Source organism: Altererythrobacter chaiwopuensis (assembly GCF_054957735.1).
Genome location: NZ_JBTXJF010000001.1, coordinates 56,913 through 113,246, shown reverse-complemented (window position 1 = coordinate 113,246; position 56,334 = coordinate 56,913). Strand labels below are relative to the sequence as shown.

Here is a 56,334-nt window from a genome sequence, read left to right as displayed (position 1 = left end):
CCTTGTCGGCCAGTTCGGTGCCGATCCTCTTGCCGGAAACGGCTTCGCGTACACGCAGGAATTGGCCGAAAATGATCGATCGCGCCGTATTACGCATCGCCCGATCCTCGGATAACTGTCGCTTGAGGTCGCTCATTTGTCGGCATCCTCGTTCGCGTTATTGAATGCTTCTCCAATTTCGCGGGTGGAGCTTTGCATGCGCATCACAAGGATAAAGGCGCCAAGCAGTAGAAGGCCCACGACAATCGCTGTCGCGCCCCATGCGGTGACATGGGGAGTCAGGGCGATGACAAGGCCTACCACCAGCGCAATGAGCGCAAGGTGGATAAAGGCCAGCGCGAAGAGGCCTGACAGCACGGCTGACTTGCTGCGATTCGCCGCAAACGCGAGTCGGGTTTTCTGGAATTCGACTTCAGCCTGCACGAAGTTGCGGCTGTCCGAAACCAACGCCGCGACATCGTCGACCAGCGAAGGGCCGGAAGGCGAACCGGCACTCTCGTCACCGCGCACCGCGGCTTCGAGTTCGTCATCTACATCGTCGGGGCGCGGATCAGGCCGATCCTCATCACGCATTTCCAACCCCCTATGCTAAACGATCAGCCGCGCCCGCCGCGGAACAAACGGGCTACCAGAAATCCGAAAATCGCGGCAATGCCGATCGCGGTTCCAGGACTTTTGCGTACGAGTTCGCGCGCGTCCTCGCCGATCTCTTCGACGCTCTTGGATTCGAGCTTTGCGCTGGCTTCCTGCAGGCTGCGCGATGCTTTCCGGGCATAATCGCCATATTGTTCGCCAATTCTCTCGTCGATCTGTGGCGCAGTGTCGGCCACTATCTTGCCGAGAGATGCCAAGGCATCGCTGGCACGGGTTTTGCCTTCAACGGCAAGTTCGCCGGCCTTCGCCTTGGCTTCGTTTCCATAGGTCTTGGCTTCAGCAACCAGATCGGTACCTTTGTCACGAACCTGTTCGCGATACACGCCAGCACGCGCGCCAGCTTCAGCCTTAAGTGCGGCCGCGCCGGCACGAGCTTCATCAAGCGCCGCGTTGAAGCGCGATTTGGCTTCTGCAGTATTGTTGCTGGCCGCTTCGGGCTTTGCCGCCTTCTTGGCGGTGGGTTTCTTTTGGGTCTTGCTTTTGGTCGTCTCTACCATGATCCGTCCTTTGCCTAGTAATTCGATTATATCCGGCAAGAATACGTTTGCCGAACTGTTTTATAAGGTAACGCGGCTTGCGCCGCGATGTTCCGGCGCATAGAGCGCTGCCAATCCCCGATATGGTGGTGTCTTAGCCAATTACAACACATCGAGCCAGGAGCTTGCCCATGACCGCGATTATCGATCTGCACGGCCGCGAAATCCTTGATAGTCGTGGCAATCCCACGGTGGAAGTCGATGTGCTGCTGGAAGACGGAAGTTTCGGACGAGCTGCGGTTCCATCGGGCGCGTCGACTGGCGCGCATGAAGCGGTTGAGCTGCGCGATGGCGACAAGGCCCGCTATATGGGCAAGGGCGTGCTCAAGGCGATCGAAGCAGTAAATACCGAGATTGCCGATACGATCCTGGGCCTTGATGCGGAAGACCAGCGCGATATCGATCTTGCCATGATCGAGCTCGATGGCACGCCCAACAAGGGCCGAATTGGAGCCAATGCTATCCTCGGCACCAGCCTGGCCGTGGCCAAGGCCGCAGCCAATGCGCGCGGGCTGCCGCTCTATTCCTATCTCGGCGGGGTTGCCGCACACGTCCTGCCGGTGCCGATGATGAACATAATCAACGGCGGCGAGCATGCCGACAACCCGATTGATATCCAGGAATTCATGATCATGCCCGTGGGTGCGGATTCTCTGGCAGAGGCGGTACGATGGGGCTCGGAAATCTTCCACACCCTCAAGAAGAACCTTTCGAACAAGGGACTCTCGACCTCGGTTGGCGATGAAGGCGGCTTTGCCCCCAATCTTGCCAGTTCGCGCGCAGCGCTGGATTTCATCATGGCTTCAATAGAACAGGCCGGTTTCAAGCCCGGCAGCGAAGTCGCGCTCGCGCTCGATTGTGCGGCGACCGAGTTTTATGCCGATGGCCGCTATGACATGGCGGGTGAGGGCACCTCGCTGTCGAGCGAGGAAATGGCGGACTATCTTGCGGCGCTGTGCTCCGATTATCCGATCCGCTCGATCGAAGACGGGATGAGCGAAGACGACCTTGATGGCTGGAAAATCCTGACCGACAAGATTGGCAGCAAGGTCCAGCTGGTGGGTGACGATCTGTTCGTGACCAATCCAAAGCGCCTTGAAATGGGGATCGGCAAGGGTCTTGCCAATTCACTGCTGGTGAAGGTCAACCAGATCGGCTCGCTCACTGAAACGCTGGCCGCGGTCGAAATGGCACACCGCGCCGGATACACTTCGGTGATGAGCCACCGCTCGGGCGAGACCGAGGATTCGACGATCGCCGACCTCGCGGTTGCGACCAATTGCGGGCAGATCAAGACCGGCTCGCTCGCGCGGTCTGACCGGCTTGCCAAATACAACCAGCTGATCCGGATCGAGGAAGAGCTGGGCGCCAGCGCGGTCTACGCCGGCGCGCAGTGCTTCGGAAGGCTGGCTGGTTAAGCTCCGAACCGCTGCTGCAACTCAAGCATGGCGAGCGCGGCCTTGGCAGCTTCGCCGCCCTTGTCCTTCTGCGCAGGGTCGGCGCGGACCAGCGCCTGCTGCTCGTTCTCGACCGTCAGGATTCCATTACCGATAGCGATCCCGTCCATCGTCAGCGCCATGATCGCGCGGGCGCTTTCCCCGGCGACGATCTCGAAGTGATAGGTTTCGCCGCGGATCACCACGCCGATCGCCACGAAGCCGTCATACTGGCCGCTTTCGGATGCGAGCGCGATCGCTCCCGGAATCTCGAGCGCGCCGGGCACGGTAATGACTTCCACCTTATACCCCGCAGCTTCGATGGCAGCGCGCGCGCCGGCGATCAGCAGGTCATTGAGATGACCGTAGAAACGGGCTTCGACTATCAGGATGCGTGCCATCGGTTTACTCCGGGATTGGCATGAGGCTGGCGATGTTGAGGCCAAAGCCTTCGATCGCCACAACATTGGGCTGCGAGTTGGTCAGCAAGATCATTTCGTGAATATTGAGATCGGCCAGTATCTGTGAACCGATCCCCACATTGCGCTCTTCGTCGCTATCGCTGTAAGTGCCGGTAGCCGAGCGATCGCGCAGGATCACGATCACGCCCGAGCCATGCTCGCCCACCGCCAGCATCGCGCGCTGGAGGGTGCGCTTGCGCGGGCCGGGTTGGCCCAGCACATCGTCGAGTACCGAGATCGGATGTACACGGGTAAGGGTGGGCTCTCCCGCTACGACATGCCCCTTCTGCAGGACATAGGCCTCGCTACCGTCAACCTTGTTGCGATAGGTGAGGAGGCGCCATTGCCCGCCGTAATCGGATTCAAAGCTGCGTTCGTCGACCCGCTCGACGAGGTGATCGTTACGGCGTCGGTATTCGATCAGATCGCGGATAGTGCCGATCTTGAGGTCGTGCTTGCGGGCAAAGCCGATCAGATCGTCGAGCCGTGCCATCGAACCGTCTTCGTTCATGATCTCGCAGATCACTCCGGAAGGATTGAGCCCTGCAAGGCGCGAGATATCGACCGCCGCCTCGGTGTGGCCTGCGCGCACCAGCACGCCGCCATCGCGGGCCGCTAGCGGGAATACGTGGCCAGGGGTGACAATATCCTCCGGACCTTTGCTGGAGTCTATCGCGACTGAAACTGTGCGCGCGCGATCAGCCGCCGAGATACCTGTGGTTACGCCTTCTTTCGCCTCGATCGAGATCGTGAAAGCGGTCTGCATGCTTTCCTTGTTGTTGCGGCTCATCGGTTCAAGCCCGAGCTGCTCCACGCGCTTGCGAGCGAGCGCCAGGCAGATCAGTCCGCGCCCATGCGTCGCCATGAAGTTGACCGCATTGGGTGTTGCCATTTGTGCGGGGATGATCAAATCACCTTCGTTCTCGCGATCCTCATCATCGACCAGGATATACATGCGGCCATTGCGCGCTTCGTCAATGATTTCCTCGATTGAAACGAGGGCGGGGCGGTCGTCGCTTTGCAGCAGGAAATTCTCCAGCTTGGCAAGCGTCTCAGCAGTTGGATTCCAGCTGGCCTCTGTGCAGTCGCGCAGGGTATTGGCATGCAGACCCGCAGCACGGGCCAGGCCGGCGCGGGTAAGTTTGCCTCTGTTTACGAGATCGCGGACTTGTTCAATGATCGTTGTGCTCATACGGCAATTCTAGCACATTATAATGTGACTACAAGATCAATTTGTAACATGTTAATGTGATTGGGTCGGCGCTGGAATATCGCCACCAAGCTTCTGTATTCAACTATCTAGGCCGTCCAACCCGCAATGGTCGTGCGGTGCAGCTCACGCCGGTAGCCTTCGTAACCACCAGTTGCCTTGTGCAGGACAGAGCGGTTGTCCCACATAACCAGCATGTCCGGTTCCCACCGGTGGCGGTAGATAAACTCCTCACGGCCTTGCCATTCGGCAAGTTCAGACAGAATGCCGATCGCATCGGCTTGTGCCATGCCTTCGATCCCGACGATATAGCCTAGGGTAGAAAACAGCGCTTCCTCACCGGTTTCAGGATGGCGTTGCACTAGCGGATGAAGCTGCGTGGCGCGCGCGCTTTCATCTGGCCGAATCGCCATGCTACGGCCCCGGTCCTTATCGCCATAAGCCCCTTCAGGTGCGTACGCCATTTGGGCGCTATGGATCGCGATTAGCGTCCGCAGATACTCCTTGCGGCGGTCAGGCAGCGCTGCGAATGCCGCAACCTGATCCGCGAACAATGTGTCGCCACCGGTCGGCGGAATCTCGATAGCGAGCAAGCAGGTTCCGGCCGGCGGAGCCGCAAGAAAGCTCCAGTCGCTATGCCAGTTTTCGGCAAAGAGGGGTGTCTGCTCGTCGGCCTCGCGCAGGATTGCAGCAATGTGTTCACGACCTTCGATGGGAGCGAAGAACGGATCCTCGCCAAATCCGCCCATCGCAATAGTGAAGCGTTCAAGCGCGTCATCGTCCATGCTCTGGTCGGCAAAGGCGAGCACTTTGTACTTGAGCCATGCTGTTCGGATCTCGGCAATCAGCGCAGGCGAGAGTTCTTCCATCAGGTCAATTCCAGAGACGCGCGCGCCGCAAATCTGGCCTGACGGAATCACGGTGAGCGTCATCCGCCTGGCTCGCCTTCGATGTCCCGGTCGGATTGCGGCGGCGTGTAAGGTGTCGTCTCTTCGCTGCCGCGCCCTGCCATTTCCTCGACCACGGCTTCTTCCGCTTCGTTTTCGGGCGCCTCGGTTTCATCGATCAGCACTGCGCTGACAATGGTTTCGTCTTCTGACACGTTGAACAGCCGCACGCCGGCCGAGCTTCTCCCGATCACGCGGAATGCTTTTTCAGCAGCATCTTCGTCATCGGTCAGATGGCGCAGGCCAAGCGGCAAGCGGATCAGCTTGGCCTGGTCGGTTACCAGCATCAGTTGTTGGTCGTGGCGAACCGGGAAGCTCGCCACCACCGGGCCGTTGCGCTTGATATTGTCAATGTTGACGATGCCTTGGCCGCCGCGCCCGATGCGCCGATATTCATAGGCGGACGAAACCTTGCCATAGCCATTGGCGCAGACAGTAAGGATGAATTGCTCATTCTCGACGAGCTCCGCAAAGCGCGCGGGATCGAGTTCGGGCTCACCTTCTTTCTCGGCCTTCCACGGCGCGAATTTCACATATTGCTCGCGTTCGTCTGCGTCGGTGCCGACACGGTGGAGGATCGAAAGCGAAACAACTTCATCATCGGCCTTCAATTTCATGCCCCGAACGCCGGTTGAGGTGCGCGAGGTGAACTCGCGGACATCATCACCCGCAAAGCGGATCGCCTTGCCCTGGCGCGTGGCGAGCAGCACATCATCGGCGGCCTCGAGCAAGGCCACTCCGATCAGCTTGTCATCGCTGGCATCGTCGAACTTCATGGCATATTTGCCGTTCGATGGAATGTTGGTGAAGGCGTCCATGCTGTTGCGCCTGACGTTGCCTTTGGCAGTGGCGAATACCACCGAAAGCGCACCCCAGCTTGCTTCGTCTTCCGGCAGCGGCAATACGGTGCGGATTGTCTCGCCATCTTCCAGGGCAGGAAGCATGTTCACGATCGGCCGACCGCGCGTATTGGGTCCGCCTTCGGGCAGTTTCCAGACTTTAAGCCGATAGACCTTGCCCGATGTCGAGAAGAACAGCACGGGATTGTGCGTGCTGGTAACAAACATCTCCCGCACGGCATCTTCGTCCTTGGTGGACATGCCTGCGCGGCCCTTACCCCCGCGGCGCTGCGCGCGGAAGGTGGAGAGCGGGGTACGCTTGATGTAGCCATCATGGGTGACGGTGACGACCATCTCGTCGCGCTCAATCAGGTCCTCGTCTTCGAGCCCATCCCATGCGGGAGCGATTTCGGATACGCGCGGCGTCGCATAGGTGGCGCGGATTTCCTCTAGCTCTTCGCGCATCAAGCCGTACAGCTTGGCGCGGTCCGCCAGAATCGAGAGGAATTCCTCGATCGCCAGGGAAAGCTCTTTCAGCTCACCGCCTATCTCATCGCGGCCAAGCCCAGTGAGGCGATGCAGGCGCAGATCGAGGATGGCCTTTACTTGCCGCTCACTAAGGCGATATGTGCCTCCCTCTTGATCGGCATCGGGGTCCATCGCTTCAATCAGGCGGATATATTGGGCGATATTGCCGATCGGCCAGTCACGGGTGAGCAATTTTGCCCGTGCTTCGGCGGGATTGGACGAACCGCGGATTATTGCGACCACTTCATCAAGGTTCGAAACCGCAACCACCAGGCCCAGCAATATATGCGCACGGTCGCGAGCCTTGTTGAGTTCGAACTTGGTGCGCCGGGTGATGACCTGTTCGCGGAACTGGATGAAGGCCTGGATGATGTCACGCAGAGTGAGCACTTCGGGGCGCCCTCCCTTGATCGCCAGCATATTGGCCGGGAAACTCGCCTGAGCCGGCGTGTATCGCCATATCTGGTTGAGCACGACTTCGGGTGACGCATCGCGCTTCAAATCGATCACCACCCGCACGCCCTCGCGCGAACTTTCGTCGCGAATATCGGAAATGCCCTCGATCCGCTTGTCCTTGGCCGCCTCGGCGATCTTCTCCACCAGCCCGGATTTGCCGACCTGGTAGGGAATCGAAGTGAAGATGATCGACTGACGGCCTTCGCTTTTTGCGCCCCGCGTCGCTTCGATCTCGTGCCTCGCGCGCATAAGCACCGAACCGCGCCCGGTGGTATAGGCGGCCCGCGCGCCCGATTGTCCCAGTATCAGGGGGGCGGTCGGGAAGTCTGGCCCCGGGATATATTCGATCAGTTCCTCAGTCGTGATCGCAGGGTTATCAATGAATGCCAGGCAACCGGCGATCACTTCGCCCAGATTGTGGGGCGGAATATTGGTAGCCATGCCCACCGCGATCCCACCTGCACCATTGACGAGCAGATTGGGGAAGCGCGCCGGCAGGACCGTAGGCTCTCGGCGCGAACCATCATAGTTATCGGCGAAATCGACAGTATCCTTGTCGAGATCGTCAAGCAGGCTATTGGCGACTCTGGCAAGGCGCGCTTCGGTGTAGCGCATCGAGGCCGGGGGATCGGGATCCATCGAACCGAAGTTCCCCTGGCCATCGACCAGTGGGACGCGCATCGACCAAGGCTGCGTCATACGCGCCAGCGCGTCATAGATCGCACTGTCGCCGTGCGGGTGATAGTTACCCATCACGTCGCCGACGATCTTGGCGCTCTTGCGATAGGGACGGCCCGCGACAAAGCCGCCTTCCTGGCTGGCGAACAGGATCCGGCGATGCACCGGCTTCAATCCGTCGCGCACGTCAGGCAGGGCGCGGCTCACAATTACGCTCATCGCGTAATCGAGATAACTTGCCTTCATCTCATCGACGATGTCGATGCGTTCGAATTCACCCAGTGGGTGAGGCGGCGGAAGGGTTTCGGTATCGTCGGTCAAGATGGGTCCGATCTAGCGCTGAGTGCGGGCTAAAGTCTGGTCCTTTATGTAGGCGCAGGCAGGTGCTTTCGCCACCGCTTGTCCGGCTCAAAAGCCGGACACAGGGTGTTTTTTCCACACATAGCGGCCCTTCTGGCACTTAAGCTGGCACGAGTTTGCTGCGTGTTCCATTCAAAGCGCGTTCAGCACGTTTGACATAGGGAGAATTGCAAATTCGGCAAAGGCAGGCCATGGCACCGCCCGCATGTAATAATCCAGACGCCTGATCGAGGCGTTGCATCTTTGGTTTCAGGAGGCATCACAATGCGTTTTCTCATTTCCAATTCGCGTACCCGCAAGAAAGCCGGCTCGCATTTCGCTATGGCGATCGCGCTGGCGACTGGCACTGCGATGCTAAGCGGCGTGGTTGCAGAGCCTGCACAGGCTCAGCGCGAAAAGAAGGATCGCAAAAAAGAAAACAAGCCGGAATATTCGAAGGAGTTCATCGAAATGTTCCAGCCCATGCAGGAAGTCGTCAATGCAGAAGGCGGCGATATTGCATCGATCAGCCCACAGTTTGGCAATCTGATTGCCTTGTCGGTGTCGCCAGATGAAAAGATCGTGGCCGGCGGACTGATATACAATGCTGGTGCAAAGACCGGTGACCGGGCTGCGCAGCTCGAAGGAATGAAGTTGATGCTTTCGAGTAGGAAGGTGGAAAGCGAGAATGTCGGGCGTTACAACTTCATTTCCTACCAGCTTGCCAACGCTCTGGGGCAGTATTCAGATTCGCGTACCTATCTACAGCGAGCGATCGATGGTGGTTTCACAGCCGACAATGTATCCAAGCCGATCATGCAGATCGCAATGGCGGAAAGCTTCATTACCGAAGAACGTTTTACGGAAGGTCTCGACTATCTCTCGAGAGCAATCAGCGAAGCCAAGGCGGAAGGCCTGCAGATCGATGAAGCGTGGTATCGCCGCGGCTTGAGCGTGGGCTACAACAACGAGGTTGTGCCGCAGGTCTATGACTTCGCTGCGGGCTGGGTTAAGGATTATCCTTCGCCCACCAATTGGCGCGACGCCATCAACATCGCTCGCAACCTCAACGAGTTCGATTCTTCTGCGATGCTTGATCTGCTGCGCCTGTCACGGCGTGTCGATGGGCTCCAGAACAAACAGGAATTCATCGCCTATGTCGAAGCTGCCGATCCGCGTCGGCTGCCCAAGGAAGTGAAGCGGGTGATAGAGTTCGGCTACTCCTCCGGCCGGGTAAGCCGTGACGATATCTATCTCTCGGATTCGCTGAAAACCGCCGATTCTCGCATTGCCGCTGACCAGGCCGAACTGCCGGCACTGGAACGCGATGCCAATGCAGCTGGCGCCGGATTGCGCACGGTCGTTGCGGCGGGTGATGCCTTCCTGAGCTATGATCAATATGCCAAGGCTGAAACCTTCTATACCAAGGCGCTTGGAATACCCGGCGTTGATACGAATATGGTGCTTACCAGGCTTGGCCTCGCCCAGGCTGAGCAGGGCAAGTTCGATGAAGCTCGCGCAAACTTCGCCAAGGTTACGGGCCCACGGGTTCCGATTGCGAAACTGTGGACCGCCTATGTGGATCAACGCGACAAGGCTGCGCCTGCAGCACCGGCAGAACCGGCGGCTGCTACCGCAGTTGACAGCCCTGCCTGATTTCGAAGGCTGATTGCCCGATCAAGCGCGGTCCCTTCAGCGGGGGCCGCGCTTTTTGCGGTCAATTCTTCAGCGCAAGCGCTTGACGTAGACCTGGCCATCCGAGCCGCGCTTCATTTCGAAACGGTCAAGCGAACGGATCAACTCCGATAGCCGGCGAAAGCCATAGTTGCGGACATCGAAGCTGGACCGGTTGCCGGCGATCTGGCCGACTTCTTGCAGTTTGGCGAAGCCTTCATCGTCGCGGTTCGAGGCCTTCCAGGCCCCGCCAAGAAGCTCGATCAGCTCCTCATCTACCGTGTTCTCGCCGGTTCCTGCAGCCGCACCACTGGTTCCTTCGCCCTTGATGAGTTTGCCAATGTCGATGAAGCGCGTGCACGCGGTGCGCAGCGCTTCCGGCGTCTTGGCGTCGCCAAAACAATAAACCGGCAAACCATCTTGCCGAAGCCGAGTAATCAGCGGGGTAAAATCGCTGTCGCTGCTCATGATCCCGAAGCCGTGGACCTTGCCCTGGTAAAGCAGGTCGACCGCGTCGATCGTCATCGCCATGTCAGTGGCGTTCTTGCCGCGCGTGAGATCGAATTGCTGGTGCGGACGAATGCCATAGCGATTGGTAATATCGGCCCAGCGCTTGAGCGCATCCTTGGCCCAATTGCCATAGGCGCGGCGGATGTTCACCTGTCCCAGCTCAGCCAGGACGGTAAGCACGGCATTTATTCCGCCCGGATCGACATTGTCGGCATCAATCAACAGGGCGATGTTCTTGGCGTTCATTTCAGACATGTCGCATTACTTGGAGTTAACGACACGCCCGGGCAAGGGATTAATCGACAGCCTTGAAATCACCGCTGGCATCGTCATGCACATACAGCACTCCCTCGGAAATAGCGAAAAAGGCACCGCGAAGTTTAAGTTCGCCGCTGATTTCCTTTTCAGCCACCCATGGAAATGTGCGTAAGTTGGCCAGGCTCACCTTTACCGCTTCAAGTTCCATAGCGCGTTCTGCCTCGCGGCTCTGAGTGCCATATTGCGCGGCAACGGGCTCACGCGCTTCATCAAGCAAGTGGATCCAGTCGGCCATGAACCCGCCTTTGCCAGGATCGTTGCCGTGAAAATCTCTCGTCAGCGCTGCCTTGCAGCCGCCGCACATCCCATGGCCCATGACCACGATCTGCTTTACCCGCAGCATCTGGACGGCAAATTCAACCGCCGCAGACACCCCGTGATGCCCGGCGCTAGTCTCGAATGGCGGAACCAGGGCGGCGACATTCCGCACGACAAATATCTCGCCCGGATCCACATCGAAAATCTGCGCAGGATCAACCCGGCTGTCGCTGCAACCGATGATCATCAACTTAGGACTCTGCCCCTCTGCCACCAGCCTGTCGAAGCGGGCCCTCTGGCGCTGATAGCCATCAGCACGAAAACGCTTATAGCCTTTCAGCAGTTCGGCAAACTCAGGCATCGATAATCAAACCTTGCACGGGTGTTAGAAACGTTCGCCGCGGATTACCTGCACGTCCCACATGCTCAGCAATAATCCATGTGACGTCAGGATTGGGGCGATCTCTTCTGCGAGACGCATGGCCTTGTCTTCAGGCGCAATCGTCAAGATTAGCACCTTGTCGGTGCCCATTACGCGTTCTTCGCGCCAGTGCCCATCGCGGCCCTTGCCGGATTGCACCGGAACAATCGTCCAACCTGTGATTTCGGCTCGCTCAATTGCTGCCGTGACACGCTTTACCAGCGCGGTATCTGAAAGGATTTCGATCCGCTTGCGAATAACAGTCTCGATCATGGTGCGGAGCCTCCCAAGCTTGCGAGCGCCGAGGCGAAGGCGCTGATCAGGCCGATGTTTATGAGTATGTTGAACGGGAAAGTGATGCTGAGCGACATGGTGAGGTAAATCCCCGGATCCGCTTCAGGTAACGCAAGCCGCATGGCTGCGGGCACCGCGATATAGCTGGCGCTTGCGCACAGTACGCCAAGCGCAGCCGCTGAGCCGACGTCGAGGCCGATTACGGTCCCGAGGGCTGCGCCCAGTGCGCCATTTACCAGAGGCAAGCCAATCGCAATCACGATCAATCGCAAGGTCAGCGCTCGGGCATCCATGATCCTGCGCGCTGCGATCAGCCCCATGTCGAGCAGAAACAGGCAGAGGACGCCTTTGAAGCCCGCCTCGAAGAAGGGGCTGACCTCGGAGAAACCATCCGCTCCGCCGATCATGCCGATTGCAAAGGCGCCCAGCAGCAGCACCACCGAAGCATTGAAGAATACCTCGTGCAACAGTTCTCCCTTGGACTGATCGCCATTGGCGCCAAGGCCCCTTGCAAGCAGCAAGCCTGAGAGGATTGCAGGCGTTTCCATCGCTGCCATTACCGCCACCATGTAGCCGCCGGGCGGCTTGCCCTGAGCTTCAAGGATTTCAACTGCGGTGACGAAGGTTACCACGCTGACCGAACCGTAATGCGCTGCAACAGCGCCCGCATTGATCCGATCTAGACGGCCAAAGCCCTTCAGGACCGCTTGCGCATAGAATGGTATCAGGAAACTCGCGGCGATCCCGGCAGCCAGCGCCGCCAGCACCGTTCCATCGATACCTGATTTGGAAACCGCGACACCACCTTTGAGGCCAATGGCAGCCATCAAATAGAGCGACATGCCCTTTGCAATCGCCTCTGGGATCGCAAGGTCGGATCGGGCGAAAGCCGCGAGCAATCCGAGAACAAAGAACAACACCACCGGGGAAGTGAATGTTTGCAGAGCGCTTGCGTCCATGAGCCTGCCGTTAGCCAAGCATAAGTATTTGGGCAAGATGGAGCCATTGCGCGGCGCAACGGCTTTCCCTAGATGAGCGCCATGAACGACCTCTCGTCCAATCCGCCGGGCAGCGAAAGCCCGCGCCCCGCTCGCCAGCGCAAGCCAGACTGGATCCGCGTAAAGGCGCCCGTCAGTGAGGGTTATAATGAGACACGCAAGTTAATGCGTGAACTCAACCTCAACACGGTGTGCGAAGAGGCGGCATGCCCCAATATTGGTGAATGCTGGACCAAGAAGCACGCAACGGTGATGATCCTGGGCGATGTCTGCACGCGGGCCTGCGCGTTTTGTAACGTCAAGACCGGGATGCCGCGTATGGTAGATCCGATGGAGCCTGAGAATACTGCGATTGCCGCAGCCAGGATGGGGCTGGAACACATCGTCATCACCAGCGTCGACCGCGACGATTTGCCCGATGGCGGGGCAGGGCAGTTCGTGAAGGTGATCAAGGCGCTGCGGCGCGAGACGCCCGATACCACAATCGAGATCCTCACGCCCGATTTCCGCGGCAAGATGCGCGCTGCTGTGGAAGCTATTTGTGAAGCGGGCCCAGACGTTTACAACCACAACCTCGAAACTGTTCCAAGGCTGTATCCGACCATCCGGCCCGGTGCTCGCTACTATGCTTCTTTGCGCCTGCTGGAAGAGGTGAAGCGCCACGATCCGATGATCTTCACCAAATCCGGCATCATGCTGGGGCTGGGTGAGCAGCGGCTTGAAGTGCATCAGGTGATGGACGACATGCGCAGCGCCGAGGTCGATTTCATCACCATGGGGCAATATCTCCAGCCGACACCGAAGCATGCGACGGTTGAGGAGTTTGTGACGCCTGATGCGTTCAAGGCCTTTGGCTCGATCGCTCGCGCCAAGGGTTTCCTGCAGGTCGCCGCAAGCCCGCTGACGCGCTCGAGTTATCACGCTGGCGACGACTTTGCGCAGATGAAGGCCGCGCGTGCTGAAAAGCTGGCCAAGGCACAAGCCCCCCAGAAGGCCTGATGCCAGGAGTCCGCGAGACCAGGCGATTGCCATATAGCGCCGAGCAGATGTTCGATCTGGTGGCTGATGTAGGTCGCTATGCCGAATTCTTGCCTTGGGTGATTGCCACGCGCGTGCGCTCCAACACTGAAACCCAGATGATTGCTGACATGGTGGTCGGCTTTAAATCACTGCGCGAAAAATTCACCTCGCGGGTCGAAAAGGATCGCCCGCATGTGATCGATGTCCATTACGTCGATGGCCCGCTCAAAGACCTCGACAACACATGGAAATTCCGGGCACGCCCCGATGGCGGTTGCGAAATAGATTTCTCCGTCGAATTCACGTTTAAAAGCCGGGTGTTTGAACGGCTCGCCGGACAGTATTTCGACCGCGCCTTTCACAAGATGGTAGCTGCGTTCGAGGCGCGCGCCGACGAGGTCTACGGAAGCAGCAACTCGAGTGCGCACAGCGTCGCCTGATGGCGAACACCAGCGCGGTCGAGGTCGTTGAACAGCTTGAGTTCGCCTTCGGGCTTGTCGTCGCCATTACGGGTTGCCCGGGCAAAGACAACCGTGCCGACCGGCTTGAGCTTGGTTCCGCCGTCGGGCCCGGCCACCCCGCTGATAGCTACCGCCACATCGGCATTGCTGCGCTCAAGCGCGCCCTTGGCCATGGCCCAAACGCAGGCAATCGACACCGCACCGAATGTCTCGATAATGTCGAGCGGGACACCCAGGCTCTCCATCTTGGCCTCGTTGGAATAGGTTACGAAGCCGCGATCGAGCACGGCGGACGAACCTGGCACTTCGGTCAAGGCTGCCGCCACAAGGCCGCCAGTGCAGCTTTCGGCGAGTACGATCTTGCGCCCAGCCGCACCGTTTTGCTCAACCACCTTGCGGGCCAGCTCCTCAATGTCGGCGGGCAACAGTTTACCTGTGTCTATCATGCCTCTCTGCCTCCTAGTAACGCTCAAGGCAGGCCACTGCCTGTGCCGCAATTCCTTCTCCGCGACCCGTAAAGCCAAGCCGCTCGGTTGTCGTCGCCTTGACGCTGACCTGTGTCAGATCAACGCACAAGAGCGCGGCCAGTTTCTCGCGCATCGCATCCCGATATGGGCCAATTCGCGGTTCCTCGCAGATGACCGTCACATCAAGGTTGGAAATCCGGTATCCGGCGGCATTGACCAGAGTCACCGCATGTTCGACAAACAGGGGGGAGGGCGCACCCTTCCATTGCGGGTCCGAAGGGGGGAAATGAGTGCCGATGTCGCCATCTCCGATCGCGCCCAGCAGGGCGTCGACAACGGCGTGAAGTGCAACATCGGCATCGGAATGCCCGGCCAGACCGCGACTGTGCGGGACATGTACCCCGCAGAGCCAGAGTTCCTCACCTTCGACGAGCCGGTGGACATCGAATCCCTGACCAATCCGCATTGGGGGAAGTGCAGCCATCAAGTCCTCCGCAAAGGTTACTTTCCTAAGCAGTTCGTCGCCTTCGACAAGTGCGACATTGCCGCCCGCTGCGATCAGCACCTGCGCATCATCCCCAGCGTCGGGTGCGCCCAGCCACGCGCGATGCGCGGCCAGGATGGCGTCAAACCTGAATGCCTGCGGGGTCTGCACGCGCCGCAATTGCTCGCGCGCGGCCGCACCGCTCATCATGTTGCCAGCTGCAATCGCCAGGCTGTCGACTACCGGCAGGACCGGGATCGCCCCGGCATACTGGCCAAGCGTAGCGAGCAGGCGATCGATTACGGAGCGGGCCAAGCCGGGACGCGCGGCATCATGGATGAGCACCCGCTCCGGAGTTTGAGACGCGAGCGCCTCTAGCCCGCTACGAACCGATTCCTGGCGTGTTGCGCCGCCGGTGACGAGGCGGCAGCTATCGAGCCCGGTCAGTGCGAGCCGGGCGAGCTCCTCGGCGTCGTCGGCGATCACGACAATCACCTCGCTGGCCCCGCCATCCAGCATTGCCTCCACCGAGTGGCGCAACAAGGGCTTGCCGCGCCACCTGGCAAACTGCTTGGGCACATCGCCACCCGCGCGCAGGCCTTTGCCGGCCGCGACCACTATGGCCGCAAAGGAGGGAGGAGTGGAGCTATTGTTCACGGGCGCTCGCGCTTAAGGACTGGACGGGCCAAGTGCAATCCACTATGCGCTGCCCAAATTTTAGGCAACTGCATCAATTCATGACCGCGCTCCCAGCTCCGCCGGCCTTAAAGCCGATAAAGATCGGGCCTGTCACCATCGACACACCGGTGGTGCTTGCGCCGATGACGGGTGTCACTGATCTGCCGTTCCGGCGGCTCGTGCGGCGCTATGGTTCGGGCCTTAATGTCACAGAAATGATCGCCAGCGAGGCGGCAATTCGCGCCACGCGGATCAGTATTCAAAAGGCCGAATGGGATCCGGCGGAGGAGCCGGTATCGATGCAACTGGTGGGCTGCGATCCGGCCAGCATGGGCGAAGCCGCCAGATTGCAGCAGGGCAATGGTGCGGCGATCATCGACATCAACTTCGGCTGTCCCGTGCGCAAGGTCGTGGGCCAATATGCCGGAAGTGCGCTGATGCGCGAAGTGCCGCTGGCGACAAGGTTGATCGAAGCGACAGTCAAGGCAGTGGACGTGCCGGTAACCGTGAAGATGCGGATGGGCTGGGATCACTCCAGCCTCAATGCCCCTGAACTGGCCAGGATTGCCGAGGATCTGGGGGTCAAGATGATCACCGTCCATGGCCGTACCCGCAACCAGATGTACAAGGGGCATGCCGATTGGGCCTTTGTCCGCAAGGTAAAGCAGGCGGTCTCGATCCCCGTGATCGTCAATGGCGACATCTGCACGATCGACGATGCGGCGCAGGCGCTCGAACAATCGGGCGCAGACGGATTGATGATCGGGCGCGGCGCCTATGGCAAGCCGTGGTTGCTGGGCCAGATAATGCATTGGTGGAAGACCGGTGAAAAGCTCGAGACCCCGGATTTCGACGAACAATACGCAACCTTGGTCGAGCATTACAACGACATGCTCGAACATTATGGCCGCGAAACCGGGGTCAAGATCGCGCGCAAGCATCTGGGTTGGTATACCAAGGGCATGCATGGCTCGGCAGAGTTTCGCAATCAGGTCAATTTCATCGACGATGCCGACCAGGTTCTGGGTGAACTGGAACGCTTCTACGTTCCGTTCCTGCGGCGCCGTGCTGCGTGAACCGGGTGGCTGACGTCGCTGGCGCCATCCCCGACCACGCGGCGCAGATCGGCGGCCTGGTATTCGCCGTGCTGCTGATCGACGGCCGCGGCAGGATCGCGCAAACCAACCACGCCGCAGAAATGCTGCTGGGCAAAAGCGAGAAGCGGATGTCCCGCCAGTGTTTGACTGAAGTTGTCACTCTTCACGACGAGCGCGTGCTCGATCACCTGGCCCGGCCCGACGCTTCGCTGGTTGCGCGCGACATAAGCCTTTTTGTCGATGGGCAGGAACACCGCGTGAATCTCACTCTCTCGCCGCTGTCAGCCTTTCCCGGTTGGCGCGTTGTCACGCTTTCCGAAACGGGGCATGATGATGCTTCGGGCGAGCAGGAGGGTGAAGCCGCGAGCCTTGGTGCTCCGGCAATCCTCGCGCATGAAATCCGCAATCCACTGGCCGCGATCCGCGGTGCGGCGCAGCTGGCCGCGCGCAGGCTTGAGCCCAAGGACCGCGGGCTCGCCCGCGTGATCACCGATGAAGTTGACCGGATCGCGAGGTTGATCGACCGGATGCAGCAGCTCGGGCGTTCGACACCGGAGGAATTGGGGCCCACCAACCTGCACGAAGCGATCCGTTCTGCGATCGCCACAGTGCGAGCGGCGGGAACCGAAGGCATCGAGATCCACGAGGAATTCGATCCCTCTTTGCCGCCGGTGCTGGCCAATCGCGACGCGCTGGAACAGGTGCTCATCAACCTCATTTCCAATGCGCGCGATGCGCTTTTCGGAGGCGAGGTGGAAAATCCGCAGATCAGTGTGCGCACTCGCTTTGTCAGCGGATTTGCCTTCAGCGCGGTTCGCCTTGGACGCACAGTGAAACTGCCGATCGAGATCACCGTGACTGATAATGGTCCCGGCATCGATGAAGCGCTGCGCGATCACATCTTCGAGCCCTTCGTCACTTCTAAGAAGTCGGGGCAGGGGTTGGGGCTGGCACTGGTGCGCAAGCTGGTGCGCGACATGCAGGGGCGCATCGGGCACGAGCGCGATACACGCGAAGGCTTGACCCATTTCCGCATTCATCTTGCGGTCGCAACTTGGGAGAAGGGCGCATGAGCGGATCGATCCTGCTGGTCGAGGACGACCGTTCTATCGCCACCGTGATCACGGCAGCGCTGGAGGATGAAGGCTTCTCGCTGCATCATTGCGAAAGCATCGCGGCGCGCGACCGCCTGCTGGCGGAACATCGCTTCGATGCCATGCTGACCGATGTTGTTCTGGGCGATGGCGACGGGATCGAGACGCTCGATGCCGTGCGCGCGGCAGACCCGGACATGCCGGTGATCGTGTTGTCCGCTCAGAACACACTCGACACCGCAGTGCGGGCAAGCGAAACGCACGCCTTCGAATATTTTCCCAAGCCGTTCGATCTCGACGAGCTTGTGCGTGCGGTAAAGCAGGCTGCCGGCCAGCGTTCTGGGGCGGAGCCGGCACCCGCTACCGAAGGTGACGGCATGCCGCTGGTTGGGCGCAGCCAGGCGATGCAAGGCGTTTACCGCATGATCACGCGGGTTTTGCGTAATGATCTGACCGTGCTGGTGACCGGCGAATCGGGCACGGGCAAAGAACTTGTTGCCGAAGCGATCCACCAGCTCGGCGCGCGCAAGTCCGGCCCCTTCGTTGCGGTCAACACTGCTGCGATCCCCTCCGAACTGATCGAGAGCGAGCTGTTCGGCCATGAGAAGGGCGCCTTCACCGGCGCCGTGGCGCAGGCGATCGGCAAGTTCGAGCAGGCCAATGGCGGGACCTTGTTCCTTGACGAGATTGGTGACATGCCGGCAGAAGCGCAGACCCGCCTGTTGCGGGCCCTCCAATCGGGGCGGATCCGCCGGGTTGGTGGACGGCAGGAAATTTCCGTCGACGTTCGTATCATTGCGGCGACCAATCGCGACCTGGCTCCACTGATAGCCGAGGGGAAATTCCGCGAAGACCTGTTTTACCGACTTAATGTGGTTCCGATCGAGATTCCGCCGCTGCGCGAGCGGCGCGAAGATATCGAGGTGCTTGCCCAGCACTTCCTCAACCTCGCAGCTGAAGATGGTTTACCGCGTCACCAGATTACGCGCGATGCACTGAGGCGCCTTGAACAGCGGCATTGGCGCGGCAATGTGCGCGAGTTGCGCAATGTCATCTATCGACTTGCGCTGCTGGCGCGCGAGGATGTGATTGAGGGCAAGGTACTAGACGAGATTATCGGCCCTGAACGCGAGACCACGCCTGCCGATCGGCAGATCGACTTCGGCGGCGCGTTGCAATTGTGGCTCGCCGCCAATCATCCGCCGCCTGGAGCGCTCTATCATCATGCGCTTGCTGCATTCGAAAAGCCGCTGATGGAATATGCCCTTATGCAGACCGGCGGCAACCAGTTACGCGCCGCGAAGCTGCTTGGAATCAATCGCAATACCTTGCGCAAGCGGTTGGGTGAATTGGCGATCAACGCTGACCGTTTCACCCGGCCAACCTGACCCGAGCGACAAAAAACAACTTGCATAACTGCAACAATACAGTTGTATCTATGCAACTATGCAGCCACCCGCAGGTCAAGTTTTAAAAGGTGCTCCGCGCTGGTGGCGTCGGTTCTCCCTCACCGCTCGCCGTGCAAACCTGTTCGTGTGGCTCGAAGTGGCTTCGGCCCTGGCGTTGCTGGTTGCGGTTTGGAGCGCATGGTACGCCTTTACCAGTGCGCCGCCCGACGGGACGATGCTGCCATCGCCCCAGGTCTCTTTTCTGTTGGTCGGCGCCTTGGTTCCTGCGATGGCCCTGGCGGTGCTGTTCGGAAGGCGCCTGGCGATGCGCCGCGCCGCTGGCAGCACGGCACGCTTGCATGTGCGACTCGTGTTTTTTTTCTCGCTTATTGCAGCCGTCCCAACGCTGCTGGTGGCAGGATTCGCGGCCTTCCTGTTTCAATCGGGCGTCGACTTCTGGTTTTCTGATGAGTCGCGCGGCCTGATGAACAATGCCAATGAGCTGGCTCAGGGTTATTATGACCAGAACCAGCGCGATGTTGCGGAAGAAACCGTCACCATGGCGGGGGACATGCGGTACTATCTCCAGCGGGGATCGCTGGCTGAAGAGGGCTTTGCCGATGTCTATGCCTATCAGGCGCAGGCTCGCGAAATCTCGGAAAGCGCAATTCTGCAACAATTGCCCGATGGCTCGCTGCGCACAGCGGCAATCCTGAATTTGGCTGAAGGCAGCCGTCCGCTGGAATTCAGCAAAATGGCTTTGCCCAAGCTCGACAATGGCGAGTTGGTGGTGGTTGAAGGCAGTTCGGAACGCATCGCGGCCCTGGCACCGATCGATCGCGAGGCCGGGATATATCTCTACAATGCGCGCAGCCCCGAAGAAGATTCGTTCAACTATTGGGAAAAGGCCCGTTCGGTTGCCGCGACCTATGAAGTCCTGACCAAGCGGGCGAGAGCGCTCCAGCTACGCTTCAATCTTGCCTTGTTCGTTGTCAGCCTGGCGCTGGTTGGGATCGCGGTTTGGTTCGCGCTGCGTTTCGCAGATCGTCAGGTTCAGCCGTTGACCGACCTGGTTGCGGCCGCGCGTGAGGTGGGTTCAGGCAATTTCTCGATGCGGGTTGCGGGGCGCACAGGGGCGGATGAAATTGGCCTGCTGAACCGCGCCTTCAATCGCATGACTTCGCAACTTGAGAAGCAAACCCAGGCGCTCGTCAACGCCAATCGCCAGATCGACGATCGACGAGTTTTCATGGAAGCGGTGCTGGATTCGGTTACTGCAGGTGTGATCTCGACCGATCCAAAGGGTCAGGTGCAATTGATGAACGGGTCTGCGCAAGCATTGCTCCAGCAACACGGCCAGCAGAGTTCGGCAGTCGGGATGCAGCTGAGCGATCTTTCTCCGCAAATCTCGGCAATGATCGAAGCCGGCCTACGCAGCGGGATCGTAACTCACTCCAATAACAATGAATTGCTGACGCTGGCAGTCAAAATTGTGCCCGAAAATGGCGGTCATGTCATAACGTTTGAGGATATCACTCGCCAATTGCTCGACCAGCGCCAGGCGGCATGGTCGGATGTCGCGCGCCGGATCGCGCATGAAATCAAAAACCCGCTTACCCCGATCCAGCTTGCCACCGAGCGGCTGAAACGGCGCTATCGCCGCCAGATAAAAAGCGATGGCGAACTGTTTGACGAATTGACCAACACCATTGTCAGGCAGGTAGGCGATCTCAGGAAAATGGTTGATGAATTCAGCTCTTTCGCGCGCCTGCCCAAGCCGACTTTCCGCCACGAAGACGCGCTTGACCTGGTGCGTCAGGCGCTGTTCTTGCAGGAAGTGGCGCACCCGCAGGTGAATTTTGCGCTTACGCACGATGATCTCGAAACCGCTGCGATCAATTGCGACCGCCACCAGTTCGGCCAGGCGATGACCAATGTGATCAAGAATGCGGTTGAAGCTGTGGAGGCACGCCAACGCAATGCCGAACCCGATTTTCGCGGCAATGTGTCAGTGACCATGAGCGACGATTTGTCGCATCTCACAATCACAATCGAAGACAATGGTGTTGGCTTGCCGCAGGAACGCGACCGCATAACCGAACCCTATGTGACAACGCGGGAAAAGGGCACCGGACTGGGCTTGGCGATCGTCAACAAGATCGTCGACGAGCATGGCGGCGACATGAGCTTTTCCAATGGGGAAGCGGGGGGAACGCGCGTTGTGATGCGGTTTGCGCGCGATCCGCTGGAACACGGACCTGGCAAAAGAAACGAAAGCAATGAACAAAGGGAGATGCCGTAATGGCACTCGAAATCCTGATCGTTGACGATGAACGCGACATTCGCGAGCTGGTCGCCGGTGTATTGAGTGACGAAGGCTATATCTGCCGCACCGCAGCTGACAGCACAAGCGCACTAGCCGCGATCGACGAGCGCCGCCCCAGCCTGGTATTGCTAGATGTATGGCTTCATGGCAGCCAGATGGACGGGCTCGAAGTGCTTGATGCAATCAAGGCTCGCGAACCCCAGCTGCCGGTGATTATCTTTTCAGGCCACGGCAATATCGACACGGCGGTGTCTGCGGTCAGCCGCGGTGCGATGGACTTTATCGAAAAGCCCTTTGAAGCCGAGCGCCTGTTGCTGCTGGTCGAACGGGCCACAGAAACCGAACGGTTGCGGCGGGAAAATATCCAGCTTCGCGAAGGATTTTCGCGCGGCGAGGAATTTACCGGCAACTCGTCGGTCATCAATGCAGTGCGCGCAACCCTCAAGCGAGTCGCCAGTACCGGCAGCCGCGTTCTGATCTCCGGCCCGGCGGGCGCGGGCAAAGAGGTTGCCGCCCGCCTGCTGCATAGTTGGAGCCCGCGTTCCGGCCACGCATTCGTGATCGTCAACTCCGCCCGCATCACCCCGGAGCGCTTTGAGCAGGAGCTTTTTGGTGAGGAAGCAGACGGTAAACTCGTGCGGCCGGGACTGCTTGAGCTGGCCGATGGTGGCACGCTTTATCTCGACGAAGTCGCTGACATGCCGCTTTCGACTCAGGCGCGCATACTGCGCGTTCTGACCGAGCAGAGCTTTGTGCGTGTTGGCGGCAGCAGGCAAATCGGGGTTGACGTTCGGGTGGTTTCTTCGACTTCGCGCAACCTGGCGCAGGAAATGGCCGACAAACGTTTTCGCGAAGATCTGTTCTATCGGCTCAATGTGGTGCCGGTTTCGATTCCCTCACTGGCCGAACGGCGCGACGACATTCCGGCGCTGGCTGAACATTTCTTCACGCGCTACGCCAGTGAGCAGGGGGTTCAGCCGCCAGAGATATCCCAACCGGCAATGGCGGCATTGCAGGCACATGACTGGCCCGGCAATGTGCGTGAATTGCGTAATGTGGTTGAACGCACGATCATCATGACCCCGCGCGATGAATTGAGCATGGTCGAGCCGCAGATGTTGCCAAGCGAGATTACCGGCGCGGCGGGTGAGCCGGTTGGCCCAACTATCTCCGATGTCATGGGCGTGCCCTTGCGTGAGGCGCGCGAAAGCTTTGAACGCGAATATCTGATGGTGCAAATTCGCCGTTTCTCGGGAAATATTTCGAAAACGGCGAGCTTCATCGGTATGGAGCGCTCTGCCTTGCACCGAAAGCTGAAGCTGCTGGGGATGACTGATCGTAAGGATTAGGAGCAGTACCGTTAGGCGCTTGGATCACCATGGTGCGGGATTTTACGCGATAAACTCCATTGCCCAAGGCGCTGAAAACCGTCATTGTGCATGACTGACACGGCGCCATGCCGGAGCAATCCGATCTGGCGCCAGATCGCGGACTGCAAAAAGCAGCCGCCAATAACAGGAGCATATCAATGTCTAGTGGGCGAATTCTCTCCGCACGTGCCCCGTCGGAAACTCCGGCCAGGCCCGATAATTCCGGCAAGCAAGCCAAGCTTCAAGACGCATTTCTCAACTTGCTGCGAAAGAACAAGTCACCGGTCACGGTGTTTCTGGTCAAGGGCGTGAAACTGCAAGGAATTGTCACCTGGTTTGACAATTTCTCGCTGCTTTTGCGGCGCGATGGCCAGTCGCAGCTGGTTTACAAGCATGCGATCTCTACCATCATGCCTGGGCAACCGATCGACGCTGAGCAGTTCGCCAGCCAACACGGCAATGCCCGGCAGCGGTTGCTGCAGGATGTTTTTCTTTCACGCGTCAGCGAAGCGGAAGTTCAGGTAACCATGTTCCTGGTCAACGGCGTGATGCTGCAAGGGCGGATTGCCGCCTATGATCTGTTCTGTGTGCTGCTTGAGCGCGACGGTTTCGTGCAATTGGCCTATAAGCATGCTGTATCGACCATTCAGCCCGCTTCGCCGGTGGATCTGGCCGATGATGACTGGGATGGCGACGACTGAGCTTCGACGATGATCTTCTGGGCGAGGTGACGCGCGGCGCGCGCGCACTCGTGCTGTGCCCCGATATCCGGGGTCAGTCCTACGCTATCGACGCTGCCGAGCGGCTTGAGGAAGCATGCGGGCTGGCACTGGCGATTGGTGTGGTGATCGCAGATGCGCGGGTGGTGCCTGTGCGCACCATGCGCCCGGGCACGCTGTTCGGTTCTGGACAAGTCGAACAGATCCAGGCCGATTGCGAATTGCACGAAGCCGAGCTGGTCATTGTGGACGGCGCGCTGTCGCCGATCCAGCAGCGCAATCTTGAAGAAAAGCTCAGGCGCAAGGTGATTGACCGCACGGGCCTCATCCTGGAGATATTCGGCGAGCGTGCCGTTACCGCCGAAGGGCGGCTGCAGGTCGAATTGGCACATCTTGATTACCAGCAGAGCAGGCTCGTGCGCAGCTGGACGCACCTTGAGCGGCAGCGTGGTGGTTTCGGCTTCCTTGGCGGCCCCGGCGAAACCCAGATCGAGGCTGACCGGCGCATGATCCGCCAGCGGATGGCGCGGTTGCGCAAGGAGCTGGAGCAGGTCCGCAAGACCCGCGGTCTGCATCGGAAACGCAGGGGGCGGGCGCCCTGGCCGGTCATCGCGCTGGTGGGTTATACCAATGCCGGCAAGTCGACCCTTTTCAACCGTCTGACAGGCGCGGAGGTGATGGCCGAAGACCTGTTATTCGCCACACTCGATCCAACCATGCGCGCGATTGAGCTGCCAGCGGTCGAAAAGGCGATCCTGTCAGACACAGTCGGTTTCATTTCGGACCTGCCAACCCAGCTGGTCGCGGCTTTCCGAGCTACGCTTGAGGAGGTTACTGGCGCGGATATAATCCTGCACGTTCGCGATATGGCTAACCCGGCCCATGAATCGCAGAAAAAACAGGTGTTGTCCGTGCTGGCAGAGCTTGGCGTAACTGACGACAATGGGGAGAGCGCCATCCCGATCATAGAAGCCTGGAACAAGGTCGATTTGGTGTCAGCGTCGCGCGCAGATGAACTGCGCGAAATGGCCGCGCTTCAGGGTGATGCCTTGGTCATTTCAGCGCAGACCGGCGAAGGCATCGACGCGCTGCTCGAGTGGATCGGCTCGATCCTCACCAAGGAATCGCGCGTTGTCGAGCTGGAATTACCTGCGAGTGATGGCAGGCGCATCGCCTGGCTCCACGCTAATGGCGAAGTGCTGGCAGAACAAGATCTTGGCGGGGGCAGGGAAGGGCCGCTGAGGCAATTCACGGTGCGTCTCAATCCCAAGCAATTGGGACAGTTCGCGCGATTATGACTTGTTTTCGGTGGCCTTGATCCGCTGCCAAAGTGCTTCCTGCTCATCCAGTGACAGGGCGGAGAAATTCCCGTCGGCCAACTGTTCCATTCCACGAAAGCGCCGTTCGAACTTGCGATTGGCGCTGCGCAAAGCCTCCTCGGCATCTACGCCATATGCGCGAACCAGATTGACTGCAGCGAACAGGAAGTCACCCGCTTCCTCAAATCGTTCGGAACCTGAGGTGGCAGCCGCAAGTTCCTCAAGCTCTTCGTTTATCTTTTCAATTGGGCCACTTGGATCGGGCCAATCGAAACCGGTGCGCGCGGCGCGCTTCTGTAGTTTCTGCGCCCGCATCAGCGCGGGAAGCGCATTTGCGACGCCGTCGAGGGCGCTGTTGGCGCCTTTTTGTTTACGTTCAGCGGCCTTGAGCGCTTCCCAGCGGCGATCTTCCATCCGGCCGCTTTCGCCGCCAAAGATATGCGGATGGCGCGCTTCCATCTTGTCCGATATTGCTTTTGCAACGTCCTCGAATGCGAAATAACCGGCTTCTTCCGCCATTTGGGCATGAAAAACTACCTGTAGCAGTAGATCGCCGAGTTCCTCACGCAGTTCGATTATATCGTTACGCTCGATGGCATCGGCGACTTCGTACGCTTCCTCGATCGTGTACGGTGCAATGCTGGAGAAGTCCTGCTTCATATCCCATTCGCAACCGCACTCAGGATGACGCAACCTGGCCATAATCGCCAGCAGGCGAGTGGTTTGCTCGATCACGCCAGGATTCCCTGCATCACCCGATTGTGTAAACGGATAATATATATTATGTTAAATGTAAGATGGGTGCTCGTTGGCATATTGGCATTATCCCCCGGGGCCTACGATACTGAAAAGCAGGGCTACAGCGGTAAAGATCGCAGCCCATATCAACCCCATACGCAAGGCTTTGCTCCAACTGAGACGATATGAAGCCAAGGCACTGCCAGCCAGGATCAGCCAACCAAGCAAGGCTACAACCTGGACCGTATTTTCACTCACGCGTCCAACTCCATACCGTCATAACCCACAATTACATTTTCCGGTGTTTCAGCCTCAAGCGACGCATAATCCATGGTTTTATCCAAATGGCTCAAGACCAGGCGCCGTGCACCGCAAAGTTTGAACATTTCCAAAGCCATCGCCAAATTTGCATGAGTTGGATGCGGCTCTCGCCTCAAACAGTCACTCACAAGAATATCCACATCGCTAAATAATTTGACCATCTCGTCAGTTACTTCGCTGTAATCAGTGGCATAAGCGATGCTCTTTCCATCTGCTTCGAAGCGGTAGCCGGTCGTCTCGCTTGGGCCATGCGGCATCTGACACCACTTTACCCCAAAACCAGCATGCATGCGAAGCCGGTCGAGTACTTCAAGCGTAGCAATTGTGGGATAACCGTGCTGCCCAGAGAATATATAGCCGAAACGCTGCCTCAACCGATATGCTGTGTCCTGACCAGCAAACCCCGAAATCGGTCCGCTCCGGTCGTACCGTAACGCGCGCAGATCATCGATCCCGTGGCAGTGATCAGCATGGTCATGCGTCCAGAATACACCGTCGAGCCGGTTGATATTGTTATCGAGCAATTGCTGGCGCAGGTCGGTAGAGGTATCCACCAGAAGGCGGTTGCCTGCCGCGCTTTCGATCACGATGGACACCCGGCTGCGTCGGTTACGCGGTTCATCGGGATCGCAATCGCCCCAGTCATTGCCGACCCGTGGTACGCCCATAGAAGTGCCACAACCGAGGACAATCAGCTTCAAAACGCCGCCTTGCTGAATAACTTGCGGAAATTAGCGGTCGTATAGTCGGCCAGAGCTTCGAATTCCTCGCCGCGCAAATCAGCCAAAAATTGAGCTGTATTGGCAACGAAGGCCGGTTCACACGGCTTGCCGCGATGCGGCACAGGCGCCAGGAATGGGCTGTCAGTTTCCACAAGAAGCCTGTTTTGCGGAATTTCACGCGCTATTTCATGTAGCTCGCGGGCGTTCTTGAAGGTGACAATGCCCGAAAGAGAGATGGTGAGCCCCATTTCGAGCACGCGTTTGCCGAATGCGGCGGACGCAGTGAAACAATGGATCAGCGCGGGGAAGGCACCCTTCCCCAGCTCGTCTTCGAGAATTTCTAGAGTATCCGCTTCTGCATCGCGAGTGTGGATGATCAACGGCAGTCCGGTTTCGCGTGAGACCGTGATATGCATGCGGAATAATTCGCGCTGCGTCGCGCGGTCCGAATGGTCGTAATAATAGTCGAGCCCGGTTTCGCCGATGCCGATCACCCGCCGGTTCTCGCTCGCGGCAAGCAACGCGTCACGCCCCAGATCGGCGTGCTGGTCTGCCTCGTGCGGATGGATCCCGACGCTGGCCCAGACATCACTTTCGCGCTCGGCTGTGGCAACGATCTGTGCCCATTCGCTCTGGCGGGTCGAGATATTGAGGAACTGGCCAACCCCGGCATTGCGCGCCCGCGCCAGCACTTCGGCCTGATCCTCGACCAGGCCTTTGTACTCAAGGTGACAGTGGCTATCGACCAGCATCAGGCGGGCTCGCCTTCAGGCAATTCTAAGCGCGGGAATACGCCCTGTGGCTGTTCGAGCCGGAAACCACTGGCGACAAGACGCGCGAACCATTCATTGTCATCCAGCGCGGCAAAATCACGCTCTCCGGCCGAAATTCCCAACTGGTCGAGCAAAAGGTCGGCAGATTGCGGCACCACCGGCCGAACAGCAATGGCGAGGTGGCGGACGCAGCGGAACAGCGTCATCAGCACCGCTTTCATCCGCTCAGGATCGGTCTTGCGCAGCGCCCAGGGGGCCTGTTCGTCCACATACTGGTTGCAGGCGAACACCGCGCGCATCCATGCCTCAAGCCCTGCGCTGAAGTTCAACGCCTCGAATTCGCGCGGCAGTTCGGTGCGGCAGGCATCGCGAACGGCACTCGCGAGCGCAAGATCGGCATCGGCCGGTGTATAGGCATCACTCAAGGTGCCATCGCAGTTCTTGAAGATCATCGACAGCGTTCGCTGCGCCAGATTGCCGAAGCTGTTGGCCAGTTCAGCATTGGCGCGGTTGACGATCGCTTCTGGCGAATAGCTGCCATCCTGGCCGAAAGCGATTTCGCGCATGAAGAAATAGCGCAGATTGTCGACCCCGAAGCGTTCGGCAAGTTGCATCGGGTCGACCACATTGCCGGCGCTCTTGCTCATCTTCTCGCCGCCGCGGGCGAGCAGGAAACCGTGCGCGAACACCTGCCGGGGCACGGGCAGGCCCGCGCTCATCAGGAAGGCCGGCCAGTAAACCGCGTGGAAACGCACGATATCCTTACCGATCATGTGGATGTTAGCGGGCCAGTATTTGCGGAACATCTCGCCATCGGCGTCGGGGAAGCCGACGCCAGTCATGTAGGTCGTGAGCGCATCGACCCACACATACATGACATGGCCTTCGGAATTCGGCACGGGCACACCCCAGTCGAAGCTGGTGCGCGAAACGCTCAGGTCCTTCAGCCCGCCCTCGACGAAGCGCATCACTTCGTTGCGGCGGCTTTCCGGACGGATGAAATCGGGGTTGTCGCGATAATATGCGAGCAATTTGTCCTGATAATTCGACAGGCGGAAGAACCATGTCTCCTCCGCCGTCCAATCCACCGGCGTACCCTGGGGCGAGAGCATGTCGCCCCCTTCCCCCTCGATCAGCTCGCTTTCGTCATAAAAGGCTTCGTCACGGACTGAATACCAGCCTTCATAGCGGTCCAGGTAGAGATCGCCTGCCGCTTCCATTCGGCGCCAGAGTTCGACGCTGGCGGCATGGTGGCGCGGTTCGGTAGTGCGCACGAAATCATCGTATGACAGGTTGAGCCTGTCAGCCATTTCGCGGAAATAGCCTGACATTTCATCAGCCAGGGCTATCGTCGCCCGGTCCAGTTTGCGGGCGGTCTGGTCCATCTTGAGCCCGTGTTCGTCCGTGCCGGTGACGAAGCGCACATCGCGCCCCCGCGCACGCTGGAACCGTGCCATCACATCGGTCGCAATCCCTTCATAGGCATGGCCGATGTGCGGCCGACCGTTGGGATAGTTGATCGCGGTGGTGATGTAGAATGGTTCAGCCATGGGCCGGTTCGCTAGCGCCAGCAGCGCGCGCAAGCAAGCTGGCGATTTCACCCGCCAGCAGGCCGGGATCGAAATTATAGGTCGGCGCTTGCCCTGCCAACACTACCAGTTCCTGATGTGCTTCAATCAGCGCGGTCTGGCATTGTGGATCGGCATCCGGCAATGCCTGTGCCAGCGTGGTCCGCGCAAGCTCGAGCACGGCACGCATTCGGTCACGATCAGGCCGCTGCCCGATTGCTGCAGCCAGCTGACCTCGCAGTTCAAAGCCGGGGTCGCCCTGGGAGGCCAGGCGGCGCATCGCGTTCGCTACGGCACCAAGTTCCTGTTCAAGGAAATTGCGCGCGGAGACAAGCGATCCGCCGGACATCTTGACGGCCAATTCACACTGTTCGGCTTTAATGCCCGGGAATTCCCGTGCCAGCTGCTGCGCAATTTCAGCATCGCCTAGCGCTGCGAAGTGCAGCATGCGGCAGCGCGATCGGATCGTCGGCAGAAGACCTGCCGGGCGGTGTGTGACGAGTAGAAAAAACGTGCCCACGGGCGGTTCCTCGAGGCTCTTCAACAATGCGTTCGAGGCACTGCGTTCCATGTCGTCTGCCGGGTTGATAATGATCACCCGCCGCGCGCCAAGTGTTGAGCGGGTCGTCAGCCGCTGCTGCATCGCACGGATCTGGGATACGGCAATGTTGCGCTTCACCTCGAAGGGCTTGCCTTCGTCACGCTTGCGCTCTTCCTGGTCGTCTTTGGGCAGGTGCGTCAGAATCAAGATATCGGGGTGTTGACCGGCGGGCTGCGGAATACCCTCCTCCGCCACCAGCGCCCTCGCAGCAGCCAACGCAAAGTCGTGTTTGCCGATGCCCGCCTTACCTGCCAATATCCACGCATGGTGCATCCGCGCGCCGTCCATGGCATTGCGCCATTGCGCCCAGGCTGTAGCGTGATTGGGCCATTCCATCCGCCTCAACCCTCCAGAATCGGGGCTAGCGTATCCATGATGCGCGCATGGACAGTCTCGGGATCGCCTCCGGCGTCGATCACTGCAAAACCCTTTGGGTCTTCCTCGGCATAGCGCCGGAAGGCATCCGCAACTGCCCGGTGATAGGCAGAATTGCGTCCGCCGATGGCGTCGCTGCTGTCCCCGTCCCGGGCCGCGAGCCGGGCGGCAACCTGCTCGTCATCAGCCTGGAGCAGGATGGCAAGATCGGGCCGCAATCCGCCGCTGCCGATCTCATGTAGCGTGGTGATTGCCGTATCGCCCAATGCGCCGGCGCTACCCTGATAGGCCCGGCTTGAATCGACAAAGCGGTCCGAAATCACCCATTCGCCGCGCTCCAGTGCTGGCCGGATCCGGCGCGCAACATGGTCTGCGCGGGCAGCGGCAAATAACAGCGCCTCTGCCTGCGGCCCCCAACCCTCTCCGGGTGGATCGAGCAGCAACTTGCGGATCGCTTCAGCGCCGGGAGTCCCCCCCGGTTCGCGCGTAAGTTGAACTTTCAGCCCATGGGCCTCAAGCGCATCAACCAGCAGTTTTGCCTGGGTGGATTTGCCTGCCCCCTCCCCTCCTTCAAGAGCAATGAATCGGCCGCGCATTATCCGAACCACCCCAGAACGCCATTAACTACGCGCGCGAAAACACCGGCTTCGGCAACATCTTCACCAGCTGCTAGCGGAAGGCGCGAGGGCTCCATCCCCTCAACCGATATTTCGAGGTCAGCCACATGTTGCCCCTTTCTGATCGGCGCGCGCAATGGCCCGTTATACCTCACGGCCAACCGAATTTCGGGGTTTTCCCCTAGAGGAAGCGTGGCCGCGATGGCCTGCGGAGCAAGCAAAGGAACCTTGCGGCTCTGGCCACCTTGAACCCGGGCTTGCTCAATCACCTCACCCGCCCTGAACAGAGGGCGGCTCTCGAACGCTTTAAAGCCCCATTCGAGATAGGCACGAGCTGCCCTGTCGCGCACTCTCGGACGATCAGCGCCCGCGACCACCAAGATCAAACGGCGGCCATCGCGCTGGGCAGAACCAAGGAAACCAAAGCCCGCCTCGTTGGTAAAACCCGTCTTGATACCGTCACCCCCTGGCACCTGGCCGGTAAACGGATCATGGTTGGGCTGGGTGATGCCGCGATAAGTGAGTTGGCGGTGACCGAAAAAGCGCTTGTATCGCTGCGGATGGCGCTGGACCAGCGCGGCACCCAATTTTGCCAGATCGCGCCCCGTCACGAAGGTCCGCCCCTCGTCCGGCCAACCATTAGGGGTGCCGAAATGACTGTTCGCCATCCCGATTTCGCGCGCCTTGGCATTCATCAATCGCGTCCATTCCGCCAGGGAACCCGCGGTACCTTCTGCCAGCACGACCGAAGCATCATTGGCCGAAACCGTGGTGATGCCGAACAAGAGAGCTGATACCGGAAGTTCATCGCCCGCGCTCAGGAACATGGTCGAACCGACCCCGCCCCATTTGCGAAACGCGGCAGGATCAAAGCGCATTCGCCGGTCAAGCTTCAGGCGACCTTCCTCGATCATTTCGAAGGCGAGGAAAGCGGTCATGGTCTTGGTGATCGAGGCAGGCATGAAGCGGCGATCGGCATTGCGCTGGTGCAGCACCTGCCCGCTTGAGAGGTCGACCAGGATAGCGATGGCGGCTTCATCATGCGCCGGTGGCGCACGAACGAGATCACGCGCATTCGCTGGCTGCGCAGCTGCCAAAACGACACTGCACAGCATCGCAATCATGTAGGAAATGTGCCGCAATCCGCGCTCCTTAAGCATGCCAGTGGCTATAACCACTCGACTGCGTCAATGCGAGCTTTTACCCTGGGCTATCCCCTTTGCTCTTGCCGGGTTTCAGCGGGCAATCTCGTCGCCGAGCAACCCCACGCTAATGGCATAGTAATTGGAGCAATTATATTCGAGGATCGCGCGATAGTTCGAGGTGAGCAGCCATGCAGGCGTGCCTGGCCCGTCAGGCTGGAACAGGGTTGCCAGCACATCATCGCCGATCGTGCGCTGGGCCTTAACGCCCAATGCGCGCCATTCGGCCACCGTCTTCCATTGACTGTGCCGTTCATGGACACGGGGGCAGACCTGGGCGACCAGCCTGGTCTTGAGCGCGTCTATATCGAGATCTTCGGGGACGGTCGCCGGCACCCCCCATGGCTGGCCTGCCCGCCAACCAGCATAGCGCAGGTAGTTGGCGATCGAAGCGAAAGTGTCGGCGCGGTTGGTGAAGATGTTCGCGCGCCCATCCCCGTCGCCATCCCTGGCCAGCTTGAGATAGATGCTCGGGAGGAATTGCGGGTTTCCCATAGCGCCTGCCCAGCTACCGACCAGCTCTTCGCGGCCGTAACCCTTGTCAGCTACCTTCATCAAGGCAATAAATTCATTGGCAAAAAGCTCCCTCCGGCGCCCTTCCCAGGCTAGTGTTGCGAGCGAGCGGGCGAGATCGAAATTGCCCCGGATGCGGCCGTAGCTGGTTTCGTGCCCGAAAATCGCGATGATCACTTCGGCAGGCACGCCATATTCGGCCTCGACTGCGAGCAGGGCGGCGCGGTTGGCGGCGAAAACCTCGCGCCCGCCCGCGATTCGCACCGAATTGACATGGGTCACAATATAGGGCGCCAGCGCCGGATATCCGCTGCGCGTGGGCGTCCCCGGCTGCGCCCGGTCGAGCCGGATTACCCGGTCATTGGGCGTGAGGTCCGAGGTCATGCGCTGGAGGGTGGCTTCGCTGACCCCTTCGGCGCGCGCGCGGGCGATCAGGAGCTGGAGATAGGCGTCAAACGACAGTTCTCCCAAATTTTCTGGCTGATCAGGACTTGCAACTTGCGCTTGCGCCGGCACCGGATTCACAGCGAGGCTGGACAGCGCAATTGCGCAGAGGAAGGGTTTCAGGGCCATGACTGCGTTCTGCCATGGCGGCGATGAACGGTCCATGATCTCGGATCGCTTATCCTTAATTCGCATACCCATTCTTCATCGCGCTGCGAACGGCGCACGATCAGTGGTGACAATAACCGATTCGCACGCTAGCGAGCGTCGCCAGCGGACAGGTGGCAGAGCGGTTGAATGCAGCGGTCTTGAAAACCGCCGTGGGTGAAAGCCCACCGTGGGTTCGAATCCCACCCTGTCCGCCATCGCTTCTCTGGCCCGGAAGACCCTCCAAAGCTCCGCCCTACTCGCGCCCGCGCTTGATGATTGCGTCGATCTGATCGCGCAGCTTCGGATCCCATTCCGACCGTAATTCCCGTATCCTGGCCAGCAGCGGCTCGTTTTCCCACGAGGGAATGTCGAGCCGGTAAAGATCGGCCACCTCGACCATTGAGCGGCGGTCCATTTCCTGGAAGGCATCGGCCATGGCCCGCGCCGCTTGCTGATCGGCCCCCAGCGCTTCGAAAGCGGAGCGCCCCATTCGCAGCGCACCGTCATAGGTTTCCCGGATTATGTCGCGACAGCCCATCGCCCACAGGTGATAGACATGATCGCGATCCTTGGCCCGGGCGATCACGTGCAGCCTGGGAAAATTGCTGGTGGCATAGCGCACGAGCTTGTCGATCTGTTCGCGCTCATCCAGTGCCACGATCAGCAGCTTCGCCCGCTCGATCCCGGCACTGGCGAGCAGGTCAGGCCGGGTTGCATCGCCGTAGAAGCTCCTGACTCCGAATTTCTTGAGCTGCTCGATATGCTCGCTGTCATAGTCGATCACGGTCGCGCGGTGCCCCGCAGCATCGAGCATCCGGTCAACAATCCCGCCCATGCGCCCGCGCCCGGCAATGATGATCGGATGCTCCTCGTCGATCGTGTCCGCCACACGCTCGGCCTGTGCCGTGCAATAGGCACGGGCCACGAATCTGTCGTAGATGATGAACAGCAGCGGCGTGAACAACATCGTCAGAGCGACAACCAGCAGCAGCATGTCGGCCAGTTCACGGGTGAGAACGAAGTTGGCGGCGGCGAATGCAATAAGGACAAAGGCAAACTCGCCCGCTTGCGGGAGGCTGAAAGAGAATAGCCAGCCAGCTTGCCCGCGGATGCCGGCGACGCGGGCCACTGCCGCCAGCACCAGCAGCTTCACCGCGATCACCACAGCCGCCCAGAACACGACCGTGCGCCACTCCTGCGCAGCCAGTTCGAAATCGATTCCGGCACCTACGGTGATGAAGAACAGGCCCAGCAGCAGGCCCTTGAACGGGTCAATATCGCTCTCAAGCTCGTGCCGGTATTCGCTATTCGCCAGCACCACGCCGGCAAGGAACGTGCCCAGCGCGGGCGAGAGGCCGACCAAGCTCATCAGCAGCGCGATCCCGATGACAAAGACAAGCGCGGTTGCCGTGAAGAGTTCGCGCAGGTTGGCCCTGGCAATATAGCGAAACACCGGGCGGGTGAGATAAGCCCCGATGAAGACTACTGCACCGATGGCACCCAGTGTGACCAGCCCTCCCAACCACGCGGGCATCCCCCCAGTGATGTCCAGCGCCGGGCCATGCGCCTGCCCCGCCTCCTGTGCGGCGGCCCCTGCCATCGCGGCAATATCGGGCAGGGCCAGCAGAGGCAAAATGGCAAGGATCGGGATCACCGCGACGTCCTGAAACAGCAGCACTGCGAAGCTCGCCTGCCCGCCCTCGCTTCGCAGCAGGCCCTTTTCGGTCAGCGACTGCACCACAATGGCCGTGGATGAGAGCGCCAGGATCATGCCGATCGCCAACGCGGTCTGCCATTGCTCGCCTGCCAGCAAGGCGGTCCCGGCAATGGCCAGTGCCGAAAGCAGCACCTGCCCGCCGCCAAGGCCGACCAGCCGCCGCCGCATCTCCCACAATTTGCGGGGTTCCATCTCCAGCCCAATGATGAACAGCATCATCACCACGCCGAATTCGGCAAAAACCTGGAGCGCCTCGACATCGACCTTCAACGCGCCCAGCACAGGCGCGATAGCCATGCCCGCAAGCAGGTAGCCAAGCACCGAACCAAGGCCAAAGCGTGCCGCCAGCGGTACGGCGACCAGCCCGGCGGCCAGGATCAGGAAGGCGAGGATCAGGAAGCCGGTCATTGCGCCTTCCTGTCAGCCTCCACTCAGATGTGCAACGCCCGCCCGTAAGCGCTTAGCACGCTTTCGTGCATCATTTCGGACAGCGTGGGGTGCGGGAACACGGCCTGCATCAGCTCCGCCTCGGTCGTCTCGAGTTGTTTGCCCACGGTATAGCCCTGGATCAGTTCGGTTACTTCGGCGCCGATCATGTGCGCGCCCAGCAGTTCGCCGGTCTTCGCATCGAACACGGTCTTGATGAAGCCCTCCGCCTCGCCCAGCGCAATCGCCTTGCCATTGCCGATGAAGGGGAAATTGCCGACCTTAACCTCGTATCCGGCTTCCTTGGCCTTGGCTTCGGTCATGCCGACGCTGGCGATCTGCGGGCGGCAATAGGTGCAGCCGGGGATGTTATTGCGGTCGAGCGGGTGCGGGTGCGTGTCCTTGTTGCCCAGCTCCTGCGCGATCGCTTCGGCTGCGGTCACGCCCTCATGGCTTGCCTTGTGCGCCAGCCATGGGCCGGGGGTGCAGTCGCCGATCGCCCACAGCCCCTTGGCTTTGGTGCGGCCATAGGGATCGATCTGGATGAAACCGCGGTCCATCTCCACTAGCTTGTCGAGCCCGATATTCTCGGTGTTCGGCACGATGCCGATGGCGACGATGGCGTGGCTGAACTCGTGCTCAGCGACCTTGCCGTCCTTGTCCTTGATTTTCGCCTTCACTCCGGTGGCGCTTGCCTTCAAGTCTTCCACCCCGGCCCCGGTCATGATCGTCATGCCCTGCTTGGTGAGCGATTTCTCGAGGAAGGCGGAGACATCCGCATCTTCCACCGGCACTACCCGGTCGAGCATTTCGACCACAGTCACTTCCGCGCCCATGTCGTTGTAGAAGCTGGCGAATTCGATCCCGATCGCGCCAGAGCCGATCACCAGCAGCTTCTTCGGCATTTCGGGCGGCGTCATGGCGGTGCGATAGGTCCAGATGCGCCCCCCCGCCTTATGGCCGTCTGCGGGCGCAAAGGGCAGGTCGCGCGCACGGGCTCCGGTGGCGACGATCACGTGCTTGGCGGTGAGCTTTTCCTCACCCTTGTCTGATTTCACCGTCAGCGAGGTCGCGCCGGTCAGCGCGCCCTCGCCCATGTGGACGGTGATCTTGTTCTTCTTCATCAGGTGCGTGACGCCCTGATTGAGTTGTTTGGCCACCCCGCGGCTGCGCTTCACCACCGCCTCAAGATCGGCCTCTATCCCTTTGGCAACAAGGCCATAATCCTTGGCGTGCTGCATGTAATGGAAGATCTCGGCCGAACGCAGCAGCGCCTTGGTCGGGATGCAGCCCCAGTTGAGGCAGATGCCGCCCAGATTCTCGCGCTCGACGATGGCGGTTTTCAGGCCCAGCTGCGCACAGCGAATGGCGGCGACATAGCCGCCGGGTCCGGAGCCGAGAACGATGACGTCGTAACTAGCTGACATTACTGCATTACCTCTTTCAGAGTCCTACAGGATGGAACACATGGAACACGGTCCTGAAGATGAATTCGCTCCGGACAGAGCGGCCAATTACTATCGCAAAGCGGCGGCTAGAGTGGTGAGCGGACATCCCGAACTCATCGCATGAATTGCGTTTTGTAGGACAGCCAGCTGATCACACCACCAGCCCCATCGGGTTTTCGCAGAGCTGCTGGAACGCCTGCATCAGCGCCGCGCCCTCGGCGCCGTCGATCGCACGGTGGTCGAAGCTGCCAGTGGCGCTCATAACCGTCGCCACGGAAAGCGCGCCATCGACCACCCAGGGCCGCTGCTCACCCGCGCCCACCGCCAGGATCATGCCCTGCGGCGGGTTGATCACCGCGTCGAACTGCTTGGTGCCGAACATGCCGAGGTTGGAGAGACTGGCGGTGCCGCCCTGGTATTCGTGCGGCTGAAGCTTGCCGTCGCGCGCCTTCTCAGCCAGTTCCTTCATCTCGGTGCTGATCTGCGCCAGCCCCTTACGGCCCGCATCGCGGATGATCGGGGTGATGAGGCCCGAAGGCGCCGCCACCGCAACCGAGATATCCTGCCGCGAATATTGGTGCAGCACATCGCCCTGGAAGCTGACATTGCATTTGGGCACGCGGGCCAGCGCGCGGGCGAGCGCCTTGATCAACAGATCGTTGACCGAAAGCTTGACCCCATCGGGTTCGAGCGAGGCGTTGAGCTGCGAACGCAGCTTCAAGAGCGCATCAAGCCGCACGTCCACGGTAAGGTAGATATGTGGAACGGTCTGCTTGGCTTCGGTCAGGCGGCGGGCGATGACCTTGCGGACATTGTTGAGCTTCTGTTCCTCGTAAGGCGCGTCAAGATCGCCGCCAAGCTGCGGTGCTGGTTGCTGGGCCTTGGCTGCCTGTCCTTCGGCAGGCTCAGCACGAGCGGAGGGGGCTGCAGATGCTCCCTCGAGATCGGCCTTGACGATGCGCCCGTTCGGGCCGCTGCCCTTGATGGCCGAAAGATCGAGCCCTTTTTGCTCAGCAATGCGCTTGGCCAAAGGTGATGCAACGATACGATCACCGGAGGGCGCGGGTGCAGCTGAAGCCGGTGCCGGAGCTGACGCCGCCGGCCCTGGTTCTGACGCCGCCGAAGCCGGGGCGGCATCTGTCGCAGGTGACGGCGCAGGTGAAGGTGCAGGTGCAGGTGCAGGCGTCGAGGGCGCCGCGTCCACATCTTCGCCTTCCTCCGCAAGCACGGCGATAACCGTGCCAACCTTGACGTTTTCGCTACCCTCTTCGACCGCGATCGATACCAGCGTGCCTTCATCGACGGCTTCGAATTCCATCGTCGCCTTGTCGGTTTCGATTTCCGCCATGATATCGCCAGACTTGATCTGGTCACCCGGTTTCACCAGCCACTTTGCAAGCGTGCCTTCTTCCATGGTGGGCGAGAGAGCGGGCATCTTGATTTCAATCGGCATCGCTGGAGAGATTCCCTTTCCTTTACGCGACGTAAGCCTGTGCCGAATTCGCGAGGCTGGGGCAAGGTTCTTGCGAAGAATACGTTTTCAGCAGATACCCTGCGACAAAGGGAGCCACAGTTCATGCGCGTCTTTTTGGTAGTGATTGACGAGACCGATGAGGCCCGTTCGGCCCTGCGGTTTGCGGCGCGCCGCGCGGGTGCTGTGGACGGCGGCGTGCACATCCTTGCGCTGGTTCCGCAACAGAACATCAGCGCCTTTGGCGGGGTGCAGGCGACGATCGAGCAGGAAGCGCGCGACCGCGCGGAAATGCTGGCGCATGGTGCGGCCGGCAGCCTGCTGGCCGAAATGGGCGTGATGCCCACGATTTCGGTGATCTTGGGCGGGGGGCAGCGCGTGATTCGCGAATATCTTGATCAGCATAAAGAGGTGGCTGCGCTGGTGCTCGGTGCTGCATCGGGAAGCAATCCCGGCCCGCTCGTGACGCATTTCTCTGCCAATGTCGGCACCCTGCCCTGCCCGCTCTACATAATTCCAGCGGACTATGACGAGGAAGCAAGCGCAATCTAGCGTTTTGGCCAGTTAACGCTTGCGGCGCCCCTGGTGGCGAATGTTGCCCGGCCTGCCGCGTTTTCCGGCCATGCGCTTGCCTGCTGGTTTTTCGCTGCGGCGCGGCGGCGGCCGGTGGCCGCGCGGTTCGATTTCCTGCCCCTCGCCATCAACCGGCACGAATTTGAGCGCGCCGGTAAGCGGGTTGGCTTCCGCCAGCTTGAGCCTGAGTTTATCACCCATGGCATAGCGGGTGCCGCTGCTTTCGCCCACCAGCACCTGCGCCGCCTCCTCATAGCGAAAGTGCTCGCGGCCCAGCGTGGAGACCGGCACCAACCCGTCGCCGCCCAGCCCCGTGATCGTGGCGAAGAAGCCGAAGGCCTGCACACCGGTAATGCGGGTGTCGAAGATTTCGCCCACCCGGCTTGAAAGCCAGGCCGCGACATAGCGATCGATCGTATCGCGTTCGGCCTCCATCGCGCGCCGCTCTGCCTGGCTGATCGCGTCGGAAACCTGCTGCAGGCTGGCACGGTCGCGGTCAGAAAGTCCGGTGCTGTCCGGGAGATGGCCCTCCGGCTTGGGTTGCTCGAGTTTGTAGGCATCGACCAGCGCGCGGTGCACCAGCAGATCGGCATAGCGCCGGATCGGCGAAGTGAAATGGGCGTAGCTGCCCAGCGCAAGCCCGAAATGCCCGGCATTGCTCGGCCCATAATAGGCCTGCATCTGGCTGCGCAGCACCGCCTCCATCACCTGCGCCTTTTCGCCCTCGTCGCTCACATCCTTGAGCATGCGATTGAACAGCGAGGGGGTGATGACCTGGCCCAGCGCGAGCTTGCGCCCGAAGGTGGCGAGATAGTCACGCAGCGCCAGCAGCTTCTCGCGCGCGGGCGGTTCATGCACCCGGTAGACCACCGGCGCGGTCTTGGCCTCGAGCGCCTTGGCTGCCGCAACATTGGCGGCAATCATGAAATCCTCGACCACGCGGTGCGCGTCGAGCCGTTCGCGAACCGCGATTTCCGCGATCTGCCCTTGCTCGTCGAGCACCACGCGGCGTTCGGGCAATTCGAGTTCGAGCGGGTCGCGAGCATGGCGCGCCTTTTCCAGCGCCCGCCAGCAGGCCCATAAATGCTGCAGGTGCTCTGGCGCGGTGCCATCATCTATCGCCGCCTGCGCATCTTCATAGGCGATGTTGTGCGCGATCCGCACCAGCGCGCGGGTGAAATGGAACTTCGTAACATTGCCCTGCCCGTCGACCCGCAGATGGCAGGCCATGGCCGCGCGGTCCTCGCCTTCGCGCAGCGAGCATACATCGGCGCTGAGCACTTCGGGCAGCATCGGCACCACCCGGTCGGGGAAATAGACCGAATTGCCGCGCTTGCGTGCTTCGCGGTCGAGCGCGCCGCCGGGTCGCACGTAGTAGCTGACATCGGCAATCGCGACGAGCGCGTTGAAACCGCCCTGCCCGTCAGGCTCTGCCCAGATCGCATCGTCATGGTCACGCGCGTCGGCCGGATCGATCGCAATGATCGGCAGGTGTCGCAAATCCTCGCGGTGTTCGCTGCTGAGCGCCAGTTTGGCCGCCTCTTCCGCTTCGCGCAGCGCCTCTTCCGGGAACACATGCGGGATGCCGTGCTTGGCGATGGCGATCAGGCTGAAACTGCGCGGCGCCAGCGGATCGCCCACCACTTCGATGACCTTGACGCCCGAACGATCAGAGCGCCCCACCCGCTCGGCGATCACCAGCTGGCCTTCCTCCGCCTCGCCCAGATCGGCGATTGGCGACGAATTGCGGACGCGCTTGTCGACCGGGGCAAGCCAGGCCTTGCCGCTGCCATCGATCTCCACCACGCCCATCAGCCCTTCGGTGCGCGCCGGCAGTTTTTTCATCGGATGCGCGATCCAGCCGCGCCCGGTTTCCTCGGTCCGCGAGAGCACGCGGTCCCCGCGTTTGAGCGCCGGCATCCGTTTTCCGCCTTTGCCCTTCAATTCGCGCATGGTCAGGCGCGGTGGTTCACCCGGCGCGTCGGGCGACCAATTGTCAGGAATGGCGATCGCTTCGCCATCGTCGATCTCGATCACGCGCAGCACGGTTACCTTGGGCACACCGCCCATGCGGTGATAGGCGGCTTTCTTGCCGTCGATCATGCCTTCTTCGGCCATGTCCTTAAGCAGCCGTTTGAGCGCGATCTTTTCCTGGCCCTTGAGGCCAAACGCCTTGGCAATCTCGCGCTTGCCAGCCGGAATGTCAGACGATTGAAGGAATTCGAGTATCTGTTCCTTGCTTGGCATGCCTTGAGGGCGCTTGGTTGGAGCTTTCGCCAAATCAGTAAGCCCGTCCGATCAAAATCCGTTCAACCGCAGCCTCGCCGGTGAAGATACACTTATCGTCGGCAGGCGCCGCATCGCGCGGCACATTGCGGATAGTCAGCTTGTGTGCCTTCAATGATTCGACCACCTTTTCCAGCACGGCACCAGTCGGTTTCGACCATTGCACCTCGAGCCAGCCGGGGAATTTCCTGGAACCGTCATAGAAGGCGGCGACTTCATCAAGTGAAGTGACCCCGCGGGTGATATTGGCATCGCGGCGCGCGGCAGCCTCGTCGAACAGGGACTGCTGGATATCGGCCAACAGCGCATCGATCCCGCTGACGCATTCTTCGCGCGCCATGAACTGGAACGCGGCCTTGCCAGTTTCCGTGTTCCACAGCCTGTCACGACGGATCATCGCCACCTTGCCTTCCGCCATGTCGCGCGGGCCGACTTCGATAATCACGGGCGCGCCCTTGCGCACCCAGCCCCAGCGCTTGGCCGCAGCCTGGCCGGGCTTCTTGTCGAGCAGCACGCGCACCGGTTCGCCCATCGAATGTTGAACGGCCAGTTGACGATGGAGCTCTTCGCAATATGCCAGCACGTCCGCATCCTCAGGCTTGTCACGCAGCATCGGAATGATCACCACTTGCTGTGGCGCGATCCTGGGCGGCACACGCAGCCCGTCATCATCGCCATGGGTCATGATAACGCCGCCGATCATGCGGGTCGACATGCCCCAGCTGGTGGTGTGGCAGAATTGCTCGCGGCCTTCGCGGTCCTGAAACTTGATCCCCGCAGCATGGGCGAAATTGGTGCCGAGATAATGACTGGTGCCGGCCTGCAGCGCCTTGCCGTCCTGCATCATCGCCTCGATTGACCAGGTTTCGACCGCGCCTGGAAAACGCTCGTTCTCCGGTTTTTCTCCCGCGATCACCGGCAGCGCCATATCCTCTTCAGCGCAGGCACGATACATTTCCAGCGCACGGTGGGTTTCCTCCAGCGCCTGCTCGCGGTTCTCATGCGCGGTATGCCCTTCCTGCCACAGGAATTCGCTGGTGCGCAGGAACATGCGGGTGCGCATTTCCCACCGGACGACATTGGCCCATTGGTTGGTCAGCAGCGGCAGGTCGCGCCAGCTCTGGATCCAGCGCGCCATGGCATCGCCGATGATCGTTTCAGAAGTCGGCCGCACCACCAGCGGCTCTTCCAGTTTCGCCTCAGGATCGGGGATCAACCTGCCCTTGCCATCGGAGATCAGCCGATGATGGGTGACAACCGCCATCTCCTTGGCGAAACCTTCGACATGTTCGGCTTCGCGTTCGAAATTCTTCAAGGGGATGAAGATTGGAAAATAGCAGTTCTGGACGCCTGCAGCCTTGATCCGGTCATCCATCAGGCGCTGGATGCGTTCCCAGATGCCATAGCCCCAGGGCTTGATGACCATGCAACCGCGCACACCCGATTCCTCGGCCATGTCGGCGGCGGAGATGACCTCCTGATACCATTGGGAAAAGTCGTCCTCGCGTTTGACGTCGAGGGCATGGCGGATCTGGGACAAGGGGAATTTCCTGCTTTGGGTGGACGCGGCGCCTGCCTTGCGGCGGCGCAAATTGCGCTATTTGCTGAGTTCGTCGAGCTTCTTTTGCATGTCGGCCATCTGCTTGCGGAGTGCCGCAATCTCGTCAACCGATGCGCCATCACTCTTGTCGCTTCGCTTGCCGGAGCCGGGCAGAAAGGCCTCGGTTGCGGCGCGCATCATTGCCATGTTCGTTTCATGGATCCTGGCCAGCGGATTGTTCGCCAGGCCCTTTTCGAATGCTTCGCGGATCTTGCCCTGATTCTCGCGGAAATTGGCCATTGCCGCTTCGAGATAGGACGGCATCATCGCCTGCATCGAATTGCCATACATGCTGATCAACTGGCGCAGGAAACTGACGGGCAGCATCTGCTCGCCGTTCGATTCCTCGTCCATGATGATCTGGGTAAGAATGGAATGGGTAATGTCATCGCCGGTCTTGGCGTCGAGCACCTGAAACTCCACATTGTCGCGCACCATCGCCGCCAAGTCGTCAAGCGTGATATAGCTCGAGGTGCTGGTGTTGTAGAGCCGCCGGTTGGCGTATTTCTTGACGATCACGGTTTCGCCTGCGCCCGCGTTTTTCTTGGCCATTTGCTGCAGTCCTGCTGAATTGATGCTGCGGCCTTAGCACCTGCACAATGTGCAGCGCAACATGGGTTAGGGGGATTTGAGGCGCTGCCCCAAAACGGTAAGCAATTCATATTGCGAAAGGCCGCTAATCAGCGCTGCGTCAGGCAGGTGATAGGGGATCTGGACCCAGTCGCCCTCTGCCACTTCCGGGGCCTGTGACAAATCCACCACCACCATATCCATCGACACCTTGCCCAGCAGCGGCAGGCGCTTATCGCTGCGCAGCAGGAAAGCGCCCTTCCCGCCCCAGGATCGCAGCAGACCATCGGCATAACCGATCGAGACGACACCCACGCGCATTTCGCCTGGAGCAGTGAAGGTGGCGTTATAGCCCACCTTGTCGCCTGCGGACAGCTGGCGGGTCTGGATTATCGCAGCTTCCGGCGTCGCGACCTGGCGGATTTCCCCGGCCAGTTCCTTCCGCGGGACCCCGCCGTAAAGCGCCAGGCCGGGGCGGGTTACGTCGAAGTGATAGTCGTGCCCCAGTGCAATCCCTGCGCTGTTGGCGAGGCTGGCAAATTGGTGCGGTATCGCGGGGAGCAGGGCGCGGAAATTGCCGAGCTGCTGCGCATTCATGGCGCTGTCCTCGTCGGCGCAGGCGAGGTGCGAGATCAGGCCGATCACTTCGAGTTGGGCGATCAGCGGATCGCCTGTTTCGTGGGGCGAAATGCCGAGCCGGTTGATTCCCGTATCCAACATCAGATGGCACGGCCCGCCCCCGCTCTCGATCCACAACTTTGCCTGCGCCAGCGAATTGATTATCGGCAGCACCTTGCGCGCGCGGGCATAAGCAGCGTCTTCGCTTGTTAGCGGACCGTGCAGCACGGCAATCTGGTCTGACGGCACATGATGCGCGACCCCGCCTACCTCACTCCAATGTGCAACGAAAAACAGCTCCGCCCCGGCAGCACGCAGCGTGGGCAGGCAGGCATCGACGCCCAACCCGTAACAATCGGCTTTCACCGCCGCGCCCGCCCGCGCGCTGCCGCTCATCCGGTCAAGCGTGCGCCAGTTGTGAGCAAGCGCTTCCCGGTCGATCCTCAGGCGCAGGCTGGGGGTAGGATGATCAACCTGCATCGTCGGCGAAATCTCGCGGCGGCCCGTCAGGCAGGCCCCACCATGCCACGACGATACCGAATGCAACCACGCCCCAAGTGTACCACAGCCCGGAATAGATATCGCCAGTGCTGGCCACGATCACGCCCGCGATCAATGGCAGGAAGCCGCCGAGATAGCCGGCCCCGATATGATAGGGGATCGACATCGAGCTGTAGCGAATGCGCGGCGGAAACATTTCCGACAGCAGCGCCGCAACCGAGCCATAGGTCAGCGCCGAAAGCGCGCTGAGTACCAGCAGAATGGCAACAATCCCGACGATATTGATGAACGGCGGCGTCTGACGCGAGAAGTCGAAGCCCGCCTGGGTCAGCCGGGCTTGAACTGCCTCGCTCCGCAGCTTGCCGTCATCGAACCAGGCCGGATCGATTGCGACAGGGGCGCCGCCGATCGAGAGCGCGAGCGCATCGTCGGGCTGAAGCTGATAACTCACCCCGCTCGAAATAAGCGTGCCAAGCAGCTTGCCGCAATCGCTCTGCTCGCGGTCGAACAGCTCGGCAAAGGGATCGGTTGAACATTGCGGACCGCTTACCACCACCGGGCTGCGTTCGGAGGCTTCGGCCAAGCCTGGGTTGGCCAGGCTGCCCATCGCCCAGAAGCTGGGAAAGATCAGCAGCAGGGTCAGGGCCGCACCGATCATGATCGGTTTCTTGCGGCCCACCCGGTCTGACCACCTGCCGACGAAAATATAGAAGGTCATGCCAATCAGGCCCGCGACAAGCAACGTCAGCTCAACGGTCAGCTCATCCAGCCGCATGTCGCGCTGAAGGAATGACAAGCTGGAGAAGAAGGCCGAATACCAGATCGTGGTGAGGATACCCGTGACGCCGAACAGGGCCACGAAGATGCGCTTCTTGTTGCCGGGATAGGTGAAGCTTTCGACAAACGGATTACCGGCAATCTGGCCCTCTGCCTTCATCGCCTGGAACACCGGGCTTTCGGACAGCTTGAGCCGCATCCACAGCGATATGCCGAGCAGAACGATCGACAGCAGGAACGGCACGCGCCAGCCCCAATCGTTGAACTCCTGTTCCGGGATCAGGAAGCGGCAGGCAAGCACGACAATGATCGACAGGACGAACCCGCCCACCACCGATGCCTGGATGAAGCTGGTGTAGAAGCCCCGCTTTTCCGGTGGAGCGTGCTCCGCAACATAGATCGCCGCGCCGCCATATTCGCCGCCCAGCGCCAGTCCCTGAAGAATTCGCAGCACGATCACAATTGCCGGAGCCCACAGCCCGATACTTTCCGCGCTTGGCACCAGGCCGACCCCCGCAGTGGCAATACCCATCAGTGTAACCGTCACCAGGAAGGTATACTTGCGCCCCAGCCGGTCACCCAGAAAACCGAACATGATCGCGCCCAGCGGGCGGAAACCGAAGCCGATCGCGAAACCGGCCCACACCAGCAGAACCTGCAGGGTCTCGTTGTCGCTGGGGAAGAAGGCCTTTCCGATCAGCGCGAAAAGCGTGCCGTAGATGAAGAAATCATACCATTCGAAAACGGTGCCTGCCGAACTTGCCCCGATAACCAGCCTTATCTCTTTCTCGCTGGGCTCCCGGATGGCCGGCTGTACAGTCTTTGACATGGTTTTTGCGCTCTCCCCGTTGCCACAAGGTCGTGGCTCTAGCCGTTGCCACCCGCCTTGCAAAGCGCCTCTGCTGCGGCCCTCCACGGCAATAGCAGGGCACCGTGCCGCGCCGGATAGTGGCGCGCGGTACGCAGGGCAGCGAAACCTGGCCAATCGGGCATTGGTGCGTCAGCTGAGTCCAGCCAGTTTTCGAGCGCGCGCAAGGTTGTTGCGAGTTCCGACGCGTTGCGACCGCACGCATTCGCTGCAAAAATCGCTGCGGAACCCTGACCCACCGCGCAGGCGGTAACCGCCATTCCCAAACGGGAAATCCCGCCCCGGTCATCGGTTTCGAGAGCGATCCTGATGCTGCTGCCACAGGTTTTCGAGCGTGCCTCACCGCTGTGCGAAAACACACCCGAGAGCGGATAGTTCGCCAGCTCGGTTGCGAGTGACAGGAGTTCGGGAGTGTATAGTTTGCCTGCGCTGGCGGCGCTCATCCCGCAACTTTCGCTTCAGCCAGCAACCGCGCGCGGCGTTCGGCGATCATTTCTACCAGCTCGCGTGAGCTCGCATCGATCACGTGATAGGTGCGCGCGGTAGTGATCCAGACCGGGCGGCCCTTGTATCCCCACGCGGTATCGTAGCCCAGCACCAGCAGCGAGAAGGCGAACACCACGATCAGCCCGCCCTTCAGCATACCGAAGCCGAAACCGAGGACGCGATCGATTGGCCCCATGATCGAATTGCGCGATGCCTGGCCCACGTTGTTTGCGATCAGCTTCATCGCCGCATAGGGAATCAGCAGCAACAATGCGAATGCCAGAAGGGCGGTGGTCGTTTCCGAATCAAAAAATTCAAGTAACTGGTTGGTCAGCGGCGTATGCAGCTGATGAATCGCAAAGGCGGCCAGCACCCAGGCTGCCAGTGACAGGACTTCCTGCACCAGCCCGCGCATGAAGCCGCCGATCGCGGCAATGCCGACGATCGCGAATACGATAAGGTCAAACCCGTTCATGGGTTGGGAGGATTATGTCTTTGCCATCACCCGGTCAACGAGGTTCGCAACTTGTCCTAAACCACGATAGTTAATCCCCGATGGTCCGTTTTCTGCGCCGGATGGACCGAATGCCGAGGTAAAGCCGAGCTTTTCGGCTTCGCGCTGGCGCAGAGAGGAATGCGCAACCGGGCGAATCTCACCGGCCAGCGACAGCTCGCCGAAGAATACAGAGCGATCTGGCAAGGGCTTGTTTGCCAGCGCCGATACCAGCGCAGCGGCCACCGCAAGGTCGGCGGCCGGATCGGACAGGCGATATCCCCCGGCAATGTTCAGGTAAACCTCGGCCGAACTGAAATTGAGCCCGCAGCGCGATTCCAGCACCGCGAGCAACATCGCCAGCCTGCTGCTGTCCCAGCCCACCACCGCTCGCCGCGGGGTTGCGCCTGATTGCAAGCGCACAATCAACGCCTGGATTTCAACCAATACCGGGCGTGTGCCCTCCAGCGCAGGGAATACCGCGCTGCCCGCCAATGGCTGATCACGCCCAGAAAGGAACAGCATGGATGGATTGCTGACTTCCTCCAGCCCTTCGCTGACCATCGAAAAAACGCCAATTTCGTCGACCGCGCCAAAGCGGTTCTTGAGCGCGCGCAGGATGCGATATTGATGACTGCGCTCTCCCTCAAAGCTCATCACCACGTCCACCATGTGCTCTAGCACGCGCGGCCCGGCGATACTGCCGTCCTTGGTGACATGGCCTACCAACACCAGCGCTACGCCATGTTCCTTCGCGTAACGGATCAGTTCGAAGGCGCAGCCACGAACCTGACTGACCGTTCCGGGCGCGCCTTCGATCGTGTCAGAATACATGGTCTGGATCGAATCGATCACCAGTAATGAAGGCGGTGCCATCCGGCCCAGTGTGGTCAAGATGTCGCGCACCGAAGTTTCCGAGGCGAGCTGGATCGGCGCATCGGCAAGGCCAAGCCTTGCGGCGCGCATCCGCACCTGGCCTGCGGCTTCCTCACCGCTGACATAGATAACGCTCTGCCCGGTGCGCGCGATAGTTGCTGCAGTTTGCAGCAGCAGGGTTGACTTGCCGATCCCTGGATCGCCGCCCATCAGCACGGCCGAGCCGGGCACCAGCCCCCCGCCCAATGCCCGGTCAAATTCCTTGAGGCCGGTGCTGCGCCGAACAGGCAGCTCTGCCGGTGAGTTGAGCTCCACAAATTCCACCGCGCGGCCACCGCGCGAAAGATCGTGCTTCTGCGAAAATACCGTTGCCGGGGCATCTTCTGTCAGAGTGTTCCACTCGGCGCAGTCAGGACATTGCCCTTGCCAGCGGTGAGCAACACTGCCGCATGCCTGGCAGATATAGCGCTTTTTAGTCTTGGCCATGCCGGATTGATAAACAGAACATTATAGGAACGCAATTGCCAAGATGCTGGCAGCACGCCACTATCCCCTAATGCACCAGAAGGAACTTCGAATTGCCCTGGTCTGCTATGGTGGCGTGAGCCTGGCGGTCTACATGCATGGCGTCACCAAGGAGCTTTGGCACCTTGCCCGGGCAAGCTGCGCCTACCATTCCGGGGATGTGCCGTTGGATGGAGTGGCAAAGGTCTATCATGACCTTCTGGCCCACATCGAGCAGGAGCGTGGGATGCGGCTGCGAGTGCTGCCTGATATCCTGTCCGGTGCCAGTGCCGGCGGGATCAACGCGGTGTTCCTGTCTCAGGCTGTTTACGCGGGGCATTCGCTCGAGCCCCTGACAGAACTATGGCTCGAAAACGCCGATGTCGACCGGCTGCTTGATCCCGATGCGCGCCCGATGTGGCGCTTTGCCAAATTCTGGGCACAGCCGATCGCCTGGTGGCTGATTTCCCGGCCTGGCAATGTCGTGTCGGAAAGCGTCGCGCCTGAAACCCGCAGCGAAGTGCGGCGCAAAGTCTCGCGTTTTATCCGTGGGCGCTGGTTCGAACCTCCGTTTTCGGGCGACAATTTCTCTTGCCTGCTGTTCGACGCACTGGAAGCCATGCGCAAGGCGCCAGCAGGTCCGCCATTACTCCCGCCTAATCATCCGCTTGACCTGTTTGTGACCGCAACCGATTTCCGCGGGCATATCGAAATGCTGCGGCTCAACAGTCCGCCGGTAGTTGAGGAAAGCGAACACCGCCTGCCGATCCAATTCCGCGGGCTGACGCCGGGCAAGGCAAATGGCAAGCTGGCCGATACGCTTGAGCTGACCTTTGCTGCCCGAGCAACCGCAAGCTTCCCCGGTGCCTTTCCCGCGCTTGAACTCGCCGAAATTGACCGGATTGCAGCAAAGCGCAAACATGAATGGGCAACGCGCGAAGACTTCCTCCACCGGATCATGCCCGTGCACGTGCAGCGCGGAATCACCGAGCGGGTGGCGTTGATCGACGGTTCGGTACTGATCAACGCGCCGTTTGAAGGCGCAATCGAGGCATTGCAGGGCCGCCCCGGCCACCGCGAGGTTGATCGCCGCTTCGTCTATATCGATCCGCGACCGGACCGGATCGCAACAATGAAGGACGAGGACCAAAAAGCGGTCGGATTCTTCTCGGCCATATTGGGTTCGATTTCGGCCTTGCCACGGGAACAGCCAATCCGCGATAATCTTGAACAACTTGAGCGGCAATCACGCGATGCGGCGCGGTTGCAGCAGATATTGTTAGGCTTGCGGCCCGATGTCGAGCGCGCGGTTGAAAAGCTTTTCGGGCTAACTTTCCTGCTCGACTACCCGACAACCAAGCGGTTGAAAGGCTGGCGCGCCAAGGCCCAACAGGCGGCTGCAGAAAATGCCGGATATGCTTTTCAGGCTTACGTGCAGGTCAAATTCACCGGCATTATCGATCGACTCGCACAGCTTATCCATCAGGCTGCTCCCCAACTCGATTTGCCCGATCCCGATCCAATCGCCGCGATCCTGCGCGCGCAGCTTGAAAAGCAAGGGTTGGACGAATTGTCTGATCCGAAGAAGGGCGGCGCAAGCGCCCAGGCCATCGCCTTTTTTCGCGCGCATGACATCGGATTTCGTATCCGGCGATTGCGCCTGCTTGCGCGGCGGTTGGCGCGCGATTGGGAACGCGATCCGGAGGTTTCCGACGATGCGCTCGACCTCGCACGCAACGAGATATACGGCATCCTGAGCCTTTATTTCGAGCGTGACACGTTGGCGGCATTGGGAGAGGGTTTCAGCGAAGTTGCATCCCGGGTGTTCGAGGATCCGCAGGCCGTGCTCGAACATCTCGCGCAGGTTCGCCTGCTTCCCGAGGTGGACGATCTGGCCGAGGAACGCTTTGCCGGTGCGCTCGCACAAATGCCCAAGGAGCTCAAACGCCGTGTTCTGCTCGCATATCTTGGCTTTCCGTATTACGACGTAGCCACGCTCCCCCTGCTACGGCATGAGGGACTTACTGAATATGACCCGGTAAAGGTAGACCGGATTTCACCTGATGACGCTCCCTCCATTCGCGAAGGCGGTGCGCGTGCAACCTTGCGCGGGATAGAATTTTACAGTTTCGGTGCTTTCTTCAGCCGCACCTATCGCGAGAATGACTATATCTGGGGTCGGTTGCACGGTGCCGAACGGATGATCGACCTGGTCTGTTCAACGCTTGAAGAAGATATCGATCATGCCAGGTGCAAGAAGTTCAAGCGCGAGGCGTTTGATGCCATCATCGATGAGGAATTGGCCGCCGGACGCTGCGCGCGCGGACTGCTTGAAGGCCTGCGGGCAGAGATTGCTGAGCGGTTGCCATAGGCGATCCGCCCACGCAATCAGCCTCCGAATGCGTCTCTCAGCCGATCAAGGAAGCCCTTGCTTTCCGGGCATTCATCGCCGGTTTCGGTTTCGCGAAATTCCTGCAGCAGCTCTTTTTGCCGCTTCGAGAGCCTGGTGGGCGTTTCCACCGCAATCTCGACCACCAGATCACCCCGACCGCGACCCTGCAATACCGGCATTCCCGCTCCGCGCACGCGCAATTGCTTGCCTGACTGGATACCAGCGGGGATTTCGACCGCGTTCGTCTCACCGCCAAGATCGGGAATATCCACCGTGCCGCCAAGCGCGGCAGTGGTGAAGCTGATCGGAAGGCGGGTGGCCAGCGTGGTGCCTTCGCGCTGGAATACAGCGTGTGGTTTGACATGCACGAAGATGTAGAGATCGCCCGCAGGTGCGCCGCGTGGCCCAGCCTCGCCCTTGCCTGACAGGCGGATGCGGGTGCCGGTGTCCACGCCGGGCGGTACTTCCACTTCCAGCGCGCGCGGCTTGTCCACCACGCCCTCGCCGCGGCAATCCTGGCATGGATTCTCGATCACTGCGCCGCGCCCGTGGCAAGTGGGGCATGGCCGCTCGACCACGAAGAAACCCTGTTTGGCACGCACTTTGCCATGTCCGTCGCACATGCGGCATTCACGCTCACCCGTGCCCGGCGTTGCCCCTGAACCTGAGCACGTCTCGCAGCCTTGCGAGACTTCTATTTCAAGTTCCACGGTTTTGCCGTGAAAAGCTTCATCAAGCGAAACTTCAAGGTCATAGCGCAAATCAGCACCGCGCCGCGGCTGTGCGCGGCCGCCGCCCCCACCTCCGAATGCACTGCCGAAAATTGTTTCGAAAATGTCGCCGATATCGCCGAAGTCGCTGCGCCCACCGTGGCCACCGCCGCCGCCCATGCCATTCTGGAAGGCGGCGTGTCCGAAGCGGTCATAGGCCGCGCGCTTTTGCGGATCCTTGAGGCAGTCATAAGCCTCGTTGATCGCCTTGAACCTGGCTTCGCATTCGGTATCGCCCGGATTGCGATCAGGATGATATTTCATCGCCAGCTTGCGATAGGCGCTCTTCAGCGTGCCGCCATCGGCATCACGCGAAACCTCGAGCAATTCGTAATAATCGATGTCTGTAGAAGGCATTAACTGTTCCCGCCCTGAAAGCTAATCGCCACCGGAGCGTTGAGCGCCGGCGGCGATTGCTTGATCCATCAGGACATCAGCCCTTGTTGTTGTCTTCGTCGACCTCGGAGAATTCGGCGTCGACCACCTCTTCATCCCCGCCGGATTCAGAAGCCGCCTCAGCGCTGGCATCAGCGCCTGCCGCCTGCTGCTTCTCGTAGATCTGCTGGCCCATCTTCATGGCTACTTCAGTCAGCGCCTGCGCCTTGGCATTGATGGCATCGACATCATCGCCTTCCAGCGCAGTCTTCGCTTCGGCCAAAGCCGCCTCCACCGCCGACTTCGTATCCGCGTCAACCTTGTCGCCATGCTCTTCAAGCTGCTTCGCGGTCGCGTGGACCAGGCTGTCTGCCTGGTTGCGCGCTTCGGCAGATTCCCGGCGTTTCTTGTCCTCTTCGGCGAACTTTTCGGCGTCCCGCACCATCTGGTCGATGTCGGAATCGGACAGGCCGCCAGAGGCCTGGATCTTGATCTGCTGTTCCTTGCCGGTTCCCTTATCCTTGGCGCTGACATTGACGATGCCATTGGCGTCGATGTCAAAGGTAACTTCGATCTGCGGCACGCCGCGCGGGGCCGAAGGGATGCCGACGAGGTCGAACTGGCCGAGCAGCTTGTTGTCCGCCGCCATTTCACGTTCACCCTGGAACACGCGGATGGTCACCGCCTGCTGATTGTCTTCAGCGGTCGAGTATACCTGCGTCTTCTTGGTCGGGATGGTGGTGTTGCGGTCAATCATGCGGGTGAATACGCCGCCCAGCGTTTCGATGCCCAGCGAAAGCGGGGTAACATCGAGCAGCAGCACGTCCTTCACGTCGCCCTGCAACACGCCGGCCTGAATGGCTGCACCCATGGCCACAACTTCATCGGGGTTAACGCCGGTATGCGGCTTCTTCCCGAAGAATTCCTCGACCACTTCGCGCACCTTGGGCATGCGCGTCATGCCGCCGACCAGGATCACCTCGTCAACGCTACCCTTGTCGATCCCGGCATCGGCGAGCGCCTTCTTGCAGGGATCAAGCGTGCGCTTGATGAGGTTGCCGACCAGCTGTTCAAGCTTAGAGCGGGTGATGGTTTCTACCAGGTGCAGCGGGGTCGACGAACCGTCTTCCATCCGCGCAGTGATGAACGGCAGATTGACTTCGGTCTGCTGCGAGCTGGAAAGCTCGATCTTGGCCTTTTCAGCGGCCTCCTTGAGCCGCTGCAGCGCAAGCTTGTCCTTGCGCAGGTCCATGTTTTCCTTCTGCTTGAACTGCTCGGCCAGATATTCGACGATCGCACTGTCGAAATCCTCACCGCCCAGGAAGGTGTCGCCATTGGTTGACTTCACTTCGAACACGCCGTCACCGATCTCGAGGATCGACACGTCGAAAGTGCCGCCGCCGAGGTCATAGACAGCGATGGTCTTGCCCTCGTCCTTGTCCATGCCATAGGCGAGCGCCGCCGCAGTGGGCTCGTTGATTATGCGCAGCACTTCAAGGCCCGCGATCTGGCCGGCATCCTTGGTCGCCTGACGCTGAGCGTCGTTGAAGTAGGCCGGAACGGTGATCACCGCCTGTGTCACGGTTTCGCCAAGATAGCTCTCGGCGGTTTCTTTCATCTTTTGCAGGATGAACGCCGAAATTTGCGAAGGCGAATAATCCTCACCCCCGGCATTGACCCAGGCATCGCCGTTCTTGCCCTTGACGATGTTGTAGGGGACCAGTTCCATGTCCTTCTTGGTCATCGGATCTTCGAACCGGCGACCGATCAGGCGCTTCACCGCGAAAACGGTATTGTCGGGGTTGGTCACTGCCTGGCGCTTGGCCGGCTGACCGATCAGGCGCTCACCATCCTTGGTGAATGCCACGATCGAAGGCGTTGTGCGCGCGCCTTCGGAATTCTCGATAACCTTGGGTTTGCCCCCGTCCATCACCGACACGCAGGAGTTGGTGGTGCCGAGGTCGATACCGATAACTTTCGCCATTATTTTCCCATCCATTCAGTTCTTGGACACCACGCAATGTGCTTTCCAATTCAGGCAAAGCAGCTCGGCGGCTCAGTCCGTCCGGTGTGTTATGCGGGTGATATAGGTGCGGTTTCGCTTGGCACAAGGGAATGGACGCACTAGTTTTTCAACCTGTATCAAGGGGAGAAACCAGTCATGAAAATTACCCGCATCGCCGCTGCAAGCCTGTTTGCGGCCAGCCTTGCCCTTGCCGCATGCGGCAGCGAGCCTGAGCCGGCAACGGAATCCGCGCCTGCGGGAATACCTGGCTTGACGGTTGAAAACGCCCGGGTGGTGCTCCCGCCGGTGGCAGGTAATCCGGCGGCAGTCTATTTCGACCTCAGCTATGAGGGTGACCGCGGCCTTTCGATCCGGCGCGCCGATGTGGCGGGAGCCGAAAGCGCACAACTGCATAATTACAGTGAGTGGCAGGGGCAAAAGCAGATGGGCGAGGCCATGCCGATTGCCTTGACCAAGGGCACCAAAGTGGCGTTCGAGCCAGGCGGTTATCACGTGATGGTTTTTGGCCTTCCCGATACGGTTGAGCCGGGCGGAACCCTGGAAGTAACACTGACCGTTTCGGGCGGCGACAAATACTCCTTTGAAGCGCCTGTGCGGGCAGCTGGGGATGAACGCTGAAGCAAAGTGTCGCCGGAAACGGGTTGAGCGAGGGCGAATTTAGCTGCCCGGCAGGCGGCGAACGCCCCCTCACCCCCGGCGAGACAGAGCTGGCACGTTCCATATTCGGAACCGCTATTGATTATGGTGCCGTCCGCATCCGGCGCCGCAAATGGTTTCCCCTGCAGCCGCAGCGCATCACTATGGCGCCCCGCGGCCACCTGCATTTCCATCCGTTGAGCGGGGCCTATTGTGACGATTTTGCCGCCGCCGGTGTGCATCGGCAGGGCTTTTTTATCCATGAAATGACTCATGTCTGGCAGGCGCAGAGCCGCGGCCGTTGGCACCTGATCCTCAACCGTATGCCATGGGCGCGCTATGATTACTGCCTCAAGCCCGGTTGGCCGTTGACCCGCTACGGGATCGAGCAGCAGGCAGAGATCATCAAGCATGCCTTCTGGCTCAGAAAGGGAGTAAAAGTTGCAGGCGTGAGTGATCCTGCGGCATATGATATGCTGGTGAACTTTCCGGGAGTGATGCCATGACCGAAAATGGCTGGCGAGTAAGGCCCTTCATGCCAGGCGATGCGCCATCCTTTGCCGCGCTCAACCGGCGCTGGATCGAGGAATTGTTCGGGATTGAAGAGCAGGACATTCGCCAGCTTGAACACCCGCAGGCGGCGATTCTCGACAATGGGGGTTTTATTGCCTGTGCCGATGCCAATGGCTGGGTGATCGGAACTGGGGCAATCCTGCCCGCAGCGCACCCTCCCGATGACGGCCGGAAATGGATGGAAATCATCAAGATGGCGACCGAACCAGCGATGCAGGGGCGCGGTATCGGCGCGGCCATCCTTACCCGTTTGTTCGATTTTGCACGCGAGAATGGCGCAGACGCGATCTGGCTTGAAACCAATGCCAAGCTGGAGGCGGCAACCGCGCTTTACGAAAAGAGCGGCTTTCGCGCGCTTACCAGCGAGGAGGCCTGGCCCTCGCCATACGATCGCTGCAATTTGCAGATGGTGCTCAAGCTATGAATTGACGCTTCGGCGTTTTTCCACTCGCAGCGCTTGAGTGATCCAGTTTCAATTGATACCAGTTCGACTGTCCAGGCGGCCCAACCCGCGCCTGGCCAATGAGTCACTCACATGGAGATCAAGGACTACGGTTTGAGCCGCGAGCGCGGCTTCCTTTCGCATTACGAAATCGACGAGATCAAGCTGCCCTCGCAATTCGATGACGTGAAGCAGGCTTCGGCCAATCTGTCGGCATTGCTATCAAGCGGGCGCGTGCGCCACTGGCTGGGCCAGCTTGCCGATCCGCAGCTGGAAGAATGGGCGGTGGAAGCCCCCGAACCAGAAATCCGCACCGCGATGGTGCATTATTCGTTTCTCGTGCAAGCCTATGCCTGGGGCGAAGCGACACCGCCCGAATGTCTCCCCGCCAATCTTGCCCGCCCGATCGTTGCGATTGCCGACCGCCTCGGGCAGGCGCCGCTGCTGCCCTATTCCGCCTATGTGCTCGACAACTGGGCACGGCTCGACAAATCCGGCCCTATCGCGCTCGACAATATCTACATGTTCCAGAACTTCCTTGGCGGGGATGACGAGAACTGGTTCGTGATGATCCATGTCGCGATCGAAGCGGAAGCAGGCGTGCTGCTCGACAATGGGGCCCGGCTGGTGAGCCTTGCCCGGCAAGGCGATGAAGCCGAAGCGGAACGCCTACTGGCCGAAATGGACGCCGCGTGGGAGCGGATCTACGGCCATTTCGCGCGTATGGGCGAACGCTGCGATCCCTATATCTATTTCAATCGTGTGCGTCCCTATATCCACGGCTGGGCCAATAATCCGGCGCTTACGGATGGCGGGCTGATCTATGAAGGTGTCGAGAAATATGGCGGCAAGCCGCAGGCCCTGCGCGGGCAAACCGGCAGCCAGTCAAGCATCGTGCCGGC

At 60.2% G+C, this 56,334-nt stretch carries 51 protein-coding genes and 1 tRNA gene (2 of these 52 running past the window's edge); 18 read left to right on the top strand and 34 right to left on the bottom strand.

Annotated elements, in window-relative coordinates; translation table 11 throughout:
- The 3 genes in view from ACX3VQ_RS00525 to ACX3VQ_RS00515 are tightly spaced (at most 23 nt apart) and all read right to left on the bottom strand, a layout consistent with a single transcriptional unit that may run on beyond the window.
- On the bottom strand, positions 1 to 136 hold the 5' portion of the coding sequence (locus ACX3VQ_RS00525) for a hypothetical protein (protein ID WP_462579013.1). Its footprint begins 254 nt before the window's first position; only the first 136 of its 390 coding nucleotides appear in the window; it begins with the start codon at positions 134 to 136; its stop codon lies off the left edge, out of view.
- Positions 133 to 573: a phage holin family protein gene (locus tag ACX3VQ_RS00520; protein ID WP_462579012.1), complete on the bottom strand. Its 441-nt coding sequence runs from the start codon at positions 571 to 573 to the stop codon at positions 133 to 135. Before ACX3VQ_RS00520 ends, ACX3VQ_RS00525 begins: the two co-directional genes overlap by 4 nt.
- A 23-nt stretch (positions 574 to 596) precedes the next feature.
- Positions 597 to 1,151 (bottom strand): hypothetical protein, encoded by a 555-nt coding sequence (locus ACX3VQ_RS00515; RefSeq protein ID WP_462579011.1) that lies wholly within the window; start codon positions 1,149 to 1,151, stop codon positions 597 to 599.
- Between the two features lie 170 nt (positions 1,152 to 1,321).
- On the opposite strand from ACX3VQ_RS00515, the gene eno reads away from it, so the two are divergent.
- Positions 1,322 to 2,608: a phosphopyruvate hydratase gene (gene eno / locus ACX3VQ_RS00510; protein ID WP_462579010.1), complete on the top strand. Its 1,287-nt coding sequence runs from the start codon at positions 1,322 to 1,324 to the stop codon at positions 2,606 to 2,608.
- Here eno and ribH read toward each other — a convergent pair.
- The 4 genes from ribH to gyrA form a co-directional block, all read right to left on the bottom strand.
- Complete coding sequence (ribH, locus tag ACX3VQ_RS00505) at positions 2,605 to 3,027, bottom strand: 6,7-dimethyl-8-ribityllumazine synthase (RefSeq protein ID WP_462579009.1); 423 nt, start codon at positions 3,025 to 3,027, stop codon at positions 2,605 to 2,607. The two genes, eno and ribH, sit on opposite strands and share 4 nt — an antisense overlap.
- A 4-nt stretch (positions 3,028 to 3,031) precedes the next feature.
- A complete protein-coding gene (ribB, locus tag ACX3VQ_RS00500) occupies positions 3,032 to 4,279 on the bottom strand; it encodes a 3,4-dihydroxy-2-butanone-4-phosphate synthase (RefSeq protein WP_462579008.1) in 1,248 nt (415 codons plus the stop codon).
- A gap of 107 nt (positions 4,280 to 4,386) precedes the next feature.
- The gene (locus tag ACX3VQ_RS00495; RefSeq protein ID WP_462579007.1) at positions 4,387 to 5,229 is read right to left on the bottom strand and encodes a TauD/TfdA dioxygenase family protein; all 843 of its coding nucleotides are present in this window, start codon (positions 5,227 to 5,229) and stop codon (positions 4,387 to 4,389) included.
- Positions 5,226 to 8,066, bottom strand: a complete 2,841-nt coding sequence (gene gyrA / locus ACX3VQ_RS00490) for a DNA gyrase subunit A (RefSeq protein ID WP_462579006.1) — start codon at positions 8,064 to 8,066, stop codon at positions 5,226 to 5,228. Before gyrA ends, ACX3VQ_RS00495 begins: the two co-directional genes overlap by 4 nt.
- Before the next feature lie 303 nt (positions 8,067 to 8,369).
- Here gyrA and ACX3VQ_RS00485 point away from each other — a divergent pair, with 303 nt between their 5' ends.
- A complete protein-coding gene (locus ACX3VQ_RS00485) occupies positions 8,370 to 9,740 on the top strand; it encodes a hypothetical protein (protein ID WP_462579005.1) in 1,371 nt (456 codons plus the stop codon).
- 69 nt (positions 9,741 to 9,809) lie between these two features.
- On the opposite strand, the gene ACX3VQ_RS00480 is transcribed toward ACX3VQ_RS00485, so the two are convergent.
- The 4 genes from ACX3VQ_RS00480 to ACX3VQ_RS00465 are packed head-to-tail and all read right to left on the bottom strand — an operon-like array spanning position 9,810 to position 12,518.
- A complete protein-coding gene (locus tag ACX3VQ_RS00480) occupies positions 9,810 to 10,523 on the bottom strand; it encodes an NYN domain-containing protein (protein WP_462572137.1) in 714 nt (237 codons plus the stop codon).
- A 40-nt stretch (positions 10,524 to 10,563) separates the two neighbouring features.
- On the bottom strand, positions 10,564 to 11,205 hold the full coding sequence (locus ACX3VQ_RS00475) for a carbonic anhydrase (RefSeq protein WP_462579004.1): 642 nt from the start codon (positions 11,203 to 11,205) through the stop codon (positions 10,564 to 10,566).
- Positions 11,206 to 11,229: 24 nt separating this feature from the next.
- Positions 11,230 to 11,538 (bottom strand): P-II family nitrogen regulator, encoded by a 309-nt coding sequence (locus tag ACX3VQ_RS00470; protein ID WP_462579003.1) that lies wholly within the window; start codon positions 11,536 to 11,538, stop codon positions 11,230 to 11,232.
- Positions 11,535 to 12,518, bottom strand: a complete 984-nt coding sequence (locus tag ACX3VQ_RS00465) for a sodium-dependent bicarbonate transport family permease (RefSeq protein ID WP_462579002.1) — start codon at positions 12,516 to 12,518, stop codon at positions 11,535 to 11,537. The genes ACX3VQ_RS00470 and ACX3VQ_RS00465 overlap by 4 nt, the downstream gene beginning before the upstream one ends.
- A gap of 81 nt (positions 12,519 to 12,599) precedes the next feature.
- Between ACX3VQ_RS00465 and lipA the strand changes: the two genes are divergently transcribed.
- Positions 12,600 to 13,556 carry a lipoyl synthase gene (lipA, locus tag ACX3VQ_RS00460; protein ID WP_462579001.1) on the top strand — a complete coding sequence of 319 codons (957 nt, stop codon included), beginning with the start codon at positions 12,600 to 12,602 and terminating at the stop codon, positions 13,554 to 13,556.
- Complete coding sequence (locus ACX3VQ_RS00455) at positions 13,556 to 14,017, top strand: type II toxin-antitoxin system RatA family toxin (RefSeq protein WP_462579000.1); 462 nt, start codon at positions 13,556 to 13,558, stop codon at positions 14,015 to 14,017. Before lipA ends, ACX3VQ_RS00455 begins: the two co-directional genes overlap by 1 nt.
- Here the strand turns inward: ACX3VQ_RS00455 and ACX3VQ_RS00450 are convergent.
- Positions 13,978 to 14,484, bottom strand: a complete 507-nt coding sequence (locus ACX3VQ_RS00450; protein WP_462578999.1) for a CinA family protein — start codon at positions 14,482 to 14,484, stop codon at positions 13,978 to 13,980. The two genes, ACX3VQ_RS00455 and ACX3VQ_RS00450, sit on opposite strands and share 40 nt — an antisense overlap.
- A gap of 13 nt (positions 14,485 to 14,497) precedes the next feature.
- Positions 14,498 to 15,646 (bottom strand): bifunctional 2-C-methyl-D-erythritol 4-phosphate cytidylyltransferase/2-C-methyl-D-erythritol 2,4-cyclodiphosphate synthase, encoded by a 1,149-nt coding sequence (locus tag ACX3VQ_RS00445; RefSeq protein WP_462578998.1) that lies wholly within the window; start codon positions 15,644 to 15,646, stop codon positions 14,498 to 14,500.
- Positions 15,647 to 15,726: 80 nt separating this feature from the next.
- Here ACX3VQ_RS00445 and dusB point away from each other — a divergent pair, with 80 nt between their 5' ends.
- From dusB to hflX, 7 genes are all read left to right on the top strand, one after another.
- Positions 15,727 to 16,743, top strand: coding sequence for a tRNA dihydrouridine synthase DusB (gene dusB / locus ACX3VQ_RS00440; protein WP_462578997.1), 1,017 nt, complete (start codon positions 15,727 to 15,729; stop codon positions 16,741 to 16,743).
- Positions 16,740 to 17,837, top strand: a complete 1,098-nt coding sequence (locus ACX3VQ_RS00435) for a two-component system sensor histidine kinase NtrB (protein WP_462578996.1) — start codon at positions 16,740 to 16,742, stop codon at positions 17,835 to 17,837. The genes dusB and ACX3VQ_RS00435 overlap by 4 nt, the downstream gene beginning before the upstream one ends.
- Complete coding sequence (locus ACX3VQ_RS00430; protein WP_462578995.1) at positions 17,834 to 19,246, top strand: sigma-54-dependent transcriptional regulator; 1,413 nt, start codon at positions 17,834 to 17,836, stop codon at positions 19,244 to 19,246. Before ACX3VQ_RS00435 ends, ACX3VQ_RS00430 begins: the two co-directional genes overlap by 4 nt.
- A gap of 58 nt (positions 19,247 to 19,304) precedes the next feature.
- A complete protein-coding gene (locus tag ACX3VQ_RS00425) occupies positions 19,305 to 21,548 on the top strand; it encodes a sensor histidine kinase (RefSeq protein ID WP_462578994.1) in 2,244 nt (747 codons plus the stop codon).
- Positions 21,548 to 22,921 carry a nitrogen assimilation response regulator NtrX gene (ntrX, locus tag ACX3VQ_RS00420; protein ID WP_462572150.1) on the top strand — a complete coding sequence of 458 codons (1,374 nt, stop codon included), beginning with the start codon at positions 21,548 to 21,550 and terminating at the stop codon, positions 22,919 to 22,921. The genes ACX3VQ_RS00425 and ntrX overlap by 1 nt, the downstream gene beginning before the upstream one ends.
- 179 nt (positions 22,922 to 23,100) lie before the next feature.
- Positions 23,101 to 23,643, top strand: a complete 543-nt coding sequence (gene hfq, locus ACX3VQ_RS00415) for an RNA chaperone Hfq (RefSeq protein WP_462578993.1) — start codon at positions 23,101 to 23,103, stop codon at positions 23,641 to 23,643.
- A 26-nt stretch (positions 23,644 to 23,669) separates the two neighbouring features.
- Complete coding sequence (gene hflX / locus ACX3VQ_RS00410) at positions 23,670 to 24,959, top strand: GTPase HflX (RefSeq protein WP_462578992.1); 1,290 nt, start codon at positions 23,670 to 23,672, stop codon at positions 24,957 to 24,959.
- Here hflX and mazG read toward each other — a convergent pair.
- From mazG to ACX3VQ_RS00370, 8 genes are all read right to left on the bottom strand, one after another.
- On the bottom strand, positions 24,954 to 25,715 hold the full coding sequence (gene mazG / locus ACX3VQ_RS00405; protein ID WP_462578991.1) for a nucleoside triphosphate pyrophosphohydrolase: 762 nt from the start codon (positions 25,713 to 25,715) through the stop codon (positions 24,954 to 24,956). The two genes, hflX and mazG, sit on opposite strands and share 6 nt — an antisense overlap.
- Positions 25,716 to 25,972: 257 nt before the next feature.
- Positions 25,973 to 26,740 (bottom strand): MBL fold metallo-hydrolase, encoded by a 768-nt coding sequence (locus ACX3VQ_RS00400; protein ID WP_462578990.1) that lies wholly within the window; start codon positions 26,738 to 26,740, stop codon positions 25,973 to 25,975.
- The gene (locus ACX3VQ_RS00395; RefSeq protein ID WP_462578989.1) at positions 26,737 to 27,513 is read right to left on the bottom strand and encodes a TatD family hydrolase; all 777 of its coding nucleotides are present in this window, start codon (positions 27,511 to 27,513) and stop codon (positions 26,737 to 26,739) included. The genes ACX3VQ_RS00400 and ACX3VQ_RS00395 overlap by 4 nt, the downstream gene beginning before the upstream one ends.
- The gene (gene metG, locus ACX3VQ_RS00390) at positions 27,513 to 29,084 is read right to left on the bottom strand and encodes a methionine--tRNA ligase (RefSeq protein ID WP_462578988.1); all 1,572 of its coding nucleotides are present in this window, start codon (positions 29,082 to 29,084) and stop codon (positions 27,513 to 27,515) included. The genes ACX3VQ_RS00395 and metG overlap by 1 nt, the downstream gene beginning before the upstream one ends.
- Positions 29,077 to 30,039: a DNA polymerase III subunit delta' gene (locus tag ACX3VQ_RS00385; RefSeq protein ID WP_462578987.1), complete on the bottom strand. Its 963-nt coding sequence runs from the start codon at positions 30,037 to 30,039 to the stop codon at positions 29,077 to 29,079. The genes metG and ACX3VQ_RS00385 overlap by 8 nt, the downstream gene beginning before the upstream one ends.
- A gap of 5 nt (positions 30,040 to 30,044) precedes the next feature.
- Positions 30,045 to 30,677, bottom strand: a complete 633-nt coding sequence (gene tmk / locus ACX3VQ_RS00380; RefSeq protein WP_462580648.1) for a dTMP kinase — start codon at positions 30,675 to 30,677, stop codon at positions 30,045 to 30,047.
- Positions 30,674 to 31,855: a D-alanyl-D-alanine carboxypeptidase family protein gene (locus tag ACX3VQ_RS00375; protein ID WP_462578986.1), complete on the bottom strand. Its 1,182-nt coding sequence runs from the start codon at positions 31,853 to 31,855 to the stop codon at positions 30,674 to 30,676. Before ACX3VQ_RS00375 ends, tmk begins: the two co-directional genes overlap by 4 nt.
- Before the next feature lie 75 nt (positions 31,856 to 31,930).
- Entirely contained in the window at positions 31,931 to 32,983 is a 1,053-nt protein-coding gene (locus tag ACX3VQ_RS00370; RefSeq protein WP_462578985.1) for a lytic murein transglycosylase, read from the bottom strand.
- A 146-nt stretch (positions 32,984 to 33,129) separates the two neighbouring features.
- Here ACX3VQ_RS00370 and ACX3VQ_RS00365 point away from each other — a divergent pair.
- Positions 33,130 to 33,219, top strand: a tRNA-Ser gene (locus tag ACX3VQ_RS00365).
- 38 nt (positions 33,220 to 33,257) lie between these two features.
- On the opposite strand, the gene ACX3VQ_RS00360 is transcribed toward ACX3VQ_RS00365, so the two are convergent.
- From ACX3VQ_RS00360 to ACX3VQ_RS00350, 3 genes are all read right to left on the bottom strand, one after another.
- Positions 33,258 to 35,129 carry a cation:proton antiporter domain-containing protein gene (locus ACX3VQ_RS00360; RefSeq protein ID WP_462578984.1) on the bottom strand — a complete coding sequence of 624 codons (1,872 nt, stop codon included), beginning with the start codon at positions 35,127 to 35,129 and terminating at the stop codon, positions 33,258 to 33,260.
- Between the two features lie 23 nt (positions 35,130 to 35,152).
- Positions 35,153 to 36,574 carry a dihydrolipoyl dehydrogenase gene (gene lpdA, locus ACX3VQ_RS00355; protein ID WP_462578983.1) on the bottom strand — a complete coding sequence of 474 codons (1,422 nt, stop codon included), beginning with the start codon at positions 36,572 to 36,574 and terminating at the stop codon, positions 35,153 to 35,155.
- Between the two features lie 172 nt (positions 36,575 to 36,746).
- Positions 36,747 to 38,048, bottom strand: a complete 1,302-nt coding sequence (locus tag ACX3VQ_RS00350; RefSeq protein ID WP_462578982.1) for a pyruvate dehydrogenase complex dihydrolipoamide acetyltransferase — start codon at positions 38,046 to 38,048, stop codon at positions 36,747 to 36,749.
- Between the two features lie 123 nt (positions 38,049 to 38,171).
- On the opposite strand from ACX3VQ_RS00350, the gene ACX3VQ_RS00345 reads away from it, so the two are divergent.
- Positions 38,172 to 38,618, top strand: coding sequence for a universal stress protein (locus ACX3VQ_RS00345; RefSeq protein ID WP_462578981.1), 447 nt, complete (start codon positions 38,172 to 38,174; stop codon positions 38,616 to 38,618).
- 12 nt (positions 38,619 to 38,630) lie between these two features.
- Here ACX3VQ_RS00345 and rnr read toward each other — a convergent pair whose 3' ends face one another.
- The 8 genes from rnr to radA form a co-directional block, all read right to left on the bottom strand.
- On the bottom strand, positions 38,631 to 40,886 hold the full coding sequence (gene rnr / locus ACX3VQ_RS00340; RefSeq protein WP_462578980.1) for a ribonuclease R: 2,256 nt from the start codon (positions 40,884 to 40,886) through the stop codon (positions 38,631 to 38,633).
- 34 nt (positions 40,887 to 40,920) lie between these two features.
- A complete protein-coding gene (gene proS, locus ACX3VQ_RS00335) occupies positions 40,921 to 42,465 on the bottom strand; it encodes a proline--tRNA ligase (protein WP_462578979.1) in 1,545 nt (514 codons plus the stop codon).
- Positions 42,466 to 42,522: 57 nt separating this feature from the next.
- Entirely contained in the window at positions 42,523 to 43,077 is a 555-nt protein-coding gene (gene phaR, locus ACX3VQ_RS00330) for a polyhydroxyalkanoate synthesis repressor PhaR (RefSeq protein ID WP_462572170.1), read from the bottom strand.
- Positions 43,078 to 43,143: 66 nt separating this feature from the next.
- The gene (gene alr, locus ACX3VQ_RS00325; RefSeq protein WP_462578978.1) at positions 43,144 to 44,193 is read right to left on the bottom strand and encodes an alanine racemase; all 1,050 of its coding nucleotides are present in this window, start codon (positions 44,191 to 44,193) and stop codon (positions 43,144 to 43,146) included.
- Positions 44,183 to 45,820 (bottom strand): MFS transporter, encoded by a 1,638-nt coding sequence (locus ACX3VQ_RS00320; protein WP_462578976.1) that lies wholly within the window; start codon positions 45,818 to 45,820, stop codon positions 44,183 to 44,185. The genes alr and ACX3VQ_RS00320 overlap by 11 nt, the downstream gene beginning before the upstream one ends.
- 38 nt (positions 45,821 to 45,858) lie before the next feature.
- Complete coding sequence (locus tag ACX3VQ_RS00315; RefSeq protein ID WP_462578974.1) at positions 45,859 to 46,302, bottom strand: iron-sulfur cluster assembly scaffold protein; 444 nt, start codon at positions 46,300 to 46,302, stop codon at positions 45,859 to 45,861.
- A complete protein-coding gene (locus tag ACX3VQ_RS00310; RefSeq protein WP_462578973.1) occupies positions 46,299 to 46,820 on the bottom strand; it encodes a CvpA family protein in 522 nt (173 codons plus the stop codon). Before ACX3VQ_RS00310 ends, ACX3VQ_RS00315 begins: the two co-directional genes overlap by 4 nt.
- Before the next feature lie 12 nt (positions 46,821 to 46,832).
- Positions 46,833 to 48,200, bottom strand: coding sequence for a DNA repair protein RadA (radA, locus tag ACX3VQ_RS00305; protein ID WP_462578972.1), 1,368 nt, complete (start codon positions 48,198 to 48,200; stop codon positions 46,833 to 46,835).
- 70 nt (positions 48,201 to 48,270) lie between these two features.
- Between radA and ACX3VQ_RS00300 the strand changes: the two genes are divergently transcribed.
- A complete protein-coding gene (locus tag ACX3VQ_RS00300; protein WP_462578971.1) occupies positions 48,271 to 50,589 on the top strand; it encodes a patatin-like protein in 2,319 nt (772 codons plus the stop codon).
- 17 nt (positions 50,590 to 50,606) lie between these two features.
- On the opposite strand, the gene dnaJ is transcribed toward ACX3VQ_RS00300, so the two are convergent.
- Together dnaJ and dnaK are read right to left on the bottom strand one after the other, a co-directional pair.
- Positions 50,607 to 51,737: a molecular chaperone DnaJ gene (gene dnaJ, locus ACX3VQ_RS00295; protein WP_462578970.1), complete on the bottom strand. Its 1,131-nt coding sequence runs from the start codon at positions 51,735 to 51,737 to the stop codon at positions 50,607 to 50,609.
- A gap of 76 nt (positions 51,738 to 51,813) precedes the next feature.
- The gene (dnaK, locus tag ACX3VQ_RS00290; protein WP_462578969.1) at positions 51,814 to 53,739 is read right to left on the bottom strand and encodes an Hsp70 family protein; all 1,926 of its coding nucleotides are present in this window, start codon (positions 53,737 to 53,739) and stop codon (positions 51,814 to 51,816) included.
- Positions 53,740 to 53,916: 177 nt separating this feature from the next.
- Between dnaK and ACX3VQ_RS00285 the strand changes: the two genes are divergently transcribed.
- The 4 genes from ACX3VQ_RS00285 to ACX3VQ_RS00270 form a co-directional block, all read left to right on the top strand.
- On the top strand, positions 53,917 to 54,399 hold the full coding sequence (locus tag ACX3VQ_RS00285; protein WP_462578968.1) for a copper chaperone PCu(A)C: 483 nt from the start codon (positions 53,917 to 53,919) through the stop codon (positions 54,397 to 54,399).
- A 23-nt stretch (positions 54,400 to 54,422) separates the two neighbouring features.
- The gene (locus ACX3VQ_RS00280) at positions 54,423 to 54,923 is read left to right on the top strand and encodes a vgr related protein (protein WP_462578967.1); all 501 of its coding nucleotides are present in this window, start codon (positions 54,423 to 54,425) and stop codon (positions 54,921 to 54,923) included.
- Complete coding sequence (locus ACX3VQ_RS00275) at positions 54,920 to 55,414, top strand: GNAT family N-acetyltransferase (RefSeq protein ID WP_462578966.1); 495 nt, start codon at positions 54,920 to 54,922, stop codon at positions 55,412 to 55,414. Before ACX3VQ_RS00280 ends, ACX3VQ_RS00275 begins: the two co-directional genes overlap by 4 nt.
- A gap of 111 nt (positions 55,415 to 55,525) precedes the next feature.
- Positions 55,526 to 56,334, top strand: partial view of a PrnB family protein gene (locus tag ACX3VQ_RS00270; RefSeq protein WP_462578965.1) — the 5' portion only. It continues 355 nt past the right edge of the window; only the first 809 of its 1,164 coding nucleotides appear in the window; the start codon lies at positions 55,526 to 55,528; the stop codon falls past the right edge of the window.

What these genes read in the sequence shown, in the direction of transcription:
- ACX3VQ_RS00520 (WP_462579012.1), bottom strand. Translation starts at nt 573, where the DNA reads ATGCGTGATGAGGATCGGCCTGATCCGCGCCCCGACGATGTAGATGAC.
- ACX3VQ_RS00515 (WP_462579011.1), bottom strand. Translation starts at nt 1,151, where the DNA reads ATGGTAGAGACGACCAAAAGCAAGACCCAAAAGAAACCCACCGCCAAG.
- eno (WP_462579010.1), top strand. Translation starts at nt 1,322, where the DNA reads ATGACCGCGATTATCGATCTGCACGGCCGCGAAATCCTTGATAGTCGT.
- ribH (WP_462579009.1), bottom strand. Translation starts at nt 3,027, where the DNA reads ATGGCACGCATCCTGATAGTCGAAGCCCGTTTCTACGGTCATCTCAAT.
- ribB (WP_462579008.1), bottom strand. Translation starts at nt 4,279, where the DNA reads ATGAGCACAACGATCATTGAACAAGTCCGCGATCTCGTAAACAGAGGC.
- ACX3VQ_RS00495 (WP_462579007.1), bottom strand. Translation starts at nt 5,229, where the DNA reads ATGACGCTCACCGTGATTCCGTCAGGCCAGATTTGCGGCGCGCGCGTC.
- ACX3VQ_RS00485 (WP_462579005.1), top strand. Translation starts at nt 8,370, where the DNA reads ATGCGTTTTCTCATTTCCAATTCGCGTACCCGCAAGAAAGCCGGCTCG.
- ACX3VQ_RS00480 (WP_462572137.1), bottom strand. Translation starts at nt 10,523, where the DNA reads ATGTCTGAAATGAACGCCAAGAACATCGCCCTGTTGATTGATGCCGAC.
- ACX3VQ_RS00475 (WP_462579004.1), bottom strand. Translation starts at nt 11,205, where the DNA reads ATGCCTGAGTTTGCCGAACTGCTGAAAGGCTATAAGCGTTTTCGTGCT.
- ACX3VQ_RS00470 (WP_462579003.1), bottom strand. Translation starts at nt 11,538, where the DNA reads ATGATCGAGACTGTTATTCGCAAGCGGATCGAAATCCTTTCAGATACC.
- ACX3VQ_RS00465 (WP_462579002.1), bottom strand. Translation starts at nt 12,518, where the DNA reads ATGGACGCAAGCGCTCTGCAAACATTCACTTCCCCGGTGGTGTTGTTC.
- lipA (WP_462579001.1), top strand. Translation starts at nt 12,600, where the DNA reads ATGAACGACCTCTCGTCCAATCCGCCGGGCAGCGAAAGCCCGCGCCCC.
- ACX3VQ_RS00455 (WP_462579000.1), top strand. Translation starts at nt 13,556, where the DNA reads ATGCCAGGAGTCCGCGAGACCAGGCGATTGCCATATAGCGCCGAGCAG.
- ACX3VQ_RS00450 (WP_462578999.1), bottom strand. Translation starts at nt 14,484, where the DNA reads ATGATAGACACAGGTAAACTGTTGCCCGCCGACATTGAGGAGCTGGCC.
- dusB (WP_462578997.1), top strand. Translation starts at nt 15,727, where the DNA reads ATGACCGCGCTCCCAGCTCCGCCGGCCTTAAAGCCGATAAAGATCGGG.
- ACX3VQ_RS00430 (WP_462578995.1), top strand. Translation starts at nt 17,834, where the DNA reads ATGAGCGGATCGATCCTGCTGGTCGAGGACGACCGTTCTATCGCCACC.
- ACX3VQ_RS00425 (WP_462578994.1), top strand. Translation starts at nt 19,305, where the DNA reads ATGCAGCCACCCGCAGGTCAAGTTTTAAAAGGTGCTCCGCGCTGGTGG.
- ntrX (WP_462572150.1), top strand. Translation starts at nt 21,548, where the DNA reads ATGGCACTCGAAATCCTGATCGTTGACGATGAACGCGACATTCGCGAG.
- hfq (WP_462578993.1), top strand. Translation starts at nt 23,101, where the DNA reads ATGTCTAGTGGGCGAATTCTCTCCGCACGTGCCCCGTCGGAAACTCCG.
- ACX3VQ_RS00395 (WP_462578989.1), bottom strand. Translation starts at nt 27,513, where the DNA reads ATGCTGGTCGATAGCCACTGTCACCTTGAGTACAAAGGCCTGGTCGAG.
- metG (WP_462578988.1), bottom strand. Translation starts at nt 29,084, where the DNA reads ATGGCTGAACCATTCTACATCACCACCGCGATCAACTATCCCAACGGT.
- ACX3VQ_RS00385 (WP_462578987.1), bottom strand. Translation starts at nt 30,039, where the DNA reads ATGGAATGGCCCAATCACGCTACAGCCTGGGCGCAATGGCGCAATGCC.
- ACX3VQ_RS00375 (WP_462578986.1), bottom strand. Translation starts at nt 31,855, where the DNA reads ATGCTTAAGGAGCGCGGATTGCGGCACATTTCCTACATGATTGCGATG.
- ACX3VQ_RS00370 (WP_462578985.1), bottom strand. Translation starts at nt 32,983, where the DNA reads ATGGCCCTGAAACCCTTCCTCTGCGCAATTGCGCTGTCCAGCCTCGCT.
- ACX3VQ_RS00360 (WP_462578984.1), bottom strand. Translation starts at nt 35,129, where the DNA reads ATGACCGGCTTCCTGATCCTCGCCTTCCTGATCCTGGCCGCCGGGCTG.
- lpdA (WP_462578983.1), bottom strand. Translation starts at nt 36,574, where the DNA reads ATGTCAGCTAGTTACGACGTCATCGTTCTCGGCTCCGGACCCGGCGGC.
- ACX3VQ_RS00350 (WP_462578982.1), bottom strand. Translation starts at nt 38,048, where the DNA reads ATGCCGATTGAAATCAAGATGCCCGCTCTCTCGCCCACCATGGAAGAA.
- ACX3VQ_RS00345 (WP_462578981.1), top strand. Translation starts at nt 38,172, where the DNA reads ATGCGCGTCTTTTTGGTAGTGATTGACGAGACCGATGAGGCCCGTTCG.
- rnr (WP_462578980.1), bottom strand. Translation starts at nt 40,886, where the DNA reads ATGCCAAGCAAGGAACAGATACTCGAATTCCTTCAATCGTCTGACATT.
- phaR (WP_462572170.1), bottom strand. Translation starts at nt 43,077, where the DNA reads ATGGCCAAGAAAAACGCGGGCGCAGGCGAAACCGTGATCGTCAAGAAA.
- alr (WP_462578978.1), bottom strand. Translation starts at nt 44,193, where the DNA reads ATGCAGGTTGATCATCCTACCCCCAGCCTGCGCCTGAGGATCGACCGG.
- ACX3VQ_RS00320 (WP_462578976.1), bottom strand. Translation starts at nt 45,820, where the DNA reads ATGTCAAAGACTGTACAGCCGGCCATCCGGGAGCCCAGCGAGAAAGAG.
- ACX3VQ_RS00315 (WP_462578974.1), bottom strand. Translation starts at nt 46,302, where the DNA reads ATGAGCGCCGCCAGCGCAGGCAAACTATACACTCCCGAACTCCTGTCA.
- ACX3VQ_RS00310 (WP_462578973.1), bottom strand. Translation starts at nt 46,820, where the DNA reads ATGAACGGGTTTGACCTTATCGTATTCGCGATCGTCGGCATTGCCGCG.
- radA (WP_462578972.1), bottom strand. Translation starts at nt 48,200, where the DNA reads ATGGCCAAGACTAAAAAGCGCTATATCTGCCAGGCATGCGGCAGTGTT.
- ACX3VQ_RS00300 (WP_462578971.1), top strand. Translation starts at nt 48,271, where the DNA reads ATGCACCAGAAGGAACTTCGAATTGCCCTGGTCTGCTATGGTGGCGTG.
- dnaJ (WP_462578970.1), bottom strand. Translation starts at nt 51,737, where the DNA reads ATGCCTTCTACAGACATCGATTATTACGAATTGCTCGAGGTTTCGCGT.
- dnaK (WP_462578969.1), bottom strand. Translation starts at nt 53,739, where the DNA reads ATGGCGAAAGTTATCGGTATCGACCTCGGCACCACCAACTCCTGCGTG.
- ACX3VQ_RS00285 (WP_462578968.1), top strand. Translation starts at nt 53,917, where the DNA reads ATGAAAATTACCCGCATCGCCGCTGCAAGCCTGTTTGCGGCCAGCCTT.
- ACX3VQ_RS00275 (WP_462578966.1), top strand. Translation starts at nt 54,920, where the DNA reads ATGACCGAAAATGGCTGGCGAGTAAGGCCCTTCATGCCAGGCGATGCG.